This window comes from Coleofasciculus sp. FACHB-542, assembly GCF_014695825.1.
In the GTDB taxonomy this organism is placed as follows: domain Bacteria; phylum Cyanobacteriota; class Cyanobacteriia; order Cyanobacteriales; family FACHB-T130; genus FACHB-T130.
Genome location: NZ_JACJPB010000024.1, coordinates 1 through 57,671 on the forward strand (window position 1 = coordinate 1; position 57,671 = coordinate 57,671).

Consider the following 57,671-nt stretch of genomic DNA (forward strand, 5'->3'; position numbering starts at 1 on the left):
CGGACAGCGATGTCTTTCCGTTTTATGGAGTGGGTGAACGCTAATCGAGATGTATTCTCAGCCTATAAAGCTGCTTTGGGTTTTATTTGGGCTTGAAATCTGTTTAAGTCCCGTTAGCTAAACAGTTAATGGCTCATGGTTGTTGAACACACCATGAGCCATTAACGATTAGCTATTCATCGAATTCAGGATCGACAGAAGGATCTGCTTCTATATCCTCATTGCTGGCTTCGCTACCGCCGCCGACAATGACCAAGTCAATTTGCTGACGATAGTAATCAACGCTCTTAACTTGGACTTCCACGCGATCGCCTAGACGATAAGAAACGCGGCTTTTCCGTCCAACCAGGCAAGCATGACGCGAGCGAAACTCGTACCAGTCATCTTTAAGAGAGCTGACGTGTACCAGTCCTTCCACTAGCAAGTCTTCAATTTCCACAAAGAACCCGTAAGACTGGACGCCGGTAATTAAGCCCTGGAAGACCTCTCCCGTGCGCTCCTTCATTAGCTCGGCTTTTTTGAGTCCTTCCAGATCCGCTTGTGCATCTGAAGTCAGCTTTTCACGCTCGTTGAGATGCACAACGATACCCTGTAGCTGGCTTTCTAAATCTTCTTGCACGTCTGGTGGCAAGACATTCCAGTTGATATTGCCCTGGGCGGAACTATGACGCAGATTCACGCTTTCTTTGGCGCGAGTGGTTCGGCGATCGCGCCCTTTCTCGAATACAGCAAGCAATACCCGCGACATCAGTAAATCTGCGTAGCGTCGCAGCGGTGAGAGACAGTGGGTGTAGGGGCTTTCGTCCTCGCCTATTCCCAAAGCCAAACCAAAGTGAGAGCCTGGAGCTGTACTGTAACCACAGGGTCTCAGGGTGGACTGCAACAGATACATCAAGACTCGCTCTGACTGGGATTGAGCGAACATTTGAGTAAAACGTTGATAATCCCGTGATGTCACGGCTTCTTCCTGCTCTAAGCGCAGTTCCATGCCTAGATTACTCGCCAACTTCATCAATTCCTGCACATCCTCCGGGTCTGGAGAAGGCTGAATGCGATACGTTGCAGGCAGAAAGAGTGCTTGCAAATGGGTAGCGATCGCTTGATTTGCCAGGAGCATCAACTCTACAACTAGAGAACGCACTCCTCCCGAAAATACAATCGCTCCTAGGATGCCTTCATCGTTGTAGGGCAATTGAGTACCGGGCAGATTCAGTTCAAATCCTCCCCTCCCTAGGCGCTGTGCTTTCACCGCCGGACTCAGCTCGTAAAACAACTGACTGAGCATTTCAAACACTGGCGCTTCGGCATCTTGATGACGCTCTAAAATTGCTGTCGCTTCGTCGTAACTGAGTTGGCGATCTACTTGAATCACCGTGGGTTGAATCTCATACTCCACCATTTGTCCGGTGGCGGAATCGAGAGTTAACAGTACCGAGATCGCTAAGCGAGCTTCGCCGGGTACCAAGGAGCAGCGACTGGCAACAGCATCCGGTAGCATTGGCAGCACCATGTCTCCCAGATAGACGGTGTTTCCTCGCTTGCGAGCTTCCCGATCCAGCGCTTCTTGTGGCTCAATGTAGTGAGCCACATCCGTGATGTGGACGCCCAACTGCCACGCTCCAGCCTCTGTTTTGTTAAGAGTCAGAGCGTTTTCTGTGACGTGCTGAGCGGTTTCGTTCTCACTTCCCGCTCCTGAAGGCTCAGGAATAAAGGCAAGAGTTAACAAATTCCGCAAATCCAGCCGGTGCTTGAAATCTTTTTGACTCGGCTGTTTGGGCAATTCCTCTGCGGCTCTAAGCACCTCAGATGGAAAGTTGCGAGGTAAGTCGTGCTTGCAACAGACAATATCGGTGTCTGCGGCGGCTTCTGCATTGCTGCCGAGAATGCGAGCGACTTTGCCAATCGGCGGCTGCGATGCCAGGGGATAGCGTAAAACTTCGACGTGAACCAGGTAATCGACGGCTTCCGCCAAGTTTTGACCGTTCGGATGCAGATTCAGTTCAAATAGCAGCCGATCGTCTAGAGGGACGGCTCTAAAGCCGGTTTCGACTTGCTTGACTCGTGCCAAGACCGAGGGATTGGCCCGTTCTAGAATCAGCCGTACTTCTCCTTCTGGAGAGCGTTTGCGGTTTCCTTCTTTGGTGACTTTGACGAGAACGCGATCGCCATTCCAAGCAGTACTCAGATGGCTCTCTCGGACGTAAATATCCTCCGCTCCTTCTACCTCCTGAATGGCAAAGCAGAACCCTTTACTCGAACAGCGCAGTTTGGCTTCGACGACATCTTCTTCTTGGACGCGCCGATACTTACCGCGATCTTTGACCAAAATGCCAATTTTTTCCAAGGCATCCAAGGCAATTTGTAGTTTAGTTAAGCTCTCTTCATCCTGGCAACGCAGTTTTTTTTCCAGAACCTTAGGAGCAACTAATTTGTCATCTGTGAAATTAGAAAGTAGTGTAGCGATTGAAAATTCCATGCAGCTATGAGTTTGCCTCCACCATAAAAACAATTCTGTTTGTCTAAATTTGTCAGCTGATAGAGATGAGCTAACCTTGTCTCTACAACAGTTGCTTCTTTCTTCTTACCGACTACTGACTGTTGACCGCTGACGATTGAAAGCGATTTTTCTCCTTGTTATCCTGACGCCATGCTTAGAAAGCATGGGTATTTTTACCCTGATGTGGCAGCGCCAAATTCGCCGCGTTTTTAACAGATGTCTCGCTACTACCTGGGTGGCGCGTTTCTCACCCTACAGTATGCGAAACCTTGTCATCGTCATCGAACGCGATGCTCTAGCCTTCTTAGCGCTACACGAGGAGATGCATATCGCGATATACGCTATGCGAGGAGTCGCAGTTAATCGCGGCATACACTACGCGAGCGGAAGATTTTGGACTATCGATTTTAGACTTTGTAAACAAACAAAATTTTGTCTTTTTACAGATTTTGGACAACAGACGGCTGCGTTTGGTAGTCTCTAGTCCACGGTTGGTCGTCTTTAATCTACAGTCCACAGTTGAGCGTCAAGGGAACATCGTCAGGCAACCATCCCTCCTTCAGCCCGCCTTTGCGAATATCAAGCAGATGTCCCGAACAAGAACTCTGGATGCAACCAGCGACTGGCAGCAACCAGTGCTTTCTCTGTTCAGGTGCTTGACGACAAAAGCGACGACAAGCACTTTGTCTGACTGCCTTTTCTCAAGCCAACCACTGTGAAACGGACTCGGTCACTTGCGAGCGTAGCGGGCAGTAGCGAATGGTTTTATACCATACCGATGAACAGTCTCTAATTATTTTAGTTTCTTGCGGTACCTTCTCTAAAATCGTTTTTCAGGGGGCGTACTATACTTAACGTTGATGGGAGCCAAAAAACCCGACTAGGTTTGGGTGGCGTGGAGTATTATGTTTTCTCAATTCCGAGTTCGTTATCCCTTAGGCAGCCTGACCACTGAGTTACTGACCATTCATGAAGGAAAGTACGTGGTCAAAGCCGCTGTTCAAGTCGAAGGTGTCATCCTAGCGACAGGTTTGGCAGCAGCCGGTGAGATTGAGCTGGCAGAAGACAAGGCAACAGCCAGAGCGTTGAACTGTTTGGGAATTCCTGCTGGAAGTTCTAGCCACAACACTCCAGTTACGCAGTCTGATGCTCAGATTACGCAAACTGTGGCGGTTGAGGTGCCAGTGGGGGCGATCGCAAACCCCAGACGCGAAACGGTCATTCCGTCAGAAAGCCCCTCGCAGCCAAGCCCAAATCGGCTGTATTCCGATCCAGTCAGCTTCAATGATATGGCTGGAATGTCCTTCTCAGATCGGGGACAAAAAGAAGCTGCTTCACCACCTCCCGTCGTGCTATCGAATCAGGATGTCCCGTTTGCAGAAGAGTATTCCCCTGCCCATACTGAGCTTTATGGGGATGATGCTGCGATCGAGACACCCGAAGAAATGTCGGGAGGCTTGTTTAGCAGCCAGCATAATCAGCCAATGACCTCATCGCCTGGTTATCACGCTAGCGAAGAGGTTATTCAGCCAAGTCCGATGGATATGACCATCGGTAGCACAAGTTCTGCTGCTGAGGAGATGGACTTATCCGAAGCGATGGCTAGAACGACGGTAGAAATTAAGCGTTTGCGCTGGACTGCTGAGCAAGGAAAAGATTATCTGAAGCGAACCTACGGTAAGCGAGGTCGTTCGGAGCTGAATCAGGAACAATTGCTGGATTTCCTGCGCTATCTTGAATCTCTCCCAACACCGGAAAAGTAACTGAGCAACATTGTCAATAAAAAATGGGGGAAGCTCCATTTTTTATTGACGGGATGTGTAATTTTCTGTATTTCTCCCTCAATCAATCGGGAGCGAATGCTCGTGGATTGATTAACCTCCTAATTTTTGCGTAGTAGGGACATGGCATTGCCATGTCCCTACAGAACGTGAACGAGCGTAAGTTATTTAATCTATGTTCCTGAGGGGATCTCACAACATTTGCTTGACTCGATCCTCCCAAGCCCCGCTCGATGGAGGGGCTAACCAGAAATTGCACGTCCGTTAACTTTTAGTTCTCTATACCGCTGCAACGGCTGTGCGGGTAGCAGAGGGACTGCGTTTAATCACCTGATCGATCAAACCGTAGTCCTTGGCTTCCTCTGCCGACATAAAGAAATCGCGTTCGGTATCTTCCTCAATCCGCTCGATGGGCTGACCTGTGTGTTTAGCCAGATATTCGTTCAGCTGTCTTTTGTGGTACAGGATTTCCTTGGCTTGAATCTCAATATCGGTGGCTTGACCTTGAGCGCCGCCGAGAGGCTGGTGGATCATGATCCGGGAATGGGGCAGACTCATCCGCTTGCCTTTAGCACCCGCGCTGAGGAGGAAAGCGCCCATACTAGCGGCTAATCCGAGGCAGATGGTGCAAACATCCGGGCGGATTTGATTCATCGTGTCAAAAATGCCCATACCTGCGGTGACGGAACCACCGGGAGAATTGATATACAGGTAAACGTCTTTCTCTGGATCTTCAGCGTCTAGAAACAGCAGCTGAGCCACGATTAAGTTGGCAAGGTCGGAATCAACCTGTTGTCCCAGGAAGATGATGCGTTCCCGGAGGAGCCGGGAGTAGATATCAAAGGCACGTTCGCCACGACCTGATTGTTCGATAACGGTAGGAATCATGGAGTCTGCTTTTTCGGGTGATTTTTCTTAATTTTAGCGATTGTAGGAGAAAGTACCGGGTGCTGGAAATACTACCGATACAACCCTAGCGAGAAGGTGCGCTTGCAGCAGGTGGATTGGGCTTGTCGGCTGGAATGTAGAACATCAGGGAAAACCCGTCGGTAGCACTGAAAGGGTAGGGGTGTTTTGTCGTTGTGTCCTCTGGGGTTCGGTTTTTCAACAGCGATCGCATCTTGCTGGTTGTCTGCGTCAGGAAACAATCGCCCAACCGGGTGAATCAATGGGACGAAGTGCGATCGCTATAGCAAATCGTACTGTTAGAACTATTCGGGGATGGAGGGAACCGAGTCATGCCTAAAAGACTTCTGCAAGCCGCCACGATCACCTTGTTGCTCAATGTAATCGCAGCATTAAGCGTCCCAACAACAATTCAGACACCGCGATCGCTCTCAACTGCTCAACCCAACGCTAATGGGGAGTTGACTGGATCGACTTCTGTACAGATGCGTCCTTATTAACAAAGGAGTTGCTCGATATGACCGTGCAATTTAAAGATTTAGAAGCGATCGCTCAACAGAAGATTGACTTAACGCCAACAGCAGCACTGGCTGCACAGACACGGCAATATCAGGATGTACCTTTAGAAGAAATCTACGATTTACTCGAAAGTGTCACAGAACCTTTTACCGTGTTAGCGGATTCTCTTCCTACACCACTCCAACAAAGTGCCCGACAAGAAATTGAGTTTTTTGTCTGTTTGTACCAACAGCGCCTCGATCGCCCCCTCCATCAATCAAGCCAGAGATAGGAAGTTTTAATTGATGGAAGTTCTTGGTAGGCGAGGTAGCGAAGTGGTGTTGCTCTTAGCAAATCGCTCCTAGCACTCTGTCCTAGCACCCCAGTTGCTCGGTTGGACAGGGACGGCGTCTATAATCTACACAAGCTAGAGCAGTTGGGGCTCTTTTCTTTCTCTCCTCCCTCTGCTTCCCGCGAACCAGGCAATGTTATTCAACGCCAAAAACATAAAGAATACTAAGAAAGAAAAAAACCTGATTTTGCTATAAACAAGGATAAAATCTCTATATATCAATATCAAATTTTCTTACGAAAATAAGTTGAGTTAAATATGAAAAAAAGCATTTTTCTATTTTTGTTATTAGCCTTGGGTTCTTTTTCAGGAGTTTATTATTACTGGAAACAGGCGACCCAACTTCCTGATTGGTATGTTACCAAAGAAAAAATTGCAAATCCTCAAGTTAGGCAAATTGACTTTCGCAATGAAGCTGAAGTCCAAACAGTGAAAGCCAGATTGCAAAGAAATGTTGATGCTAAAATAGAAAATAGCATTGGAGCTAGCCAAGGATTGCAAACAGAACTAAGCAGACGGGATGGAAGTGATAAAAAACCTGCTATTGATAAAAATACCCAAAATACTCAGGCGGAATTAGATAGTCAAGATATAGAAATTGACTTAAGTGAAAATGAAGTGAATGATTTGGTAATTTCAACAATTGCTAAAGATAAAAACACCAGTAAGTTACTGGCATCTACCAAGGGTCTCAATACAACCATCAAGAATGGTCAGGTAGAAAGCGGGGTTGTATTCAATGTCTCAGAAGTTCCCAAAGAAGAACTGAATCAACAAGAGAAAGAATTGTTGGAAAAAGTTATAAGAACATTCCCTTTTTTAGAAGAGAAAGAAGTTTATATTGGTGTGGAAGGTAAGCCAAGGGTAGAAAATGGGCAATTAAAACTTGAAGAACAAACAAAAATAAAAGTGGGGAATTTGAGTTTTACGACAGCAGAACTTTCCCAGCGGCTGGGAATTCCTCAAGAGAAAATTGAACAAAGATTGAAACTGGAACTGGAATTGGGACGTTTAAAAATAAACGATATCGAAATTAAAGAAAATAACGCTTCGCTCAAAGGTTCGGTTAACTAATGTACTCACCCAGCCACGATTGACCAGAATCTAGCGTGGGATGGAGCGATCGCTCCATTCATCACGCTAAACTGCTAGGGGTGAAAACGTACTCATATCGAGTTCTGCTATTAGCCCCATGACCAATCGCCTCAATCAAGCTGAAAGCCTGTACCTCCGCAAACACGCTGAAAATCCCATCGACTGGTGGCCTTGGAGTGAAGAAGCCCTAGAAGCTGCCAAGCGGGACAATAAGCCAATTTTCCTATCGATTGGCTACTCCAGCTGCCACTGGTGTACGGTGATGGAAGGAGAAGCGTTTTCCGACCAGGCGATCGCAGACTATATGAATGCCAACTTTATCCCGATCAAGGTAGACCGGGAAGAACGACCTGACATTGATAGTATTTATATGCAGGCGTTACAGATGATGGTAGGTCAAGGCGGTTGGCCCTTGAATGTCTTTCTCTCTCCTGAGGATCGGGTGCCGTTTTATGGCGGTACATATTTTCCGGTAGAACCGCGCTACGGGCGTCCCGGATTTTTACAAGTGCTACAAGCGATTCGTGGTTACTACGATACAGACAAAGCGAAGTTGCACGCGGTAAAAGAAGAACTTCTGGGTCATCTCCAGCAAGCAGCCATTCTGCGACCAAGTATGGGGACGGGTTTAAAACCTGCCTTGACCAACAAAGATTTGCTACAGCAGGGGTTAGAAACGAATACCGGGATAGTGGCTTCTAGCGAACATGGCGCTAGTTTCCCAATGATGCCCTATGCCGAGTTGGCGCTGCGAGCAATTCGATTTAATTTTGAATCCAAATACGACGCCAAGCAGGCGTGTACCCAGCGCGGTTTAGATTTAGCACTGGGCGGGATTTACGACCATGTAGGCGGCGGTTTTCACCGCTACACGGTCGATCCGACTTGGACGGTACCGCATTTTGAAAAAATGCTCTATGACAATGGTCAGATCGTGGAGTATCTGGCTGATTTGTGGAGTGCTGGGATACAAGAACCGGCATTTGAAAGAGCGATCGCAGGTACATTTCAATGGCTAAAGCGAGAAATGACGGCACCGCAGGGTTATTTCTATGCTGCCCAAGACGCGGATAATTTTACCCATGCAGAGGAAGCAGAACCAGAGGAAGGGGCATTTTATGTCTGGACGTACCCTGAAGTAGTCGAATTGCTGACTCCAGACGAGTTAGACGAAATTCAACTGCAATTTACCGTGACGCCGGGGGGCAACTTTGAAGGTCTCAACGTCTTACAGCGCCGCCATCCGGATATTTTGAGCGAAACAGTAGAAAAGGCACTCGGAAAGCTATTTGAAGCGCGTTACGGTACGTCTCCCGCCGCCATAGAAACCTTTCCTCCTGCCCGCAATAACCACGAGGCAAAAACTGGCAACTGGTCGGGTCGAATTCCGCCAGTGACGGATACTAAAATGATTGTGGCTTGGAATAGCCTAATGATTTCAGGTTTAGCCAGAGCTTACGGGGTATTTGGGAAGGAAGAATATCTGTCCTTAGCTGGAAAAGCGGCTAATTTCATTTTGGATTGTCAGTGGGTAGAGGGGCGTTTCCATCGTCTCAACTACGACGGAAAACCTTCGATACTAGCGCAGTCGGAAGATTACGCTTTGTTTATTAAAGCGCTGCTTGATTTGCACCAAGTGACTCACGCTAGTTTCTGGATGGAGAAAGCGATCGCCCTTCAAGAAGAATTTGACGAATTCCTCTGGAGTGTGGAACTGGGTGGATACTATAACACTGCCAGCGATGCCAGTAGCGATCTGTTAGTGCGGGAACGTAGCTATGTGGATAATGCCACACCATCCGCGAATGGAATTGCGATCGCTAACTTAGTGCGTCTGGCTTTACTCACTGAAAATCTTACCTATCTCGACCGCAGCGAACAAGCTTTGCAAGCCTTCAGCAGTGTGATGCATCAGTCACCTCAAGCTTGTCCGAGTTTGTTTACCGCCCTGGATTGGTATCATCACTGTACACTGGTTCGCACTACTATCGACCACCTAACTCCTTTAGTTGCTCAATATCTGCCTACAACAGTATCGACGGCGGAGTCGAATCTGCCATCAGGTGCGGTCGGGTTAGTTTGCCAAGGACTAACTTGTCTGGAACCGTCCCAAAGTCGCGACCAAATGTGGGAACAAGTGCAGCGAAGTCAAATTCGCAATTAAAAGTACCAAGTTAGAAATTAAAGAGGTAAGATTTAATTCTTCTTTTTTAATTTCACCTTCGGAATTGGCTTTAGCGATTAGCCGCAATTTATTTTAGGATGGTGCTTCACAAATCATTTAGGGCTGCGATAGCAATCCTATTTTAATTGTGAGATGCTAGATTTCCGAATCCCCGACTTCTCTCAGCCGTCGGGGATCTTGCCTTTACATACAATTATTGAGGGCTACGATATAGACTTTTTATTTTATTTTTGTTAAAATAAAATCGATAAGGAAGAACTAGCTTTTAATATTTAAATCAGACATATTTCTATTATTTAAGGATACCTTGGGCAGCCTAATTAAGAAAGTCATATTAAATAAAAATTTTGCGCGATCGCCTGCAAGCCGTTATCCCCACTCGTAATTAAAAATGTAAGGGTCAGCAGATTTGCACAACTAATCTAACGGTTGGTTGCGATTAGTTATTAGCTCTGAATTATCACCAATAACTAATGACAGCTTCAACATAGGTTTCTTTACGCTCTCCTACTTAATTTTTAATTTCAGAAGGCGGAATTTTCTCAAGGCTAATTAAGGCTTCCATCACTGATTTCACTACAGGTGCGGCTACGGTGGAACCATAGACCTTGCCCTTCGGTTCATCGACAACAGCTAGAACCACATAGCGGGGAGCATCAACCGGAAAAATGCCCACAAAGCTAGTGATTCTGGCAGAGCTAGAATATCCCCCAGTAGCGCTGGCTTTCTGGGAAGTGCCCGTTTTCCCTCCTATTCGATAGCCTGGGATTTGCGCCGCTTTCCCGGTTCCCTTCGTGACGACCGCTTCCATCATTTCTAACACCGTCTGAGTCGTCGATGGGGAAAAGACGGGGCGCGGCGTGGGTAGCGTTGGCTGCCAGTACATCTGCCCTTGGGAGTCGATGAGTCCCCGGACGAGATGAGGAGTTACCAGTTTGCCGCCATTGGCGAGAGCAGCGTGCAACTGAGCCAGATGGATGGGGGTGAGAGAAAAGCCCTGACCAAAGGAGGTGGTAGCGGGTTCAATTCGAGATGACGTAAACTGCTCTTGGCTTTTCATTTGTCCGGGTGATTCAAAGGGCAGGTCGATACCAACCGCTTGCCCCAGCCCCAGCCGTTCCAGCCAACCGTAGTAGATACTCGGCTTGAGTTGTTGGATAACTTGCACCATGCCGACGTTGCTTGACTGTTGCAGAATCTGAGAAATCGACAGGGCACCGTGACTGCCCTCTTCAGCATTTTTGATCTGCCAGCCAGCTACCTGAATCTGACCTCGATCGTAGAATACAGTGTCGGGTTTGATGGCTCCCGCTTCTAGCGCGATCGCTATATTGAGCGGCTTAAACGTCGAACCCGGTTCGTAAAGGTCTGCCAGCGCCCAGTTCTTAAACAAACCTACATCCGATGTAGAGTACTCATTCGGGTTGTACGTCGGCTCTGCAACCAGGGACAGCACCGCACCATCCCGCGCATCCATCACGATGATAGTGCCCCGTTTGGCACTAAACAACTCCATTTGTTGCTTGAGGGCAGAACGAGCAGCACGTTGCAGGCGATTATCAATTGTCAGCTGGAGTTGCAGTTCATCAAAATGCAGCAATCCTTCGGGCACGTGATCTGGCATCAACGTTCCGTTACCAGCGCGGCTCAGTCGAACGGTGCGAACAGCCCGGGTGAGTAAATTTTCCTGGCTATACTCCACACCCGCCTGACCTCGATGATCCACATCCACATAGCCCACGACGTCTGCGGCTAGATCCTGCTGGGGATAGAGGCGGGCGTAATGTTGAATCAGCTCTAAGCCATCGGTTCGCAATTGGGAAATACCGTCAGCTTCTTCTTCTGTCAGGGCGTAGGCAACCCGAATTCCACTTTCCTGCTTGTTGAACTGCTTAAGCAAATTGTCAGCAGAAACTCCCAAAATCACCGCCAATTTCGTCGCAATTGCCTGTTTGGATTGTTTAAACAGCTTTGGATGGGCGTACAGCGTATAGGCGGGACGGTCAGTTGCCAAAACGTTACCACTGCGATCCACAATCGAGCGTCGGGGAACAAAGGGGCGCAGATAGACCATCTGCTGCTGTCGCGCTTTTTGCAGCAGGCTCGGTGCCTGCACCACTTGTAGGCGATACAAATTGATCGCAAGCCCTAGCCCGCTCAGAGACATGATTAGCCAAACAAGCAGCAACCGTAAGGATGAAGTACCCAGCAACAAGGACGGAGAACGCAATAGGCTCCAATCAAAAGACTTCTGAGGTAAAGACTGCTGTGGTGATATCTTCTCCTGTTGCCGATTTTCGCCGCCTTGCTTTGGTTCTGATGACTGACGACTTTTTCCGTTTTGAGTGGGTTTTCGAGGCAGTTTTTTCACTGACTCTGGCATTCCACTTCCATTCTGGTTCAACTCGCTCGTCCCTTTAGCAGTTCCAGAAACCTTTTGCGTAGGCAGCGACCTACGATTGCTGACTCCTGACTTTTCCATACCTCGTTAATAGCCTAGTGGCGTAGTTGGGGATGTTTCTGAGTTAGGAGCTGCCACTGGCTTGGGCCGTGACTGGCGCTGGGGTGCTGGCGGCAGAAAGATGGTGTTAGCTGGATTGGGAGCAACCAAACCCGTACCCGGACGCTCAGCTTCTTGAGCCAACTGATTTTTTAGGGCTTCATTTGCCGCTGTCATTTGCCGCTCGTTGCGTTGCAGATTTTCCAACTTGCGGTACTCCTGGCTCCACATCTGCTGAGTATAGACCGTCCAGGCATAAACTCCCAGGGTGCTAGCAATCAAGAAGAAACATACCAGGTTGGAGGTGCGCTGCAATGTCACCAGCGATCGCAGCCATGCGGGTGTCTGTGCCTGAAAGTCCCGCTGTTGGGAGCTTCTGCTACGGGTTCTAGACGATGAACCGCTTTCGGAACGCAGGGGTATTGCCTTTCCTCTAGGTTGCCGCGAGGAAACAGTGCTTCTTCTATCCGGACGGTGACGATCTGGAGTCAGGGAGTGAGGGGCAGCAGCCATAAGTAGTTCTTTTTATTAGTATCAGTTGTCAGAAATGAGTTTTTTTCTCTTCTCAAGGTCAGTTTGCTTTGCCACTGACTGTTGACCACTGACAAAGGACAATAAACCAATCAATTTAAACTCTAGACACAAGAGCTGTCTATAGTCCATATTTTCTCGCATCGAATCCAACATTCTTGTCGAGATGGCTAATCGATAGCGAACGTGTACCTAGTCGCTACCTTCGACGCAACCACAGCTTAACACTCTCTAATTGCTTCTTTTGGCAAGGTCGTCGCGATTGCTTTGAGATGAACAGGAGAAGGTTCGCCAGGATGAAGAATGTAAGATTTTGGGATGCTGAGGGAAGCTGCTGGAGAGCTGCTCTCGTTATCCACCCGATAGGATGAGGAATAAATTTCTGCTTCCGAGTTTCTGACTGCTGACTCCGGAATGCTAGCGTCCTTCTCCTCACCCCGCGCTAACAACGGTTGGGGGGGCATTAAGGGAATTTCAACAATAAACTCTGCACCTTGACCGACTTGGGAGTGGCATTGTAGCTTGCCTTTGTGTTGGGTAACGATGATTTGATAACTTACTGCTAAGCCCAATCCGCTGCCCTGACCAACGTCTTTCGTAGTAAAGAAGGGGTCAAAGATTTTCGACTGAATTTCTGGGGGAATTCCTGGCCCATTGTCAGCGATCGCAATCCGCACACTAGCGACCCCTGGAGAGCAGTCCGGCACCAATTCGGTACGCAAGGCGATTTTTTTGTCCTCGGAAGACCACCGATTGAGCGCTTCTATCGCATTCATCAGAATACTCAAGAAAACTTGATTGAGTTGCTTCGGGTAACACTCCACTAAAGGCAAGTCGCTATAGTTTCTCTCTATTTGGATCTCATTGCCCAGCTGACTGTGCAGCAAGAACAGCGTATTTTCCAGCCCGATGTGAATATCTACTGGTTTCAGGGACGCTTGATTATGGCGCGAGAAGTTCTGCAATGATTTAACAATTTCGTGAATTCGCTGGGCACCTGCCTGCATCGAATTCAAAATGCGCGGTAAATCTCTCAGGAGGAAATCTAGCTCTAGTTCCTCAGTGAGCTTTTGTAATTCAGCATCTGGATTGACATAGAAAGTTTGATAGCTCCGCACTAATCGAATCAGGTCATCTACATACTTTTCCACATAAGGAATATTGCCGTAGATAAAGTTCACTGGATTATTAATTTCGTGGGCAACGCCAGCTACCATCCGACCCAGACTTGACATTTTTTCACTTTGAATCAACTGGGATTGCGTTAGCCGCAGTTCAATCAGCGTTTGGGCCAGTTGCTTAGCTTGAGTGGCGCTTTCTACTGCCTGCTGCTGAGTTTGGGCGTATAAGTTGGCTTGTCGAATGGAAATCGCCAGCTGATCGGCAACCGCTTGGGCAAGTGTCCGGTCATTTTTCGACCAATACCGGATATGCGAACACTGATTGAGATAAAGAATTGCGTTGAGTGTTCCGTTTGCCTGTACTGGCACGACCAGGGAAGATTTTATCTGGGCTTTTTGATACTCTTCGTTTGCTTCCCCAATTCGGGGGTCTTGCTTGATGTCAGGAATACTCACTTGTTGACGATGCTGGATCGCCCATTGGGTCAGTGGCCCGTGGGTATCAAAGTCATCAATGGTAGAAGGAAAAGGCTCCCGACACACCTCAAAAAGGTATTTCCGCCGAAAAGCGGCACCGTCCGCGGGCAAGGGTTGCAATAAGAAAGTTTTATCTGTTTGCTTCTCTGCTTCTTGCTCCCCGGCTTCAGACGCGATCGGCTTTGTCTCTACAAGCTGCTTCCCGACTCCCCGGTTTCGCTCCTCTTCCAAAGTGTCGCTATGTTCCACCAGATGAACTAGACACCGATCTGCTGATAGCGCCTGCATCAGATGAGCGATTGCTTCAGTCAGAATCGTCTCCAAGTTAAAACTCTGCCGGGTTTGACTGGTAATTTGATTCACCAGTTGCTCTCTTTGAGCTTGTTTCTGGGTTTGCTCGTAAAGCTGAGCTTGACAAATCGCAATTTCTAGCTGCTGGGCGATCGCTTGCAGAAATTCAATTTCGGAGTTTGACCAGGTGCGGGGTTGCTCTGAAATACAGACAATAAAGCCAACCCATCCTTCTTTTCGCTTAACCGGAACGAACAAGTTAGCCCTGTCCCAGGGAGAAGACCCTTGGGAGCGTCCACTGGTGTCGATTTGCTGGTTATCTCGCTTTAGCCAGGAAAGCCATCGATTCATCATCCCCCCTGTCGTCGGGTGAGAACCTGCTGTTTGGCTGTTGATAATTAATTTCCCAGAAGCGATCGCACTCTCCACTGCGCCAAAAGTTTCTAAGGGATGGTACCCCAGTTGAGAATTCTTTTGCTCTCCATTTATCCGCTCGCAGACAACTTGTACCCGCTTGGTATCCTCGAAATACCACAAAAAACAACACCTATCTAGGTGTAGCAACGTGGCAATTTCGTCCACTGCCGTTTGCAACACCACTTGCAACTCCAACGAGTTGCGGATGCGATCCACAATTTTCTGTAGCAGTGCCCAATGCTTTCGCGGGTACTGAATCCAGGTTGGAAATAATTTGCTGGTATAAGCCACAAGCGGAAACACGCCGCCTCCCTTGAACTCTTCTTGCGCGTCTAGTTTGGTAAAAATTTTAGGCAGCGGTCAATCGTCCTGTTGTCAAATCACTAGCAATTGGTAAGCCATGTTAGTTTATCAGTCACTTTGGTCGTAAATTGTATTCAGAATAACTGATACTGAGTCTCCACATCTCCATAAAGGTTGATTTCTTAGCTTCATTCCGTTGCTTTGCTGAGAAAACTAAATTCGCTCCCGATGTGGAAATCCTCGAAAATTCGCGGATAGACAAAATTACCACTTGCTGGTAAATTCTGCTCTGTTTTTCCGAGGCTTCTACTAAAAAAGAAATTGAAAAAAACCCAAAGCAATATCACTCTCAGGAGTGAGTGTGAATCCAGCAGTGCGAGAGTATTCTTTCCTAAGTACGAAATCCGAAGAATACGGTGGGGCGCACCGGAATTCAAGCTTGGGAGCAAGGAACCTCACTCTTTTGGAATACCCAAAACTGGCTAAGAGGACTGGTGAAACCAAGAATTCCAGATTTCACCTGCGGGAGCGTCTAAGCAAAAACCGCAATATTGTGATTAAATAGCAAACGATTCCTTTGGTTGCAATCTCTTAAAGAGGAGTGTATGAACAAAAAAATAGTGAGTCTGCTTTTAGTTCTCGGCTTGGCTACCACCTTGGGAGCTTGTCAGGAAGGACCGAGTGATAGTACTACTAGCCCTTCTCCTACCACATCTCCAACGACTGGTGGAACGACTACTAGCCCAGCGCCCACAAAGTCTCCTTAAGGAGCTGGTTTTCGCTCCTTACTTCTCCTGAAAGGGATTCATACCGAATCGACGGGTATGAAAGTTAGTAGTGAGTTCTGAAACATCTGAACCCCGATCTGGTAATTGCTCCTCACACATTCACTGGGTATCTACTACTATCTGAGTCAATATTGACACCCAGGACAACTGTTATGTTGGCAACAACTGACTGACGAAAACAACTGGGGTCACAAGCATTAGTTGGCTCACCTAGAGTCGGAGTAAGGTCTGACTATGTTTATCTGTTGTTGCGGTAGGCGGCTTTGGCATTAAATGCGACTACTGCAATTTAGTACTTCTCACTATTGTCGGAAAGCAAGACTGGGGCTAGGTTATAAGCAAATTGCTTATCAGGTTGAAAATTTAACCCCAGGGCTACATATCCTCAAACTCAAGCCAATCACCGGACTCACGACAGTGCCGGTGCTTTTGTTAGAGGCAGAAGATATGCAGGGAGTCAGCGAAGCCATCCCGTCAGGGACGCGGCAGGAAGTGCAAGCGATCGCTGACTCGACGCAGATTTTACAATTTCTAGATCGCTATCGCCCAGAACCAGCGCTATCGTTACCGGATCGCCAACTACAGACAGAAGCCTTGATGCTGGAAGATTGGCTGGATGAAAGTATCGGCACGGCGACTCGCTTTGTTTACTATGATTTTCGTGCCGGTGCTGGTAAGCAAATCGACCCTTCGCCGTCTAGTCAGCTGGTGATTCAGGTGGTGCGGCGGCAATATGGAATTAATCAGGCGGCGGTGGAACTGGCAGCAAATCGGCTGAAGGTAGCAATGGAAGTCTTGTCCAGTCGCTGGCAGAATAGCCTCTACCTGGTGGGCGATCGCTTAAGTGTTGCAGACATCGCCGCAGCCGCTTTACTGAGTCCTCTGGCGCTGATTCCTCAATACCGAGAAGATTATCCTTGGTTGTTTGAGCGCATTGAGCGGATTCACCTTCTTTGTCGGGAACCACTACCCCCCGGATTGGGAAATTAAAAATTAAAAATTAAAAATACACTGAATATTAAAAATAGAAATGAAAAAGCCCATTTTTTCACTATGGATTTTGCAATTTTCATTTCAACTGCTGGGGGTGATGCCTGCTAGGGGACTGCCACCACCGGAGGATACTCCTGAGGAAGTATTGCGGACGGAGATTATTACGGAAGCGCGATCGCCTATCGACGGCAAGCAACTCACGGCTGCTGAGTATGCCCAATTGCAGAACGCTCTGCAAACCCGTCCTGCTGCAACATCCCAGGTAAATCCCAAACTCCGAGAATTAGTTTTTCTGCTCCGCGTGCGGCGGCTTCTGCGTACCTTCGGTATCCCTACTCCCAAATAAATCCTGCATTTTAGCAATTAATTTATCTGCTTTGTGTGGGGTCAGTGTTATAAAGGTTCGCGTTCCTTGGAAAGTGATGGCAACGAGAAAAGCGTTTGCCTAAGTAAGTCGCTATCATAAACTGCGTACACCCCACTTGAAAATCTGCCTTTGTTTGCTATACCTACTTGCTTGCTCCGGCTCTTAACTCAATACTCAGATGAAGACGTAAATTTCAATAACTCTAAAAACAGCCAGTTTCACGCTAGATGACGATGCACTTTTATTGACATTGTCCTACGTAGAAGAAACAACTGTGTCCTGCTACCGATGACAAAATATACAAAAAACAAAAAATGTATATAAATATTAAAGTGCTGTTAACCAGAGGGAGATGCTCGTTCTTCAACCGCTAGCTGCTATAGCCCTACCTGACGGGAAGACTTTCAGGCTTAGGGCAGACGCTACGCGATCGCCTTAAGCCAACGATACGGGCGATCGCAACACACGTGCGCGTCCAAAAAGCCTTATCGAGAAACCATTCATTCAAGACCTTTAGGATAAGTAGGTTTATGTCCATGACCATCGCCCCCGAACAGATTGAGCGGATTGTTTGGAATCAACATCAAGACCCATTTGAAATCCTGGGTGCCCATCCCATTGAGCAAAATGGCAAAACCGTCTGGGCAGTGCGAGCCTACCTACCCAATGCCAACGCCGCGTGGGTAGTTTGCCCCCAAGACCGGACAGAATACGCCATGCAAACAGTGCATCACCCTCATTTTTTTGAATGCACCATTGAAACGCCAGAACTAGCAAACTATCAGCTGCGGATTCAAGAAGGGGAACACGAGCGTGTTATCTACGACCCCTACGCCTTCCGTTCTGTCCACTTGACAGACTTTGACTTGCACCTGTTTGCCGAAGGGAATCATCATCGCATCTATGAGAAACTAGGTGCCCATACGACGGAAATTGATGGGGTGACAGGAGTTTATTTTGCCGTTTGGGCACCCAATGCCCGCAACGCCTCTGTCTTGGGGGATTTTAACAAGTGGGATGGTCGCGAACATCAAATGCGTAAAGGTTCCACCGGCATCTGGGAACTGTTCATCCCCGGTTTGGGCTTTGGGGAACACTATAAATATGAAATCAAAAACGCCGACGGTCACATCTACGAAAAATCCGATCCCTACGGCTTTCAACATGAAGTGCGTCCTAAAACAGCATCGATTGTCACTGACTTAGATTCCTACCAATGGAATGACCAAGATTGGATGGAAAAGCGCCGCCACACCGACCCGCTTACCCATCCTATCTCTGTCTATGAAGTACATCTAGGGTCTTGGCTGCACGCTTCCTCCGCTGAACCGCCACGGTTGGCAAATGGAGAGACAGAGCCAGTGGTAGTCGTCTCTGACTATAAACCAGGAGCGCGTTTTCTTACCTACCGGGAACTGGCAGAACGGCTAATTCCTTACGTTAAAGAGCTGGGATTTACTCATATTGAATTATTGCCAGTCGCTGAGCATCCTTATGATGGCTCTTGGGGGTATCAGGTAACAGGGTACTATGCCTGCACTTCCCGTTTTGGGACACCTGAGGACTTCATGTATTTTATTGACCAGTGCCACCAGAACGAGATTGGGGTGCTAGTGGACTGGGTTCCGGGTCACTTCCCCAAAGATGGTCACGGTCTCGCCTTCTTCGATGGCACCCACCTTTACGAACACGCCGACCCCCGCAAAGGCGAACACAAAGAGTGGGGCACTCTAGTATTTAACTACAACCGCAATGAAGTGCGGAACTTCCTGGTTGCCAACGCCCTGTTCTGGTTTGACAAATACCACATTGATGGAATTCGTGTGGATGCTGTGGCGTCGATGCTTTACTTAGATTATTGCCGCGAGCCTGGGGAATGGTTGCCGAACCAGTACGGTGGCAGAGAAAACATTGAGGCGGCTGATTTTCTACGTCAGGCAAATCATACGATTTTCAGCTATTACCCAGGCACCCTGTCAATTGCGGAGGAGTCAACTTCCTGGCCTATGGTGTCTTGGCCTACTTACGTAGGAGGACTGGGCTTTAATTTGAAGTGGAACATGGGCTGGATGCACGACATGCTGGACTATTTCCACATGGACCCTTGGTTCCGCCAGTTTCACCAGAACAATATTACTTTCAGTATGTGGTACAACCACAGTGAGAACTTCATGCTGGCGCTATCTCACGATGAGATAGTCCACGGCAAGAGTAATATCATTGGCAAGATGCCGGGGGATGAGTGGCAGAAGTTCGCGAATGCTCGCTGCTTATTCGCCTTTATGTTTACTCACCCTGGCAAGAAGACTCTGTTTATGAGCATGGAGTTTGGGCAGTGGAGTGAGTGGAATGTCTGGGGTGACTTAGAGTGGCATTTGTTGCAGCATGAGTCACATCAAAAACTGAAGCGGTTTATGAGTGAACTCAACCATGTCTACCGCAGCGAATCGGCTCTTTTTACTCAGGATTTTGCTCAAGAAGGCTTTGAGTGGATTGATTGCAGCGACAACCGTCATAGCGTGGTCGCGTTTATCCGCAGGGCGAAAGATTCGGAGGAGTTTATTATCACAGTGTGCAATTTTACTCCTCAGCCGCATAGTCACTACCGTGTAGGTGTCCCCGAACCCGGATTCTATACCGAACTGTTTAACAGCGATGCCCGTGAGTACGGCGGAAGTAACATGGGCAATTTAGGCGGTAAGTGGACAGATGAGTGGTCGTTCCACACTCGTCCTTATTCGCTAGACTTGTGTTTGCCGCCACTAGGAGTGCTGGTTTTGAAGCTTGACCGGCAGAAGACAGCAGCCGCGATGCAGTCTTGGTTGTCTCAGGGATAGTCGGGTTTCTTGTTCCCAGACAACCGTTCTGGGAACAAGAATCTCGATGCGATCGCATTCCCTACTACCGAGCGATAATTGCGATCGCATAGATTACACTTTGCAACTTTTATCTTGCGCTGTTCGCATCGCTCCCAGAAGAGTGGAAACAAATACACACCGTTTGACTTCCCCACCATTCTTAATGTTCAGCGTTACCCTTGCCAGATATAAGTTCTCTTGCGGATTCATGATTACGCAACCTCTATAGTCAAACCGGACTCGGCGCGGACTACCTAATGACTGTGAAGCTAAGGTGGTATTAGGAGCGTCTATTTGAATATTTTGCTCAAAATTCTGCCATTGTCCGGGGCTGGGGTTAATACCGGCACGATTAACTGCCCACTGAACGACCCCATTTTGTTCTTGAAAGCTGGCTTCCCAAGCAACTTTGTCACGCTTAGCATTGCTTTGGGCTTCTCTCATCGCGCGGTAAACTTGGTCTTGTGCTGTTCTGAGATGTTGGGCATTGAGAAATCCTAACCAACTAGGGGCAGCGATCGCGCTCAAGATCCCAATTATTAAAATTACGACTAAACTCTCTATCAGCGTGAACCCACCGCTGGAGCAATTAGATAACTTTTTACGCATTAGCTAGATACTAAAAAGACACACCCAATTTCTCAAGTTTCCTTGTTTGATGTGTCTTTTGAGTTCCGTATCTTCGCTGATTTTTGCAATTGACTATTGGTTTTAGCCAGTATTTTTTCCAATAGCGATCGCGCTCAAAATTCTAATTATTAAATTTATGACTCAACTTCTATCCAAATCAGCCCAGCGCTGGAGTAATTTAACAGCTTCTTAGGCATGAGCTATAGCTAGATACAGAAAAGATGCATGTAATCTCTCAAGGTTCATCTTTGGATACGTCTTTTGCAATCCTAATATTCACCAATTTTTAAGAGCCAGTTAATCTGTTAACTAATTACATTCAGCAGCATCTTTTCCAGTTTGAATTGAACCTAAAAGAGTTGTCACTTTGATGCAGCGCTTGACAGTCGTGTTCGGTAGAGATGTTGTGACTTTATACGGAAGAGTTTGGCTAGGGTTTTGGTTGACGATGCCTTGGTAATCAAACGTGAATGTGTTTGCACTAGGAGTAACTTCAACTTGACCGGGCTTGATGTCTTGATTCTCTGCTAAAGTCCTCCATTGAGGGTCAGTAGAAGCAGGAGCAGTAGTACCAGGATAAACAACAACTTTTGGTCGTTGACCAGCGGGAGTTTGAAAGCTCACACTGTAGCTAAGTTTTGTCCTTTTAGCTTCTCGTTGGGCTTCTCGGAGGGCATTTAAGGCTGCATCATTAACGGCATTGACTCGTTGCCGATTGGTAAAAGCAAGCCAACCAGGAGCGGCGATCGCGCTTAATACTCCGATGATTATAATTACTACCAGCAACTCGATCATGGTGAATCCAGCAGCAGATTGATAGCGCGATCGCTTCCATATCTGTAATTTTTTTAACACATCTAAATTTCCCATATTTTTTTACCCTATTTAATGGCTTTTTACTTGTTGGGGTTATTTACTATATAGAAAACCACGCCCCTTCACTTGGATGCTTGCGCTTGGATAATAAATTGACCTGTTAGAAGAGTAAGGAAGAGGCTCATCAGAAGGATTAATCGTTCGCGCCAAAGCATTCCCTCTGATAAACACTTGGGTTGAAAGCTGGCTTGGATCAGAGTTTATGCAAGCATAGAAGGCACCCGTTAAAGTAGTCGGAACCTGTTGTGGATTCGGGGTTGCTCCTGATGGATTCGGACAACTAGGTGTTAGACCAACTGTACTTTTATCAATATAATCGACCAATACTTGAATTTTAGGGCTGTTTGCAGTGTAAGCGCCTGAGTTCGTCCACGAGTTCATTGCCAAGTTAAGACTACTTGCTGCTTTTAGGTCAAACATCTTAAAACCCGGCTTTGGCTGTGTAATGTAAACAGCTGGATTATTAGGATTCCTGACTTCATCGCTAATTTCAAATCTACCAATTCGAGCAGCTTTAGACCAAGTATTGCTAGGGGTAATGTCTTTGATTAGGTAATAGGCAACAAGTGAATAAACACTGCCATCGTTACAGTTATCAACTGCAGGGGGTGGGGGTGGTGGGCAGGTAGCTCCAGTAATAGTTGGTATGGCTTTTGGTTTTGCCGACCGCTTCCATAAGACAAGAATCGGTACGCACTCAGTCGTTGCCGGATTGCAACCCACTTCTGTAGAACCTGTAGCAAAAGGTGGAATTTGATTTTTAATGCCAGAAGTAGCTGGGTTGGTCGTTGAATTATTTTTCAAGCCATCGTTATCGTAAACATAGACTGCTTGTGCTAAATCTTGTGAAATGTAATCAAGGGCGTCTTTAATCTCTTGCTCTGAAGCAGACTTTGCTTGTTCTTTGCGATCGTTATCTAGAATGTTAACCATAAACCCTAACAAAGGCGCAATGACCAAGGCAGCCAGGATTATAGCTACTAGAAGTTCGATGAGGGTAAAGCCGCTATTCTTCTGAGCCAGAGGGGAACGTTTGAGCTGACTGGTTAACAGAAATTTCAGTTGATTCATGATGCTAGAGTTTTCCCTTTATTCACAAGTATTTAGCAACCTAAGCTAACAGTGCTAGGAGCAACTAGAACTAGGATTACTAGGGTTGTTAACTTTAATGCGATCGCACAAAGTTTTCAGTGAGGTGTCACTGCCAGCAATCTCTGTAGTCGTTTCAAACTGGGGAGCTTTGCGATCGCCTAGCCCCCCAGTAAAAGTTTGAGCTTTACCCTGAGTTGCCGGATCTGACGATCCCATTGTCTTGAGTGTGCCTGCCTCGGAAAAGGCGTCTGCTCTGTAAACTCGAATCCCTAACCTGTAACCATTCTCAGGCTTAGCTGCCACTCCATCTCGGAAAGCTTGAATCAATAGGTCTTGGTTGCTACTACAGCCACCCCCATCGAGATCGACGCAATACAAACCAGTCGGACTCGTGGGAGGAGCAAACTGACCAAAAGCGCTAGATGTGTGAACGGGGAAACCTGTAGTGGTGCTGTTGATCGCCCCAGACCGGATACCATCAATGTAGGCCCGTGCCGCCTCCGTTCCCCGTTCTACCCGCTTTGCTTGCACCCGCGTTGCTACTGAGAGAACAATAACGGGTGCTAACCCCACCATTAAAATAGTCACCACGATAATTGCCAGCAAGGACTCAATGATTGTGAAACCGCCCTGACTAGACTGGGATATCGGTTGCTGTTGTTTGGGTTTTATCATGGCTGGATCTGACCTGAACTATTTGGGTTTTGCTGGATTCGGTAGAATGTCTTGCTTACGGCTTGCCGAAATCAACCGCCTGTCTTGGTTGTGCAGAAATTACCGGGCGGGCGTTGGTCAATGTCGATAGCGAAGTTATTAGGATTTACCAATTCTTTAGCACACAGTAACGTTTTCATCCACTCGTCATCCCTGCCCACTTCCCGATAGAATTCGTTTGGCGATCCAGGCGACTCTCTGGTGAACTGCTGGGAGAACCTGTCTGGCAACTGAGATAGCAACGCTACATCAAAACCCCAGTACCGGAAAGGTTCTACATAGAAGGCTGTGCCACCTCCACTGCTACCAATGGTATTGATTTCACTGCTGTACAACTTTGTGTAGCCAAAAGGACTAGAAGGCAGCGTTGAACTTTGAACACCTTGGAACGGGGCTGTTGCCTGGGCACTGTGCTTAAACTGGATGAATGAACCGCTGATTCGCGCAGGAACCTGATACCAGTTCTCCATGAATCGCACAAAGTTTTGCAAACCTCCATTGGATTCACTCTTTAAACCGTTGATTGGGCTATCTCCTCCCGCAACCACCAGATTGAAAGTCGTATCGGTACTAGGTCTGTGCAGCCAGAGCGTATTATTTTTAATGTATGCAGGACTAGCAGTATCAGGATTTGCACCCGCTGTTTGATTCGGGAGATGAAATTGCAACACAGGCACTAAGAGGGGATGTTCCAGAGGGGACGTTCCAACTAACACCGGATCGTTGGCAGCGAATGGTACAGTGTTTTGGGTTCTGTAAAACAGCGGCTTAGTGTCACTGTAACTCCAATCACCAGGGGTCGCGCTACTGGGAGCTGTAGCGTTAGAGGTTGTTCGAAACAACAGAGCATTGGGTTGCGTCCGAGGACGGGTGCTGCTGAAAGTACTGTACGGATAAGCTTTAACTTTTCCAGTGGCACCATCGATTCCTAAGGGCACTGGTTGACCAGCATTTAGTACCAGAAAATTGCTAGGATTCCGTTGGAAAGCGACCCGGCGGGGATAGCGTCGCTCCGCTGTCTTTTCTTCTGGCGATATCGTACCATCGCTGTTAGCATCGTAACCTGGAGCAGGTATAGCGGTAGTGCCCGACAAAAGTTGGCCCGCATCCTTACCGATCAAGCCTGCGTCTTTGGCACTCAAGTTAGGATTTCCTGGTATACCTATCACCCAGTCCGCTGGTCCACATTCGGAAACAGGCAGTTTCCGGCAGATTTCCATAACATACTCTGAGAACTGCCCTCGCCGTTGAATGGGCGTGACGAAGTTGTTGAAGTAAGAACTGGGGACATAATTAGTGGAAGGAGTGTTGCTGATGTAGTCAGCATCTGTAGGCGTTTTGATATCGACACTGATGCCACTGCTGAGACCGTTAGTGACAAAGTTGTTGTTCCAGAAGCCCTGCTCTTTCCGCTTAGTTATCGAAGCTAGGTCTCCTTGGTTGTTTCTCAGGTCATAGTCTCCCTCATTACGGAAACCAAATCTGAAACTGTCAGAAAGGAGAGTGACGGAATCTGCAAGCACTGTTGCAGGTCGCCAGAAGTCACCACCTGTGCAGCTAAGCCCTGGCTGTCCATTGCGGCAGGCAAAGTTGTATTCAGGAGTTGCACGATTATAGAAAACGTCCTTGATATAGGTAGGATTCGTTGCCAGTTGTTCCTGAAACTCTTCCAGACGTGTTCCCCCGGATGTTTGGTGCAGGTTAAAGCCTTTAACATCAGCTTTGACATAAGCTGGCAAGTTAGTGGCTAAAATCAGACCCTTTTCTGCCCCTGCAGGCGTGACCAAAGTGTAGGCATTAGTGGGAGTCGCGGCTCCACGAGCTAGGATGCTGCCGTTGACTAACATAATCCCGCTAGGTCGTCGGGTAGGGTCAAGCTTAAAGTCAACCGGGCTTTTGCTCTTCCGCGCTGACATTTTTTGGGCTTCGGTACCCGTTGTAGGTAGAGGTTCGCTCATATCTAGCAGAGCGTCTTCACGAGTGGCATAGATAATGCCGCTGTCTGGCAGTAGATACTCCGTCGAGGGAGTATTTGTTGCCGCGGTACCGATTGTAGTTTGTCGCAGCTTATTTAAATCCAATGCCGTGACGCGAATCTCTAGGGGCTGACGCTCTTCAATGCCGAGGTCATAATTCCCGGTCAGCGTAGATACATTGGTGGGATTGATGGCTCTAAAGGTTGCTAAACCGCCAGCAGCATCGTCAGCCGGATTATTATCTCGATCAATTGCTTTAATCTCTCTGGCGTCCAAAAAAGTTGTTTCGTAGATGCTGCCATCGGGGATGACGGTGGCATTACGAGTCAGAGTTCCGTCAGCAATTTTTAAAGCACAAATGGTGGAATCAATAGTAGATTGCTGTGCGAGGGTGAGAGCTGCTGCACCATTAGCAGCTAGGCTTGTCAGCGCATTGCGGAGTGGCTCATTCACAAACCGCCCGTTGGGGAAGATCAGGTTGGCTTGATAGTAGAGCCGATCCAAGATAGAAACGCCAATATTTGCTGGATTCTCAGCTCCCGCTCCTTGCAATGCTGGTGCTGTATAGGGAAATAAACCAGTAGTACCGTTTGGCGGTGCTGAAGTAGTAGGCAATGCAGCTGCGACTGGTGCTGCATCGTAGCTGATGCCGTTGTTAGATCTGCCTCTGATAGTGCCAGTAACGCCTGGTGGTCCAGCAAAAGGTGTTGCCAAAGTAGATTGGTTCCTAGCTGTTACGCTAGTGCTGGGGTCGTAGTAGCTGCTGACACAGGCAATTGGCGTTTGACGCTGTGTAAGGGTGTTAGCAGAGCTGCCTTTATAGTGATAAACTGCCGTAGCCCGCATCACTAAATCCCCTCTTCTATCACCGCTAGGGATAGGAAGGGCAGGAATACCCTCTCGTTGTGTGTCTTCCCACATTGGCATGGAGTCTGGCCAGACAGGTGTAAACAGTGACTCGTTTACAGTAGCCGTTGAGGGTACATCGGGAACAGTTGGTGGCGTTGGTAGGAAGGACGCGCTAGCATTGGCAGGTATTATTCCGATATTTGGGCCGACGTGATAACCTGTGTAAACTCCAGCACCCGTGACGACTCGGAGACCCCCTACTGCCTCAAGTGGTTGGTTAGGGGCTAGAGCAGCTTGTTGTTCCCAGAAGCCATCCCGATCTGTATTCCCTAAATCTGATAAAGGAAATACTTGGGTGGTGCGGTAGCGTGCTTTCTTACTGGGGTCAGGGGAATAATTCCAGTCTGCATTAGGTTTAACTGGTTGCTGTCCTTTCTCCCCCTGAAACTTGTTTGTTGTGCTGTCCCACCACTTAGCAGGTAGACCATTACCAACGAGGATGCGATCTCCTAAATATTTTTCCCCAACTTTACCTTTTGCCTGTTCTGTCGGTTCTGTTGCCGGTGGCTGATTTGTCACCAGTGTCAGACTGTTATTACTCGCTCCACTTGTTGGATTGGCTGGATGTACCCATTCATCTGGTGGTCGCAGCGTGTCCCCTGTTCCAAGATAACTTTTAGCGGCATCACCCGTAGTATCTTCTGCATAAGGAACGCGACGCATACGCTCTGTGAAGTAATTCTCTAGAGCACTTATGCGAACCTCTTGTTGTTTTTCTGCCGAGGCACCCGTTGGAATTTGCTTTTTAACATCACCTGGATCGCTGCTCGTTGCTGGATCGTAATTCGGATTTGCAGATGTCCATTTTTGAACCAAAACATTTATTCGATTAGCATACGCTTGGCTGTTATAAGCTGCTTGATTGGGCGTGTTACTGACCGTATTAGTCGTCGTTGTTAAGTCTTGACGATCGGCACTGTTTTTCTGGTACCGATCCACCTTTACTGCGCTAACACTAGCGCCATTTGTACTCCCAACCAGCAAATTACCGCCAACGGTTATTTTGCCGTTTTCTTCTTGGTAGAAACAAGATTTGAGGCTACTGACCTGGTAGTACTCAACATCTCCACTACCCGCTTTGCCAGTTATCAAGTTGCTGTTGGTCTGGATGCGCCCATTTATTTTAAGCCCAGAACCTGGAGTAATCTCTAAGTCATCTTCATACACAACAGCATTGTTATTCAGGGGAATCTGCGCCCGGTCTTGCTGGTACTCTATAGCAGAAAATCCTTTGTTGCTACCTGGCGGAAAAATCTGAGGGTTAGTCGGCTTATTAGTGTTAGTGGTAAATGGAACAGTTGCCGCAAAGACATAGAAGCTTTTCTTCAAAAGAGACCCAGTTTTATACCAACCCGTGCCTCCCACCAAACCAGCGAAGCTACCTTGTGCTGCTGCACAAGCCGGATTGGCGGCACTGTCATCCATCGGCGCAGTTCGCGCCTCGATAGGAGTTCTTTTGGGTCTTACACTCGGATTGGGAGTCCTGAAGTAAATGCCGTAGAGGGTATAGCTATCAAATCGCCCATCGTTATCGGTATCAACCGGAAATCTCCAAGCATTGGTTGTACTTTCGTTACTATCTAATGGGAGGTTGATTGCCTTTTCAATAGTGTTGTTGCCATTAATGTCATATTGAACAAGCAGCTGCGTCTCATCGCCCAAAGTATACTTATTAAGGTTCCCAAAAATTACCTGATTTAAGGCAAAATCTGTTGGCGTTGACCGTGGCAGTGTCGGATCTTCAAGTAAAGCCGCTATCTTTGCCTTGGCTCGATCAAGCGCTGGGGTAGCCGCTGCCAGCACTGCCTGATTCACCCTCACGTTACTGGCATTTTTGGAACGATCGAACGACCGGAACACCATCGCTGTCGTCAGCAAGATGACAACTAGGATTACCATTGTCACCGTTGGCAAGATAAATCCAGACTTGGCAGGCTTTGAGCCTCGACCGATAACCATTAAGCTCCGCAAAAGCCAGTTCATGAGCGTTTTGGTAATAGCTCTTCCTAGCTGCATCATTTGCCGGAAAAGATTCTGGATAGCTTTAACTAACTTGTTGCGGGATGACATGGCTGCTTTCCTGTCAAAGGTGAGAGATGGGTGGAATGAAGAGTTTAAAACTTAAAAAATTAAGAACTGGCGTCGAAAGGGATCACAAAAGGCTAATCGCCTAAAATTTCGCTTTTTATGAGGTGAGGGGAAGCTTCATCAAAAATTTATAGTTCGACATTTCTCCTCTGTCTTAACAACCCAATTTCTGGCGGGCAACCGGGAAACTACGCACTCAGATGTTTAACGGCTGTTTAATGGCTTGTTAAATTTTTCAGTACCTTTCCGGAGTAGAAATGTCGGTTCAGTATTCTGGCATAAAGGCTAGATGTGCGCTTCCCCCAAGGGATAGATTTAAGAGTCTCTATAAACCATCTTTGCAAACATAGCGTTTAGCTTCAACACAACTTAACAAAAAATCGGGGTAGATTTACTGTAGTTAAGATACCCAGATGTTGTGCAAAACCTATCACCTCTAGTAAAAAAATAAAGAAACTGCCCAACACGCACCATGAAGTGGGGTATCAGGCAGCACATAAATAACAAAGTGTAGAGACATCGCAGGCAACGTGCTCTACTAGAAGCCATAAGCACTCAGGGATTCTCTAGAGGCTGTACTAATAGTGTGTACTAATAGTGATTCAGGTTAATTCCCGCTTCTTTAGCCATCGTTTGCAGACCCTTTAGCTCTAGAGTCTTGATTGCCTTCGTAGAAAGCCTTAGCTTCACCCAGCGATTCCCTTGAGGCCACCAAACTCGCTTCCATTGCAGATTTGCTTCCTGTAGCTTTTTGGTACGCCGGTGAGAGTGAGAAACTGCATAGGCATTATTCGCCTTTTTGCCGGTCAGCTGACATTTGCGCGACATAGTCTAGTCTCCAGATTTTCGGTCGTTATTTAGATATAGCTTTTAGATTGTACCCAAGCTATTGCTTAGGTGGGCAGTGCCCACCCATACTCGCCTAGCGTGCTGTCAGACGAGTTAGCACTTGATTCGAGCGTTCCACAAAGGATTTCATCCCTTCAGCGTCAAATCCTTTCTGAGCCATTAATGCCAAATCATAGATATGCTGGCACATCAGATTAGCTAAATCGCCGGTGGGTGATTGACCCTCACCTTGGATAATACTGCCTTGGCTTAACTGAACTAGATTTTGAATCAGCGGGTGCGCGGTATTTACCACTAAGGTGTGTTCTTCAGGAAATTCAACGTTTTGCTGCTGCATCAATGCGTTCATCTCCCGCAGACGCCGCAGAACTTCTGGCAAGAGTACCATTGCTGGTGGGGTTCCCTGAGGATCATCTGACTTGAGCGCCTCGGTGCGGATGTTCAGTTTGGGCTTGTTGAGGGCTTTCTGAAATAACTCTTTGATCTGTTCTGAGCGAGTTTTGTTAGTTTTGGGGTCAACAATTTCTCCTGCTTTATCCTGGTCAAGCAGGGTTTGGTCGAGGTCAGAGTCTACGCGGGAGAACTTAACATTCGGATGTTCATGCTCTAGGAAGCTGATGAAGTGAGAGTCTATGAAGGAGTCCATAAACAGGACTTCTAGACCTTGGTTTTTGTGTAGTCCTACGTAGGTCGCCTGGGAGACTTCATCGGTGCAGTAAAAAACTCGATTTTCGTGGCGGTCTTTATTCCGTTCCAGGTACTCTTTAAGGGTGGTGTAGTTAGTGGTGAGGGCTTCGGACTGAGGGCTGAGAGGTGAAGAAGCCGAGGTTTGACTTGGGGTCACTTCTTGCCAGACATCGCCCTCTTGAGATTGCACTTCAACAGATGGGATATCGGGTTGGGGAGTTTCTGGAGTTGCTGGTGTAAGGTTGGCAGTGGTGCGATAAATCAGGATGTCTTCAACTTGTTTTTTGAATTTGTCGTCGTTGAGGGAGCCGAATTTGACGAAAGTGCCTACGTCTTGCCAGCAGCGGATATATTCGCCGCGATTTTCGCGGTAAAGTTCTTTCAAGCGATCGCCTACTTTCTTAGCAATGTAATCGGCAATTCTCCGCACTGTCCGGTCGTTGGTCAAGGAACTGCGCGAGACATTCAGGGGGATGTCAGTGCTATCAATGACGCCTCGCAGCGGCAGCAGGAACTTGGGGATGACTTCTTCGCAGTGGTCGCTGACAAATACTTGATTACAGAACAGCTTAATTTGCCCTTTGGTGGTGTCCACATCCGGCTTGAGCTTCGGGAAGTAAAGAATCCCATTCAGGATGAAGGGATAGTCAGTGTTAAGATGCACCCACAGCAGCGGCTCTTCTTGGAAAGGGTAGAGGTAGCGGTAGAATTCTAGATAATCTTCTTTGGTCAGGTTTTGGGGCGATTCCTTCCAAGGTGCCTTTTGCCGGTTAATTGTCTCCCCGTCCAGTTGGATAGCTACTGGCATGAAGTCGCAGTAAGTTTTTACCAACTGCCGAATCCGCATTGCTTCCAGGTATTCCACTTCCTCATCCTGAAGCGTGAGGGTGATGGTGGTGCCGCGTTCAGTTTTTGGTGAGTCTTCTAACTGAAAGACGGGTGAACCATCGCAAGACCAATGAACTGCTTGCGCTCCTTGCTGGTAAGAGAGGGTATCAATCTCGACTTTTTGGGCCACCATGAAGGAGGAGTAGAAGCCAAGACCGAAGTGACCAATAATCTGTTGATCTGCGTTGGCTTTGTACTTTTGGATAAATTCTTCGGCGCTAGAGAAGGCAACTTGGTTGATGTATTTCTTGACCTCCTCTGCCGTCATGCCGATACCGTTATCCGAGATGGAGAGGGTTTTTTTGTCTTTGTCAATTGCGATTTTGATTTCTGGTGCGCCCAGTTCGCCGGTGAATTCGCCTGCGAAGGAAACCATCTTGAGTTTCTGGATGGCATCCACAGCGTTTGAAACTAGTTCCCGCAAGAATATCTCGTGGTCTGTGTAGAGAGATTTCTTGATAATCGGGAAAATATTCTCGGTATGAATCGTGATTGTGCCTTGTTCCAGCATAGTTAGGGATCTCTAATTCGCTTGCTTCGAGTATCTTAAGTATTGATTGTGAGCGATCGCTGTTCGTTCTGAGTAGAGGGCAGACTACTTAAACCTATGGAATTCCCACCCATCGAGATGCGGATTTCCCTACTTTCCAGTTTATTAAGGGAAATTGGGCGTTGCATAATGGAGGGATGAATTAGGGTGGGTTTTGATGCAATGCCCAGACTGTCAATCTACTCACATCCGTAAGAACGGCAAGAGAAGGGGTAAGCTTTCATTACATCTGTGCCAGTTGTCGCCGTCAGTTCGTTGATAGCTACACCGTGGCTCAAGGATACAGTGACGACATCAAGCAGCAATGCTTACGGATGTATGTCAATGGTATGGGCTTTCGAGCTATTGAACGAGTGACAGGCGTTCACCATACAACTGTAATTCACTGGGTCAAACAGGTTGGAGAACACCTGCCTGATGCCTATGAGCCAGAAGTGGTTCCACAAGTCGGTGAACTCGATGAACTCGAAACATTTGTTGGGGCAAAAAAAACAAAATTTGGCTGTGGACAGCAGTAGACCACTTTAGAGCAGGCATTTTAGGTTGGGTATTAGGCGATGTAGTGCAAAGACGTTTGAACCTTTGTGGGCAATCGTTGGAGCATGGCAATGTTATTTCTATGTCACTGATGGTTGGAGTGTTTATCCGGGATTTATTCCATCGGGAGATCAGATTGTGAGCAAAACCTACATGACACGAGTCGAAGGTGAGAATACACGTTTGAGGCACTATCTAGCACGATTACATCGCAAAACATTGTGCTATTGGGGCTTAGACATTTTCTGGCTCCTGAAGGGGCTGAAAAGCTTTCAGGACAAGGGAAAGAGGTCAACAACATAAAAACGCCTGAAACCCTAGTGAATACTAGATTTATGCCCATTTGAGCTGAAAGCATTTCTCTATCTCGATTTGAAGCCATTTTTGCCTCAGTTTTTGTCTAAGTCCCGAACTTAATTAATAGTTTTTTTACGGCTTGAGCAGAAATATTCCAATTAAGTCTATCTTGATACTCGTTGAATGATGAGACAGCTAAGCGTTCATAGTCAATATAATTTTCTAGTTTGGATACAATATAGTTACAATAATCAGCAATATTAGCATCTACTTCAAAACTTTTCCCGTTGAAATCATTTTTAATGATAGTTGGTATACCACCAGTATTTGTGGTTAAACAAGGTACCCCAAACGAATTTGCTTCAATTAAAACGTGGGGAGAGCAGTCTGCTAAAGTAGGCAAAATTAGAAAGTGGGATTCAGCCATTAGTCTATTGAATTCATTTAAACCCTCACTCGTTGATTTATCAATAAATCCTTTAATGCTAACAAAACTGAGTTCAGACTCATTAATCTTCGGCTGGCATCCAACTACTTGAAGTTGAGTTTTTAGACCCATTCGATTTAGTTCTTTAGCAACTTCTAAAGCAACATTTCCTCCTTTTCTAAGCCACTCCACACCAATAAATAATAATTTGCAACGAGTTGTACTTCTTGCTTTTATAGCATTGTCGATATCATCAATTGTTCTATTACATGTTACATTAGCTCCCCAAGGAACTACTTTTACTTTAGAAGGATTTATTCCATAGATATCAATGGCTGTTTGAGCAGCCCATTCTGACGCGAGAATTACTAACTCGCATTTATTCAATGCAGATTGTTCCATTAAATATATATTTTCTTTGGTTTCCTTACACAAGTTGCTCAAATAAGGATAAAAATTAATCAAACCTGCCAGTGTTGAATCTGTCCACAGAACGACTGGTTGCTTACATTCCAGATAAGCAATCGGCACTGCATTTTCCGGACAAAGCACTATGTCTGAGTTAAATTTAGATAGTTTTTCAGATATCTGATATGCATAATCCTTAAGCACTAATGGCTCTGCCCAGCGGTAGTAATCTTTTTTAAAAAAGTTTCGATATAAGCTCCACTTAGCTTTAGTAATTATCGATTTTTTCTTATTTAAAGGTCCAAAGTATTCCAGGTCAATAGATTGATTTTTTAAAGCTTTTGCTATGCTGGCTCCAGCACCACACAGTCCTAATTGAGACTTAGTCCAGGTCAAGCTATTAAAGACATCATAAGTTGTAGCATAAGCGAGCTTCATAATGAGTAATTATACTTAATTAACTAAGTCCATAAACAGCTTTTGTGCTGACTGGGCGGTTGCTGACCAATTTAAACGAGTTTGATACTCATCAAATGAAGATAAAGCTAACTTTTTATAAGCTCCATAATTTCTAAACAAAGTATAAATATAGGTGCAATATTCTTGAATATTGCCGGTTATTGAAAAAAGTTTTCCATTTACATCATCTTTGATTACTGTTGGTATGCCGCCTACATTGGTAGATATACAAGGCACTCCATAGGAGTTTGCCTCGCAGAAGACGTTACCATAAGCTTCTGCTTGTGAAGGCACAATTAATAGATGAGATTCAGCTATCAACTTACTAATTTTATTTAATCCCGCCGCTGTTGATTTACTAATAAAGCCAAGATTAACAACAAAATCAGGAGGAGAACTATCTTTAAAAGGCTGGCATCCAACTATTGTTAATTCAACATTCAACCCGCTTTTATTCAATTTGCTAGCTACTTCTAAAGCTATGTTCCCACCTTTTCTAAACCAATCCACGCCTAAAAACAGGAGCTTGCATTTATCCAAGGGTCGAGATTCAATAATCTCCTTGATATCGTCTAAGGTTCTATCACACTCAACATTTGCTCCTGACGGAATCACTTTGACTTTAGAAGAGTCAACTTGATAAGTATTAATTACAGTCTGAGCAGCCCAGTCGGAGGAGAATATAGCTAAACTGCATTTATCTAAAGTAAGTTTATCCATAGTAGTTAATTGCTGGGTGGTTTCGCTACACAGGTTACTAAACTCACTATAAAAGTTCATCAATCCAGCGTAAGAAGCATCTGTCCAAACTACAGTGGGTTGCTTACAGTCAAGATAAGAAATTAAATTGATGTCTGGACATAAAACGATTTCGGGATTAGCTCGGAGAATTTTTTGGGCAATTTGGCATGCATAGCCTTGATTAACAACGGGTTCTGCCCAAGGAAAATATATTTGTTTAGATATATGCTTATGCCAGCGATTCTTTGCCTTAGATAATAATTTTAAAGAGGGGGAGTACATCTCCTCAAGAGGACCAATATACTCTATCGGTCCCAATTGTCTTTCCAGAGCTTTCGCTTTGTAGTAATTAGTGCCACAGTGCCCAATTAAGTTGCGAGGCCAAGTACGGTTATTAAAAATATCATAGTGAGTAGCGTATGCTATCTTCATTGACTTTGTTCAAAATTTACCTTTACGTTAATAAAACCTTTGACTGGCAATTTTTTATATATTACTAAAAAAGGGCTATAAAGTTGCCCTAATTGGGACTGAAATTCACAAGCTTGCACAATATTATTGGGTAGAGAATTTTTATTTTTTAGGTAGTAAATTAATACCTTTAAGCTATTGCGTAATGTAAAAAATGGTATCAAAAAAGGTAGGAAGGGACGCTGCCATCGATAAAACCGAGTGACTCGCGTGAGATGATTGGAAAGGCCATATCCATGAGCCAGTCTGAGTAGATAGGCTTGTTCTAATCGATATGGGGGAATATGATGCCAAATCTCCATTTTGGGATTGTGCCAAACTTCCCACTTACTATTTTGAATATAGAACATTATTTCGGCATCTTCTCCGGCAGCCATTGTTTTCTCGTCTCTGCCAGGTATTAGGAGTTTTTCTGGAGGAGGAACGGCGTCTTGCCATGCCTGCTTCCGGATGACTGAACCGGGTGCAGCAGGAATTCGGCGTGGTTTATCCGAACGCTTGTATTGAAAAGGCGTTGCACCTCGGTTATAGATAGTAAGATACCCTTTTATTTGTTCAAAGTAGGGCGGTGGTGGTTCATCGAGTTTGGCATGAATAATGCCACCATAGGCTCCTACTTGAGGGCGATCGCAACCAAAGCGATAAGCTTCGGCTATCCAGTTGTCTGCTGGTAGATTATCGTCATCCAAAAATCCAATCAAGTCGCTGCTTCTAGCTTCCTGCACGGCTCGATATCGAGCATAGGTAGCGCCTTGTTTGGCTTCAAAAACATATCTTAACTGGCTATCTTGACGCCAATTGGTTGCATAGCGAGCAACGACAGCAGCAGTATCGTCATTGCTGTTGTTGTCAACAACTAGCACTTCCCATTCAATATCCTCTGTACCAACTTGATGAAGCAGTTGATCTAGAACTTCGGGCAGACGTTCTGCACCGTTATATGTGCAAATGGCTACAGTAAAGTCCACGGATATGTTCTTGGCGTTGTCGCATCAATTTTGGATGTTGTATTGCTTTCAGACTAACAGTAGAGACGTTTAGAGGCAACGTCTCTACTGATGATTGTTAAATGATTTGAGCTTCAAGGAGGCTGAGGGACTGTTTTTTGCTGAAAGTCAGCGTATTGTCCACACAATCAACCAAGATGGTGTCGCCACTCACGAAGGTATTTTCTAGCAGCGCTGTGGCAAGGGTATTTTGCAATTCACGCTGAATGGCGCGTTTGAGAGGACGGGCACCATAGATCGGATCGTAGCCAACTTCCGCCAAGTGGTCTTGGGCAGATGCCGAGAGTTCGATGGTGATTTTTTGATCGGCAAGCAGCTTCTCAATCTGTTTGATTTGAATACTAACAATCTGGCGCAGTTCCGAGCGTTCCAGCCGGTGGAAGAGAATAATGTCGTCCACGCGGTTGAGAAATTCGGGGCGGAAATGCGATCGCAAAGCATCCGTTACTTTCTTCTGCATCAATTCGTACTGGTCCTCGTTCCCCCCCAGATCGAGAATATGCTCGCTGCCGATGTTGCTTGTCATCACAATCACCGTATTCCGGAAATCTACCGTCCTGCCTTGGGAATCGGTAATTCTTCCATCATCCAGCACTTGCAGCAAGATGTTGAACACATCGCGGTGGGCTTTTTCCACTTCATCTAGCAGCACGACCGAGTAGGGGCGACGGCGAATTGCCTCAGACAGTTGACCGCCTTCCTCGTAACCGACGTACCCTGGAGGGGCACCTACGAGGCGCGAGACGGCGTGTTTTTCCATGTACTCGGACATATCAATCCGTACCAGGGCGTCCTCGCTGTCAAACAGGAACTGAGCTAAGGCACGGGCTAGCTCGGTTTTGCCCACCCCTGTTGGCCCCATGAACAGGAAAGAACCGATCGGACGACTGGGATCTTTCATCCCCGCACGGGTGCGACGGATGGCAGCAGAAACGGCGGCAACGGCTTCTTGCTGACCGATCACCCGTTCGTGGAGATGAGATTCAAGCTGGAGTAGCTTTTGCCGTTCCGACTCTAGCAGGCGGTTGACCGGGATACCCGTCCATTTAGCGACAATTTCGGCGATATCGTCTTCGCGTACCTCTTCTCGCAGCAAAGCAGCACCACGAGATTGCAGTTCCAACAGTTGGGCTTCTTTGGCTTCCCGGTCGCGTCCTAAAACCTCCAACCGTCCATACTTCAGCTGAGCAGCTTTGTTAAGGTCGTAGGCGCGTTCTGCCTGTTCTATTTGCACCCGGAGTTTATCTTCTTCCTCCTTCACTGCGTTAATGTCTTCTAAGAGCTGTTTTTCTGATTGCCACTGGGAACTGAGTTGAACTTGTTTTTCGCTCAGGGAGGCAATCTCTTGTTCAATACGCTCTAAACGCTCTTGAGAAGAACGGAAGGCACCCACAACGGTTGTTAAACCCGTCCGTTGACCTTCTCCTTGCAGGGAGAGCTTTTCCATCTCTAGCTGCATCACCCGTCGGTCAATTGCCTCTAGTTCTACCGGCTTGGACGTAATCTCCATTTTCAGCTTGGCAGCAGCTTCATCGACCAAGTCAATTGCTTTATCTGGCAAAAACCGCTCGGTGATGTAGCGATCGCTCAAGCTGGCGGCGGCAACTAAGGCAGAATCGGTAATCTTCACGCCGTGGTGGACTTCGTAACGTTCTTTCAGCCCCCGCAGAATCGAAACCGTGTCTTCTACGCTGGGCTGATTAACATAGACTTGTTGAAACCGGCGTTCGAGTGCCGCATCTTTTTCAATGTGCTTGCGGTACTCGTCTAGGGTCGTCGCCCCAATGCAACGCAGTTCTCCCCGCGCCAGCATCGGTTTGAGCAAGTTACTCGCATCCATTGCCCCTTGAGTGGCACCCGCACCAACCACCGTGTGCATCTCATCAATAAAGAGGACAATCTGACCGACTGAATCGATGACTTCTTTTAGCACCGATCTGAGGCGGTCTTCAAATTCTCCCCGATATTTGGCTCCCGCAATCAGACTCCCCATATCCAGGGCAATTAGGCGGCGGTTCTTCAAAGATTCAGGTACATCGCCGTTGATGATGCGCTGGGCTAACCCTTCTGCGATCGCTGTCTTACCTACTCCTGGTTCCCCAATCAAAACGGGGTTGTTCTTACTCCGGCGAGATAGCACCTGCACCACGCGGCGAATTTCCTCATCTCGCCCAATTACGGGGTCTAACTTACCGGATTTGGCTGTTTCTGTCAGGTCGCGCCCGTACTTTTCCAAGGCTTCATAGCGAGCCTCTGGATTTTGATCTTTTACTTTCTGCGTACCCCGAACCTCTTTGATCGTTGCTTCTAGCTTTTGCCGATCGAAGTTGAAGCTTTTGAGCAACCGGCGTCCGATGCGGTCATCTTCGACGAAGCCGACTAATAGATGTTCTACCGAGATGAATTCGTCCTGCAAGGTAGTTCGTGAGGCTTCAGCTCGGTCTAACATGACATCTAAGCCCCTCCCCAGGTACAACTGGTCAACGACAGCGACTTTGGGCTGGCGTTGGGTGAAGGCTTCGAGTTGCGACTTTAACGCCTGGATGTCCACATTGACTCGACTCAAAATCCGATTTGTCAGCCCTTCTTCTTCTTCCAGAAGCGCGATCGTTAAATGCTCTACCTCTAGCTGCTGATTTTTGAATCGACGCGCCACATCTTGAGATTTGATGATGGCTTCCCAGGCTTTCTCAGTAAACTTGGCAGGGTCAGTAGGCTGCATTTTATAAAACGAATCTCAGTCGAATACCGTGTCTCACACGTCAGTATAACAATCTGGAGTCAATGGCTCATTGCTAGATTGCGAATAAAAAAAAATTCCCTCCCTGGTGTGAGGGAAGGAATGGAGGGTGGGACGAAAGTCCACCTTTCGACTCAACAAGGGCGGAGAGACTCCACCCCAATCGCACTTAACTGACTGCTTCTGCCTCAACAGGCTCTGGCTTCGGTTCGCGCACTTCCTGCTTGATGGTGAGGTAGCGGATGACTTCTTCCGACAGACGCATTGCCCGTTCCATCGGCGCTATCTGGCTGCCATTGCATTGGTAATTCATCTGGACATAAATGCCTTCCCGATGCTTGCCGATATCTTGAGCTAGACGCCGCCGACCCCGATGCTGGATTTCGATGTCGTGTGCCCCATTGTCGCTCAAGATACCCTGATACTTGGCGATCGCCAAGTTGACCTGTTCCTCGGTCAAATCGGGACGGAGGATGTACATAGTTTCGTAAACGATCTGCATTGCTGTTAATCTCCTTATGGACAAGACGGCTTCTTCTAGCACTGGGACTAGGAAGTTTGGGATTGGGAATGGAAGTCGCACCTTGAAAATCTCAACTCGCTAGCCTATAGCGTCTAAAGATGAAGAAGCAAGGAATTAAAATCTTACTACCAGTCCATCAATTGTACAAAGTTACCAGGGTAAATTCACCTCAACGTCCAGACCACACATCAGCATAATCAAATAGCAGTCAACATTATGGCGCAGCGCTACGTCCGAGTCCGAACCGCAAAAGGACAGACTTACTACGGTTTATTGCAACTAAGCCGAGGCGTTCAGGTGCTTGATGCGCCTCCCTGGTTACACGGGCAACCTACGGATTTGCAGTTAGAACCCGATACTTATCAAATTCTGGCTCCTTGTGCCCCGTCTAAAATTATCGCGGTGGGCAAAAATTATGCCAGCCACGCCGCTGAAATGGGGACGGATGTGCCAAAAGAACCGTTACTATTTCTCAAGCCGCCAACGTCTGTAACCGCAGCGGGGACAGAAATTCACTACCCCCCGCAGTCACAGCGAGTGGACTACGAGGGCGAATTAGCTTTAATCATTGGCGATCGCGTTTATTGCTGTACGCCAGAAGAGGCACAAACTAAAATTTGGGGTTACACCATTGCCAATGATGTTACCGCCCGCGATTTGCAAAAGCAGGATCTTCAATGGACGCGGGCAAAAGGATTTGATACTTTTTGTCCTTTGGGACCGTGGATCGTCCGTGAGTTGAGTCCGGCTGCCCGCTTGCAAACTTTTCTCAATGACGACCCCCAGCCGGTGCAGTCAGCACTCATTAATCAGATGGTGTTTGCACCCGATTTTCTAGTGTCTTACATCTCTCAGGTGATGACACTGTTGCCGGGAGACGTGGTGCTGACTGGAACGCCCCAAGGGATTGGCCCTATGCAAGTGGGCGATCGCGTTCGCATCGAAATTGAAGGCATCGGTCACATGGAAAACACGATTGTGTCACGTCCCACACCAGCCGCGCCCTAACGAAGATTCTGCCTGCGGCAAGAAACTAGGGAACTTGGCTGTAAACTGCCTCTGAAATCCCAGGAATTTCTGCGTAACGTCCTATCACAGACTGAACAACTGAATAGGCGCAGGCAGCAAGCGTTCCTAGAAAAACAACATTAAACAGCGTTTGTCCTACCAGGCCAGTTCCTAGCGCTGGAGTCAAAATCTGCAATGCCATAGTACACAAAAATAGAGCAATGTCTATTAGGAGTGCCTGCATGGTGTTGAAACGAATGAAATGGCTAATCTTTTCGTTTCTAACTACGCCTAAGAACAAGACAAAGAAAATGATTAAACTGGCAAACGGTATACTGTAAATTGCTAGCAACGGTTGTAGCGGCAATAAAATCAGTGCTAAGACAGGAAACTGTCTAAACAGGTACGCCCCAAAAGGAAGCACAGAAAGCAAAGGGAGTAAATAAGGAAGGCAAGCGAAAACCCTGTCTTTCGCTGTTGCTGAACCACGCCAAGTCATCGTGCGTTCTCCTGAAATAATATATTTATCGCCAGTTATTACTAAGTTCAGGATAACGCAGATGCGATGTCAACCAGGACACCCCTAGGTCAGACGTGCCTCATCAAAGACAAGGAGCCTATAGCGTAGGCGCACTCTTGTTTGTCAGAGAAAGTAGCGATCGCCATTAAACCCCAAATCGCAAATAGCACCTCAGCAGGCTTTAAACTTCAGCAAATAAACTTGAGCAAAACGAGATTACTCAATATTGGCAATCCGGAAGCCCATAAGACACTCGTATTGATCGGGTTGATTTTCGGTAAGCTTGTGAATCGCTTGAGCGCAGCGGAGCTGCCCCTGACGCCAGCGGGGTTGACCACTTTGATCGGCAAGTAAACAGGTCTGACAAACTTGTTTGGGGGAGAGTATCTGCTCATCCGTAAGAATGACTAACATTTAATACCTCCACGAGAGCTTTAATTCGCCCGCATCCATTCTAGGTCAGGTTTTCGGCGAAATATGGTAAATTAACATACAGCTTAATGTCCTCTCCTAAAAGTAGGAGTGAGGATGGTTACTAAAGCGACGCTTTGTGCGTGTGGGAAGAGAGGAGGGCAGAAAATAAATTTGGCACCTAACTTTGGGAGCTGAACAGTATGGGCGTCTAATCCCTCTAAAGTCTTGCAGTTTGCGATCGCATCGGTTGCCAAGTGGGTAAGGTTAACATCATGGGCAACTTTTTCTAAACCCCAATTTATCCGGGGTTGGCGATCAAATGTCAAGCAAATTTTTCCAGATCCTCTAGCCCCTTATGAATGGGCGAGAGAAATACAGCAAAATTGCATACTGCGCCAGGTTAGCTAGTTTGGATGAAAGGTTGCCAAAAATTGTTCGCTTCAAGTGTTAACAGAAAAGTTGGGTAGAGACACGACTCCAACAGCGTTAAGATTGAAGACTCCCGAAAATACTGACCTGGGCTAGTAGCGCGGACATGGCGTTGACCGAAAGCGCACCCGAATCAAAGTTTGAAAGGAAGACTGACACTATTTCTAGGGGTTCACTTTGTGAGTAAAACAAACTTAGACTTTCTAGCCGAAACCGATCCTACCGTTGCCAGCTTTGTCCACGAAGAACTCCAGCGCCAACGCGCCCACTTGGAGCTAATTGCCAGTGAAAACTTTACCTCCGCAGCAGTGCTGGCAGCACAAGGCTCGGTATTAACAAATAAGTATGCCGAAGGTTTGCCGGGGAAACGCTATTACGGCGGCTGTGACTTTATCGACAAAATTGAGCAATTGGCGATTGACCGCGCCAAACAGCTATTTGGAGCAGCCCACGCGAACGTGCAACCGCATTCGGGGGCGCAGGCGAATTTTGCTGTTTTCCTGACCCTGTTGCAGCCAGGAGACACGATTATGGGGATGGATTTGTCCCACGGGGGGCATTTAACCCACGGTTCGCCAGTAAATGTGTCGGGGAAGTGGTTTAAGGTTTGCCACTATGGAGTCAGTCAGGAAACCGAGCAGCTAGACTACGAGCAAATCCGGGATTTGGCGCTACAACACCGTCCTAAGTTAATCATTTGCGGCTATTCAGCTTATCCACGCATCATTGACTTTGAGAAATTCCGCGCGATCGCTGATGAAGTCGGAGCTTATCTATTAGCGGATATCGCCCATATTGCGGGTTTAGTTGCCACAGGTCATCACCCCAATCCTCTACCCCACTGCCACGTCGTCACCACCACCACCCACAAGACCCTGCGCGGTCCTAGAGGTGGCTTAATTATGACCAGCGACCCAGAACTCGGCAAGCAACTAGATAAAGCCGTGTTCCCCGGTACTCAAGGGGGTCCCTTAGAACACGTCATTGCCGCTAAGGCGGTGGCATTTGGGGAAGCATTGCAACCCGCGTTTAAAACTTATTCGGCGCAAGTAATTGAAAATGCTCGTGCTTTGGCAACTCAGTTGCAAAAACGCGGCTTCAAGATTGTTTCTAACGGGACTGACAATCACTTGATGCTTGTAGACTTGCGCTCTATCAGCATGACTGGCAAGCGAGCAGATCAGCTAGTGAGCGGAGTGAACATTACCGCGAATAAAAATACCGTACCCTTCGATCCAGAGTCGCCGTTTGTAACCAGCGGCTTGCGGCTGGGTTCGCCAGCAATGACGACGCGCGGGATGTCTACTGGTGAATTTACAGAAATCGGGGATATTATTGCCGAACGGCTCCTGAATCCAGAAGAGGAAGCAGTGGCGGCGGAATGTCGGCGGCGAGTGGCAGCATTATGCGATCGCTTCCCCCTGTACCCCCACCTGACAATTCCCGTACCAGCCTTGGCATAAAAATCGTAGGGGCGGCTATGCCCCTACTCCCCATTCCCCCGCTTAATTCCCCATCCCCCTCTGCCTCTTCCCGTCTGAAATGTAGTAGACTCTGCCTGACGATTGTTTTGAAGGATGAAAGATCAATAGCGATTAGCAATCAGCTAACAGCTTTTTTAATTTCTCCCTTCTGATGTCTAGTACCCTACTTAATTTCAGATGCCCCCCCAGCTGTATCACCTGGTTGCCTTTCTCGTATCTGCCTGTGTTGTCCTCTGGGCAACACCCGTTGTGAACAAAATTGGCCTCCAAAAGGGACTGGTTGATTTACCCAGTGAGCGCAAAGTCCATAAGCATCCTATCGTGCGGGTGGGAGGTGTCTCTATCTTTGCAGGCACCATTATTGCCCTACTGATTGTTTGGGGAACCGGGGGATTTGGCGCTTTGAGCGCAGAGAAATCCCTAGAAGTTTGGGGCGTTATCTTGGGTGGTCTTGGTTTTTTCCTGGTTGGCTTAGCCGATGATTTGTTTAGTTTGTCGCCTTTCTTGCGGCTGTTTCTGCAAATTATCATTGCCAGCTGGGCTTGGCACCTCGGCGTCCAAATTGACTTCCTCACCGTTCCCTTCGCTGGACTGGTCACATTGCCAGACACAATTAGCTGGCCGATTACCGTCATTTGGCTGGTCGGTCTGACTAATGCCATCAATTGGATTGATGGTCTAGACGGTCTAGCTGCTGGTGTTTCTGGCATCGCTGCCGTGGTAATGCTGATTGTGAGTTTGTTTATGAACCAACCGGCGGCAGCACTGATTGCCGCAGCGCTTGCCGGTGGCTCATTGGGATTTCTTCGATATAATTTCAACCCCGCTCAGATTTTTATGGGGGATGGGGGAGCCTATTTTATGGGCTTTACCCTTGCTGGTGTCGGCGTAATTGGCTTAGTAAAAAGCACTGCTGTCACTGCGGTATTACTGCCTTACCTGATTCTGGCTGTGCCAATTGTGGATATGTCAGCGGTGATTGTGCAACGGCTGTTGCGAGGCAATTCGCCTTTTATTGGCGATAAATTCCATCTGCATCATCGGCTGCTGCAAGCGGGTCTGCCACAACGTTTGATAGTTTTGTTTATCTACGCTTTGACGCTCTGGGTGGGAAGTTTAGCCCTGGCTCTGGCTAAAATACCAAGCGGACTTGCTTATGCGATGGGTGCAACGTTGTTGTTGGGGTATACCAGCTGGCAAGTTTGGCGAAATTCGCGTATGAGGAGTGAGGAATGAGGAAAAATACAAAATTAAAAAATAAAAAACTTTTGCATGAGTGCTGAAATTATTTGTGTTGGTACAGAACTGCTACTCGGCGATATTCTCAATAGCAACGCCCAATTTTTGGCGCAGCAACTAGCCTCTCTGGGAATCCCCCACTACTATCAAACGGTGGTGGGAGATAATCCTGGACGTCTCAAGCAGGTGTTGGAGATTGCTGCTGGGAGATCCCATCTGCTGATCTTTACTGGCGGTCTAGGTCCCACTCCCGACGACTTGACCGTGGAAGCGATCGCTGATTTTTTTGGCGTTCCCTTGGTAGAACAACCGGAAATCGTCGAAGACATTACTCGCAAATACGCTATGCGGGGGCGTCAGATGACCCCCAGCAATCGGAAACAAGCGCTCATTCCCCAGGACGCCTCAATTTTACCCAATTCAGGCGGTACAGCCCCCGGCATTATCTGGCAACCCCGCACGGGTCTGACGATTTTGACTTTCCCCGGCGTCCCTTCAGAAATGAAGCGGATGTGGCAGGAAACCGCCGTCCCCTTTCTCAAGAATCAAGGCTGGGGCAAAGAAATCATCTACAGCCGGATGTTAAAGTTCTGGGGAATTTCGGAATCGGCTCTAGCTGAAAAAGTCGCGCCGTTCCTCGACCTCCCTAACCCCACCGTTGCTCCTTACGCCCTTCACGGAGAGGTGCGGCTGCGAGTCTCGGCAAGAGCGGCGTCAGAACCGGAAGCGCTAGGACTGATTGAGCCAGTGGCGCAACAACTGCGGCAGATAGGAGGGCTGGATTATTACGGCACTGACACTGACACCCTTGCTTCTGTCGTCGGCTTTTTGTTGCAAGAAGCTGGGGAAACGCTTTCGGTGGCAGAATCCTGTACGGGTGGAGGATTGGGGCAGATGCTAACCAGTGTCGCCGGGAGTTCCAATTATTTTTTGGGCGGCGTCATTTCTTATGACAACTCGGTGAAAATTTCCCTTTTGGGCGTCAATCCAGAAGACTTAGCCCAAGTCGGTGCGGTGAGCGACGCGGTCGCCAAGCAAATGGCAGTAGGTGTAAAAACACGTCTCTCAACCACTTGGGGACTCAGTATCACAGGGATTGCTGGGCCAGGAGGTGGTACGGAAACCAAGCCGGTGGGATTAGTCTATATTGGTCTAGCGGGGCCGGATGACACGGTAGAAAGTTTTAAGCACCAGCTGGGTCAAAATCGAGAGCGAGACTCGATTCGGTACGCCAGCGCTTCAATTGCCCTTGACCAACTGCGGCGAACAATGTTGAAGAAAAAATTAACGGCGGATGTGTCTTAAGACGGATAGACGCCGCCCGGTCACACACATCCATAGTGAGATTACTCACCTGTTTCTCCATGTGCTAGGGTTAGAATAAATCTTAACCACAATAGGATTCATAAACTCTCACGTTTGCCCTGTTGTTAAGTACTCATCCTGGTTGTATTGCAGGAGTTTTCAATTCAATGGACTATATAGAAAATGTGTTGGAAAAGCTCAAAGAATGGGCACGTAAGCTCATCGAAACGCTCCTGGGACCGGAAGCTGAGCCGGAACCAGAACTGATTCCAATTCCAGTGAATGAGAGAGCGTCGCGCCGTCGTAGTTAGTCTATTGAGTTGCTGCTGAAACCTTGGGCATAGTTACTGTTCTGGTGCTGCACGGACCAAACTTAAACCTATTGGGACTCCGAGAACCAGGGATTTATGGCTCTGTGACGTTGGATGAGATTAATCGCCTGTTAGAACAAGAAGGGCAAACGCTCGACTGTAAGGTCTTTACTTTACAGTCAAATCATGAAGGCGTCTTAGTGGATGCAATTCAGAATGCCGTTGGGCAGCACCAAGGAATTTTAATTAACGCTGGGGCATATACTCATACCAGCGTAGCGATACGGGATGCGATCGCGGCTGTTAACCTTCCGACTGTAGAAGTGCATCTGAGTAATATTTACCGACGCGAAGCTTTCCGACATCATTCTTATATCGCACCCATTGCAATTGGACAAATCAGCGGCTTTGGTGCAGAGAGTTACCGCCTGGGGTTAAATGCTCTCGTTCACCATTTGAGACAAAAAAGTGGCGGTGAATAAACTTCGTGGCGAATGATTGTCTTTGTTTGAGGAACAGATGACCGATCCGATTCGGCGTTGCTTCCTGGCATAACAAGCGATCGCCTGAAAACGAGCTTCATTAAACGCATAGCATCTTGACTCGGTCATCTCAGCAGCGACCGGGTTTTTTTTAGAGTTTATTCCCTCCCCGTCAGGGAGACATTTACTACCAAACTTCTTATGTATGGGTGTTTTGAGTAACAAGTGCTGTTGCTTGTAGCTGAATAGTTCTTAGCTTAAATTCTTAGCTCAGCTGTGCGGTACATTCAAGAATCAATCTTTGATTTTCTAAGGCGTAAGGCTGAATTTCCAACGCTTGTCGAAAAGCTTGAATAGCAGCACTGTAGTCTTCGAGTGCGATATGGCACAACCCCATCCCATGCAGCGCCCCAAAATGGAACGGGATGAGCTTAACCACCATCTGGCAGTCTTGGAGCGCCTTTTTGTACTCCCTGAGAATATAGTAAAGAACGGCTCGTCTATTCCAGGCTTCCGCGAAATTTGGTTGAGTCTCAATCAGGTCGGTGAGTAACGCCTCTGCTTTGGCAAGCTCTCCTGCCTCCAGCATTGCCTGCGATCGCCCAAGTAGTTCAAACCCTACCGCTCCCTTTTGATGAAACCAGACGCGCCACAGCTCTGCTGTAGCCTCATAGCGGACGGTTTCATCAGGATTTTTTAGGTCTTCTAGTAACGAATTGATAGAAAATTCATTCATGAATATCACTTCCAATCGGTCGCGTTGGCTTCTAATCTCTCTATCCTTATGTTTAGCAGCTATCTGTTGGATAGGGGCAACTACCGCTTTGTCAGGAGGAACGATCGTGTTTGCCGGAAAACCACCCACTAATCTCGGTGTCCAGTCAGGCCAACTAGCGCCTTGCCCTAGTACGCCCAACTGTGTCAGCAGTCAAAGCCAAAATGCCCAGAATAAAATTGAGCCTTTGACCTACAACTCTTCCCCAACGGAGGCGATCGCTAATCTCAAAACAGTTATCAACTCCCTCCCGAAAACCAAAATTATCACTGAAACGGAGAATTACCTCTACGCGGAATTCACCAGTGCGCTGATGGGGTTTGTCGATGACGTGGAATTTTATCTCGATGAAAGCGCAAAAACGATCCACGTTCGTTCAGCCTCCCGCCTAGGACAGTCGGATTTGGGGGTGAACCGTAAAAGAATAGAGACAATCAGAGCCAAACTCAACGAACTGAGAAGCTAGGTGTAAGTAATAAAACCCCTTCAATCGGTTCGCCCCCACACAAAAGCTCCTCTTCGCCTCCTCCTTGCTTGCGGGGAGGGTTGCGGGTGGGGTTCTTGTCATCCTGAAAACAGAATGGAGATGTGCGCGATGCCAACAGAAACACAAACCCCAAAAATAGTCGTCGTTGGTGCTGGTTGGGCAGGGTTGGGGGCTACCTACCACCTAGCGCGTCAAGGCTATGACGTAACCCTTCTAGAAGCTGGCCCCTATCCGGGTGGCTTGGTGGCGGGCTGGAAGACCGCAGGGGGGCGCTCTGTAGAAGCGGGGATTCATGGTTTCTGGTATCCTTACCGAAATATCTTTTCTTTGGTAAAGGAATTAGGGCTGAGTCCGTTTACGCCTTGGACTCGTTCCTCCCAGTATTCTCCAGCCGGTTTAGAAGTCGAATCTCCCATTTTCCAAGACTTACCGCGACTTCCCACTCCACTTGGAACTTTTCTCTACACGCGATTTAAACGGTTGCCATTAAGCGATCGCCTATCAGCTTTACCGCTACTCTACGCAGTTATTGATTTTGACAATAGCGACGAAGCTTGGCGACGCTATGACTCTGTAACGGCGCGAGAACTCTTCAAAGATTTTGGGGTTTCGGCGCGGCTTTACCGCGATTCCTTTGAGCCGATGCTGCTGGTTGGTTTATTTGCCCCTGGAGAGCAATGTTCCGCCGCTGCCGCGCTGGGTATGCTTTATTACTTCATTTTGGTTCACCAACCCGATTTTGATGTCGTTTGGTGTCGCGGAACAGTTGGTGAGATGATATTTCGCCCTTGGGTGGAACGCATCGAACAAGCAGGGGGAAAATTACTCGCTAACCGACGAGTCAGTGACGTAATTGTTGATAGCAATAATCAAGCGACAGCGGTTGTTTGTGGGGATGAAGTTTTTGAGGCAGATGCGATTATATTTGCCGTTGGTATCAGCGGTATGAAGAAGATTGTGTCTGGTAGCCCCAGCTTACAAAACCGTAAAGAATTTCGGGATATTCATAACTTGGGTGCGGTTGATGTGTTGGCAACCCGTCTCTGGTTTGACCGCAAAATTAATATTCCTCGTCCTTCCAATGCCTGTTTTGGTTTTAATGCAACAACTGGATGGACGTTTTTTGATTTAAATGCCATACATGATGAGTATCGCGATGAGCCAGGGACAGTTATTGAAGCAGATTTTTATCACGCCAATCAGTTTCTTCCCTTAGGCGATGAGGAAATTGTGCCCCTTGTTCAGCAAGATTTAGCCACTTGTATCCCGGCTTTTCGAGACGCGAAAGTAATCGATAGCAGTGCAATCCGCCTGCCGCGTGCGGTGACTCACTTTTTCCCTGGTAGCTATCAGTATATGTTACCAGGAGAGACAAGTATCAAGAATGTCTTTATGAGCGGCGATTGGATTGTGACTCGTCACGGTTCTTGGTCACAAGAAAAGGCTTATGTAACTGGTTTGGAAGCGGCAAATTTGGTGATTTCGCGCTTTAGGAATGGAAGTAAGGCGGCAATTTTACCAGTAGAAGCGGATGAACCGCATATTCAAATGGGTCGATCGCTTAACCAAAGTATACGTAATTTCAGTAAAACATTCTTACCTAATTTTTGGCTACCCTAAGTACGATCGCTCTCGTCAGAGTTTACAAACCAAATATGTCTCTTTTTAGCTCTGCATAAACGTTAGTTCCAGGAGCCACTAGCGGTGCCAGTGTATCCCTGCAAAAGGCATCTACTGTATTACCAGCACCTTTTAGATTGAGTAACTTTTTAGCTGCAATGTAAATATCGCCTCCCGCAGATTTTATATCATCTTGTGCATTACCACGATTGATACTCTTACTAATAGCTGTTTGTTTCGTTGTCAGCAATTCATTAATCAGATCCGGTTTTTCAGATGTAACACATAGCAGATTAAGTATCTCGTCGTTAAATAAATATGATTCTATATGCCGAAGGGAGAGAACTTTAACATCTTTGGTAACTAGCTCTTCAATCTCCTTTGCGCTTTTATCGTCTTTATCAACAACACGAATAATGTCCACACCTTTAGCTAAAGCTTTAATCGTTGCAATTAGGGCAAATCTATCTTCCTCAACCTCATTGCAACTACCAGCTGAAAGAAATTGGGTGTCTGGAAATTCTGTGGCAAAAATAGTGCGGTAGCATTGTGCATCGAATTCAGCTTTTTTAGGGTTGCCTGTCCCCATAATATTGCCTTCACAAATGACTACCCTTCGAGGAGCTACCAAATCAGATAAATCATCCAATGCTACTCTAAGTGTCCGCTCCCAGAACGCACGGTTGACAGGGTGAGGTTCCAAAGTCTGTGGTTGGTCAAAGTCTTTCTCGTCAAAATCGAGAAATACCACTTCACCCGGATTAGCCTCTTGTAAATCTCTAGCACGGCGCATCATGCCGATGGAATGCGTCGCTATCCAAAGTTGGCAATTTTCTGGAAGAAGTTTAAAAAATTCGTCCAGCAATTTGCTTTGTAGGCGAGTGTTCATGTGGGTTTCTGGCTCATCAATACAGAAAACCGTGTTGCTAAAAGACACTCTTTTTACAACAAAATCAAGCAGCAAATCAAAGGCGGCTTTTTCCCCCCCAGACAAATTTTTATACCGGAAATTTTGACTTAGACCCTTTGTGAAGAAAAATGTTCCATCTTCAAGTGGATTACCTGGACCCTTAAGCACTAAATCGCCAAAAACCCGAAGCATCGACTCTCTTATCTGACCAATTAATTCTTCACGTAGATTTCCTACCGTTATTCCATCACGTGTTCCTCCATATACAAATGCAACAGTTTCTGCAACTAAACGTTGATAATTTAAAGAAACATTGACATCATTATCAATTAATCTTTGAATGCGGGTTATATCGGCATTAACATCAATTTTTTGAACATTGGTAACTGTAAAATCAGCCTCGTTTCGATATGCAGAGCGAAAATAAAAAAGCTTTCTTTGTTGAGTTTCTTCCTGTGGTAGCTGTTCGTAGAAAGATACATCAACCAATCCATCCCATACCAGTTCAGGCAGTCCTACTTTATTGAGGTAATCTTTGTCAATATTAAATCCTACAAATCGAGCTGTAATTTTTCTGTAATACAATAGGAAGGCATCAAATAATGATGATTTACCACATCCATTTGGACCAGTCATTACAACTAGACGAGCAGTTTCGGGGATGCCCTGGATAGTGAGATCGTGGAATCGCTTAAAGGACTTAATAGTAACTTTATTTATCCGCATTTGAGTGTGTTAGTACATATTAGACTAATGCTAGAGCGCTAATAGACAGTATCCAGGAGTTGGCTTGGCACTATCTATTGATCGTTTATAGTACAATTATACTACACCTAAATGGGCAGAGTGGGAATTTCCACTACACGAGCAAAGATTTTCTCTGCCTCATTCTCTCAGCAATTTCAGGAACATCCGGTATTTGTCATTTGACTATAACTTCGTGGAAGCCCTCTTTCCTCCTCATTGGAGAGCGATCGCATCCTCATTACTCACTCAACTTGATATCTTGGTAGAAAACACGGGGTTAAGTCCTATGGTGACGACAGCGAAAACCACTCAAGGGAGAGTTGTACTGAAAAACATCAGTTGGCAAACGTTTGAAACAATACTTGCAGAGATGGGGGAAGATCGTAACACTCGGCTGGCTTACGATCGCGGAACGCTGGAAATTATGACTCCTCTGATGCCTCATGAGCATAACAATAGACTGCTGGAACACTTGGTTCTCGCTTTAGCTGAGGAACTGAACCTCAACCTCAGAAGTGCTGGATCTCTCACTTGTAAGCGTCCAGACTTACAGCGGGGTGTTGAACCGGATTCTTGCTTTTATATTCAAAATGAACCGCTAATCAGACAGAAAAGGGATATTGACTTAACGATTGACCCACCTCCTGACTTAGCAGTGGAGGTGGACTATACCAGCGCTTCGGTTGACAGACTTTCAATTTATCTGGCTTTAGGTGTTCCGGAAGTTTGGCGTTATGACGAACCAGTGATGCAAATTTATAAATTGCGAGATGGAGTGTATGTTCCTGGCGCAGGTTCTCCTACTTTTGCAAATTTACCCTTAACAACAGAAATTCCAGGGTTTTTGGAAGAAAGCCTAAGAATTGGGGAAATCCCCATGATTCGGTCTTTTCGCGCTTGGGTAAGACAGCAAATAGAGCATCGTGACGACAATTGTTGAGAAGAATTGAGAACGCGATCGCTCGAAAGATTTATTATATTCAAAGTTTAATTATCCGGAGCTAATGTCTTATGCCTAACGTTGAGGAAGACGAAATCCGAGAGAATCGCATTGCAATGGAGATAATCGTCGATGCCTATGACGAAGAAGAACAGGCGATGGGATGGTACTACTACCTTAACGATAATCTCAACTTCCCCTTTAAAGCTAAGTGGGTGAGAAAGGGAGGCAAATCATCCTCACCTGAAGGCAAAGAAGTTGAGGTAGTGGAAATGTCATCAGAAGATGAATGCTTGCACGATATGTTTGTGGAAGTGCTTTACAAAGATGCTACAGGTGAAGATACGTTCTCGGCTCGTTTATCAGAAATAGAACCGATTGATGCTGATAGCGAAACCTTGGAAGCAATCGCAGACTGGCACTATTGGCTTGACAGAGGATACGAGTTTTAAAGGAGTCGTTTTAATGGCAGTTTATCAAGTCCGGCTGGTAAATCCAGCGATCTCGCTTGACCGTACCATCTCCGTGCCAGACGATCAGTATATTCTAGATATGGCTGAAGATGCGGGCATTCGATTACCTTCTGGGTGTAAGCAAGGGGAATGTTCGGCTTGTATCGCCAAGTTGGTGAGTGGTGAAGTAGACCAAAGCGAACAAAAGTTTCTACGTCCAAAAGAACTAGAGGCTGGGTACACTGTTACCTGTGTGGCTTATCCGCTGTCGGATTGCACTTTAGAAACCCACCAAGAACAAGTGTTATATAAATCAGCTCTTTACTTTCAGCCAGATACTGCTAAATCTGAATAATTTTTGTGCGAATGCTTGCAATATTTCGGAACTAGCAATCAGTCAGTTTTAACTAAAGATACAGATGGTTTTGTTGCCATGTTTTTAGGTGGCAATTTGGTTAAACTTGCCGCTACAAAAGTATTTACAGGGAAGATTATTGAGTGCGATCGCGCTGACGTATATGAAAAAGCCGAAAAATAAAATTTAAAAAAAAAGAATACATCGTTTTAAAGAAAGGAAGAGTGAAATAGCCAGTACGGAGGATAAAAATGAGCCGGTTACTCTACGAAAATTCAGTCTCTTATAAAGGATATCTGATCATCCCATTTGTTTTTGGGATAGCGGATGGTCAAAATATTTACTCTTATAGTTTACTTTCTGAATTAGGGCATAAAGGTAAATTTCATAAATTGGAAAATCCGGCTGGTATTTATTCAAGTTGCATTGATACAATTATTGAGGCAGCCAAAGAACATCTAGATGAGAATTCAGATGTTGTTAGCCAAAACGATTATTTTAAAAATAGATACATTTATCAAGATAATTTGATTATTGTTTATCAATTAGGAAGTAAATATTTTTACGATCATTATAAATCTGATAACTTAAATAATGTTGCCGCGCCAAAAATATTTGGAACTGAACAAGAGTGCATTACCTGGATAAAAGAGGGACTAGATAAGTCACAGATTAATCAACAAGTTTAAATTTTACGAGCATAGAAGTAAGGTGGACAATGCCCACCCTACTCAACGTTCTTTTTGGTACTATTTTGAATGAGAACGCGCTTGTTTCACCATTGCAATGAGCGTATGGTGAGCATCTTCGGCATCTTTGAGAATATGATCGAAGTGAATGCGTATCGGCACATCCGAACCTTTGACTTGTGCCATGAGATTCATACCTTCTGGATCTACTGAAACCATTTCTGCCTTTGCAGCATCGGGAGAATTACCATAAGTTTGGGCGTAAAGAACGACAGCATCAGCATGATCGTCGTTCATGTGAGCGCAAATGCGATCGCTTATTTCAGACGTTATTGCATCGGACATTAGATAGCATCCTCTGATGTAATTAATTAAGAATGTTTAGCGACAAAATTGGTAACTACATTGACGAATTCAACTGTTGACTCATAGGGTAGAACATTACGACCTAACATTTTGATACCCTCAGCGTTGGGTAAAGACTTCTGATAGTCAGCCAAGCGTTCATCGGAAGTTTCACCTTTGCCAGCTTGACTAATGCTGGATGCCGTGTCGCCGACGACTACTAGAGTAGGTTGAGAGATAGATGCGATCGCGTCTTGATAATCTTGCCGCCAAAACCCTGCTAGGAAGGAAAAAACAGCATGGCGAGTCTCTGGTTCTGTCGCACCTTTCTCCAAAGTTTGCAGCCACTCCCGATCGACTGAATCAGCCTTTTCAAAGAGTTGTTTAGTTGAGAAAGAACGTAGGAACTGTTCGCGCCGCGCATAGCGATAAAAGGCACTCCCAAAAGGAGAGTCTAACAGATTCCAGGTAAGTTTTTGCCGCCAATTTTCTCTAGGTTTAGCAAGCAATGTCAAAGCGGGAGGGCCAGCCAGCACCAAGCCTCGAATAAAATTAGAATTCGTTTCTAGACGAACTAACTCAATTGCTACCGGCAGCAAAGCCCCTTGAACCACTACAATCACAGGTTTTTTTACTACAGTCTGCAAAAAATGTTGCAATTGCTGTGCCCAATCAAGAGGACTATAAGCCACATGAGGCATATCGCTCTCACCACATCCCAGTAAGTCTGGATTATAAATTGGATTCCGGCGACCCGCTTCATACCATTCTCGACAGAATCGCTGCCAAAATTTTCGGGATAATCCTACCCCAATGGGATGAATCAATAGTAGGGGAGTCCCGTCATTTGTATTCGGATTAATTGCAGTATGAAACTCGTAGGCGCAGCGATAGTTTTTCCAAGTGTAAAACTGCGTAGGAGTTACGGTTTCAGTTTCAGTTGGTGAATTTTGAGTTGAAGATAAGGGTTGCATAGTTATCCAGAAAGCAATTAAGGTTAGGAGCATCCCAATTAGAGTAAAAACGCCTGATAGCTAAAATCGCAGCTATACAATGAAGCCTGACAAGAGCAGGTTTCAGCCTGTAAGCTTATTTTTAGAAAAATGGGATGCACTCTGCTCATTTTTCGGTTTGACGAGCTAAATTTCGAGTTAACTTAACAGTGCCTCCTAGCAAAGCTCAGCTCATCTATCGCTCGTAAGAATAAATATCTCCCGGCTGCTTGAATAGGGTAGATGAACGCTCTGAAAGCAATTGCAGATCGTCCTTGTCCAATTGGAAACTCAAAGCTTCTACATTCTTGTGAATCTGCTGACGATCTTGAGTAAAGCCTGAGATGACAGCAGCTACACTAGGCTGTTGTTTAACCCAGTTTAAAGCTACCTGAGAAATTGTTTTCTCATATTTTTTTGCCACCTGTGCCAACGTGTCTAGCATCTCTAGGACAAGTTGCCAGCCGCCGTGAGCGCGGATCATACTGTTGTAGTAGAAGCCACGAGCGTGAGAGCCTTCGCTTGGGGGTGATGCAACACCCCGGAACTTATCTGACAAGAAGCCGCCTGCTAGAGGACCGTAGGGCAACAAAGCAATATTATGCTGGAGACATAGACTTTGCATTGAGTTTTCTACTCGTCGGTCAATTAAGCTGTATTGAACTTGATGAGTGCTGATTGTGGCGTATTGCAAAGCTTTTCCCAGCATCGGCGTGTTGAAATTAGTAACGCCAAGTTTGCGAATCTTACCTTGTTCTAAAAGTTCTGCGAACGTAGTAAAAGTAGAGGCAAAATCTAATCCTGGATTGTGCCAGTGGATTTGTACGCAATCGAGAGTATCGCGCTGCAAATTGCGGAGAGAATTCTCAATTTTGCTGCGAATTTGTGTTGGATTCGGAATATTGTCGAAAAAGACGGCTTTGGTCAAAATGGTGCAGTCGCTTCCTTTGAGCAAGCGACCGAGAACACTTTCGCTGCGTCCGTAGATGTCTGCGGTATCAAAATGAGTAGTACCCAGCGCTAAGTAAATATCCAAAGCACGGGCAATATCGGTTTCTGGAATTCGTTTCCAACTGCGATCGTCGAGTTGCCAGCAGCCGATAATTAAAGAGGATTTTTCTTGGCTATTCATGCTTTCCGTCAATATTCCTTGCAATTCATGGCAAAAAGGTGTAATTCTTCGCTAAATGCCCCCTTGACGATTATGCGCTTAAAATCGCTGACAAACCCCTCACGAATCGCCCAATCCCCTCGGCTGCGGTTTCTTTTTGCAGGGCACCATAGGCAACGCGCAGATAACACCCGTCTTCCATGCCAAAGGTTGTACCTGGAATAACCGCGACACCATGTTCGCGGATCAGTCTTTCTACCAAGTCCATTGCAGGTAATTTTGTATGGACTCTCAGCAGAAAATAAAAAGCTCCATCTGCTGGGGGAATGGTGCATAAATGTTGGATGCGATCGCATTCGTTGAGGACAATTTCTCGCACAGAGGCGATCGCTTCTAGCTTTTCCTTGCAGTAGCCTACTCCCGCTTGTAATGCCCCGAATGCGGCATACTGGGAAATCACCGGGGGACAAATCAAAATCGTATCCTGAATCTTCTTGACGGCGATGAGGAGGTGTTTCGGCATCACCATATACCCGATGCGCCAGGATGCGAAACCGTAAGCTTTAGACAGCGAGAAGAGGGAAATTGTATGGGGGTGGCTGTTTGGAATCGCTGCTGGGGAAAAATGCTGCACGCCGTTGTAAGTAAAATATTCATAGGCTTCATCGCTGATGTGATAGATGCCGCGATCGCGACAAATTTGATTCACTTCGCGTAATGCTGCTTCCGAATACACGGCTCCCGTGGGATTATTAGGTGAAATTGTGACAACTGCCCGCGTTTTTTCGGTAATTGCTTGCCGAATCGCCTCCGGACGGAGTTGATAATTCTCATCCGTCGCGACCAGAACCGGACGACAACCCACCATCGTAATTGCCATCTCTTGGTTGAAGTAATAAGGCGTTTGAAGAATAATCTCGTCGCCGGGATTTGCGATCGCTAACACCACATTCACGAACGCCATGTTACTGCCAGCCGTGACTACAATGCAGTTCTCAGCATTCATGTCAATCGCGTTCTCAAATTTTAATTTTTGAGCGATCGCCTCCAGCAACGGCGAGATACCTTGTACGGGTTTGTACTTGTGATTCTCTGGATCTGCCAGGAAATGGGACAGTTGCGCGATCGCTTCTGGCGGCGGACTATAATAAGCAACGCCTTGTCCCAAGGAAATCGTTCCCGGACAGCTACGAATCAATTCCCCAACAACGGGAATAATTGGCGACTGCACCGCCTGCATTCGAGAAGATTCGGTAAGCATACAAAACTCATCGTTCAGGGTTTATTGTGCGTATTTCATATTATTTAAAATTTAACAATTACCTTTTTCTTGTTCTCCTTTTCAAAGGAGTTTAGGAATCAAAGGGTGAATTGTACAAGCTTAAATCCCCTAGCCCACTTCAAACGGGAAAGCTGGAATTTTTTTGCATACAGCGAAACCGAGATTCCCGACTTCTTAGAGAAGTCGGGAATCTAAATCGATGGCATCTCATAACTCCAATAAGATTGCTATATTGTTTCTGGATGGCTTAATTGAAACCCAGCGGCTTTTAGCTTCTGAGTTGACACTCGCGCATTGTAAGGTCGAACACTTTTCTGGGATTCATCCCAAGAAACTTTGGGTAGATTATGTTGGTTGCACACGCGGTCAAGAAGTTCTCGATAAGTCAAATGTGCATCATCTACTAAATTATAAATTCCTTGGAATTTGTGCTTGCGGGCAAACTCGATAGCAGCAACAATGTCATTTTGGTGAATCCAATTTGTTGTGTCTTCGCCATTTCCTGGGCGAGTTGTACCAACAACTCGACTGAATATTTTGGATAATTCACGACCTGGCCCATGAATCCCGCCTAACCGGAGGATGCAAACGCCTAGATTTTCAGTGGATGCTGATAGCAATACTTGCTCGGTATCGCAGAGAATTTGACCATTCTTATTAGCCGGTGCAACGGGTGATTCTTCATCCACCCATTCCCCATTTTTATCCCCGTAGACCGCATAACTTCCGGTGTAAATTAGCTGTCGCACCGAAGGAGTTTGTTTCAAGGCTGAGACTAAGCTATGGGCAGTTTTTAAATAAGTTTCTTCGTAAACATCGGCATTTTTTGCTCCAATACTCAGCAGTACAGTATCCTGATTTTCCAGCACCGATTGTAGACCTGCCAAATCATCACCTTTTGTAAGGACGACTCGTTGGCCAACTGCTTCTAATTCTGAAATTCGT

At 46.7% G+C, this 57,671-nt stretch carries 49 protein-coding genes and 2 pseudogenes (1 of these 51 running past the window's edge); 23 read left to right on the forward strand and 28 right to left on the reverse strand.

The window, feature by feature from the left end; translation table 11 throughout:
- Positions 1-172 precede the first annotated feature (172 nt).
- A complete protein-coding gene (locus tag H6F52_RS07795; protein WP_190533433.1) occupies positions 173-2,476 on the reverse strand; it encodes a ribonuclease R family protein in 2,304 nt (767 codons plus the stop codon).
- Between the two features lie 926 nt (positions 2,477-3,402).
- Here H6F52_RS07795 and H6F52_RS07800 point away from each other — a divergent pair.
- The gene (locus H6F52_RS07800; RefSeq protein ID WP_190533437.1) at positions 3,403-4,260 is read left to right on the forward strand and encodes a hypothetical protein; all 858 of its coding nucleotides are present in this window, start codon (positions 3,403-3,405) and stop codon (positions 4,258-4,260) included.
- A 297-nt stretch (positions 4,261-4,557) separates the two neighbouring features.
- Here H6F52_RS07800 and clpP read toward each other — a convergent pair.
- Both clpP and H6F52_RS07810 read right to left on the reverse strand, forming a co-directional pair.
- Positions 4,558-5,169: pseudogene (gene clpP, locus H6F52_RS07805) on the reverse strand (ATP-dependent Clp endopeptidase proteolytic subunit ClpP); the annotation flags it as partial.
- Between the two features lie 68 nt (positions 5,170-5,237).
- Complete coding sequence (locus H6F52_RS07810) at positions 5,238-5,447, reverse strand: hypothetical protein (RefSeq protein WP_190533440.1); 210 nt, start codon at positions 5,445-5,447, stop codon at positions 5,238-5,240.
- A gap of 69 nt (positions 5,448-5,516) precedes the next feature.
- Here H6F52_RS07810 and H6F52_RS07815 point away from each other — a divergent pair, with 69 nt between their 5' ends.
- From H6F52_RS07815 to H6F52_RS07830, 4 genes are all read left to right on the forward strand, one after another.
- Positions 5,517-5,684 (forward strand): hypothetical protein, encoded by a 168-nt coding sequence (locus H6F52_RS07815; RefSeq protein WP_190410657.1) that lies wholly within the window; start codon positions 5,517-5,519, stop codon positions 5,682-5,684.
- A 17-nt stretch (positions 5,685-5,701) separates the two neighbouring features.
- Positions 5,702-5,974 (forward strand): hypothetical protein, encoded by a 273-nt coding sequence (locus H6F52_RS07820; protein WP_190410656.1) that lies wholly within the window; start codon positions 5,702-5,704, stop codon positions 5,972-5,974.
- A gap of 318 nt (positions 5,975-6,292) precedes the next feature.
- Complete coding sequence (locus tag H6F52_RS07825) at positions 6,293-7,108, forward strand: hypothetical protein (RefSeq protein ID WP_190533443.1); 816 nt, start codon at positions 6,293-6,295, stop codon at positions 7,106-7,108.
- Positions 7,109-7,226: 118 nt separating this feature from the next.
- A complete protein-coding gene (locus tag H6F52_RS07830; protein ID WP_190533446.1) occupies positions 7,227-9,293 on the forward strand; it encodes a thioredoxin domain-containing protein in 2,067 nt (688 codons plus the stop codon).
- 532 nt (positions 9,294-9,825) lie between these two features.
- On the opposite strand, the gene H6F52_RS07835 is transcribed toward H6F52_RS07830, so the two are convergent.
- The 3 genes from H6F52_RS07835 to H6F52_RS07845 form a co-directional block, all read right to left on the reverse strand.
- Complete coding sequence (locus tag H6F52_RS07835; RefSeq protein WP_242028987.1) at positions 9,826-11,481, reverse strand: penicillin-binding protein 2; 1,656 nt, start codon at positions 11,479-11,481, stop codon at positions 9,826-9,828.
- Positions 11,482-11,802: 321 nt separating this feature from the next.
- Positions 11,803-12,327, reverse strand: coding sequence for a hypothetical protein (locus H6F52_RS07840; RefSeq protein WP_242031517.1), 525 nt, complete (start codon positions 12,325-12,327; stop codon positions 11,803-11,805).
- Positions 12,328-12,566: 239 nt separating this feature from the next.
- Positions 12,567-14,954, reverse strand: a complete 2,388-nt coding sequence (locus H6F52_RS07845; RefSeq protein WP_190533449.1) for a GAF domain-containing protein — start codon at positions 14,952-14,954, stop codon at positions 12,567-12,569.
- A gap of 605 nt (positions 14,955-15,559) precedes the next feature.
- On the opposite strand from H6F52_RS07845, the gene H6F52_RS07850 reads away from it, so the two are divergent.
- From H6F52_RS07850 to glgB, 4 genes are all read left to right on the forward strand, one after another.
- Positions 15,560-15,721, forward strand: coding sequence for a hypothetical protein (locus tag H6F52_RS07850; protein ID WP_190533454.1), 162 nt, complete (start codon positions 15,560-15,562; stop codon positions 15,719-15,721).
- 294 nt (positions 15,722-16,015) lie between these two features.
- On the forward strand, positions 16,016-16,732 hold the full coding sequence (locus tag H6F52_RS07855) for a glutathione S-transferase family protein (protein ID WP_190410651.1): 717 nt from the start codon (positions 16,016-16,018) through the stop codon (positions 16,730-16,732).
- Between the two features lie 40 nt (positions 16,733-16,772).
- Positions 16,773-17,081 (forward strand): hypothetical protein, encoded by a 309-nt coding sequence (locus tag H6F52_RS07860; protein WP_190533457.1) that lies wholly within the window; start codon positions 16,773-16,775, stop codon positions 17,079-17,081.
- Positions 17,082-17,632: 551 nt separating this feature from the next.
- Positions 17,633-19,939, forward strand: a complete 2,307-nt coding sequence (gene glgB / locus H6F52_RS07865; RefSeq protein ID WP_190533460.1) for a 1,4-alpha-glucan branching enzyme — start codon at positions 17,633-17,635, stop codon at positions 19,937-19,939.
- 93 nt (positions 19,940-20,032) lie between these two features.
- Here glgB and H6F52_RS07870 read toward each other — a convergent pair whose 3' ends face one another.
- From H6F52_RS07870 to htpG, 7 genes are all read right to left on the reverse strand, one after another.
- A complete protein-coding gene (locus H6F52_RS07870; RefSeq protein ID WP_190410648.1) occupies positions 20,033-20,569 on the reverse strand; it encodes a type II secretion system protein in 537 nt (178 codons plus the stop codon).
- A gap of 330 nt (positions 20,570-20,899) precedes the next feature.
- Entirely contained in the window at positions 20,900-21,445 is a 546-nt protein-coding gene (locus H6F52_RS07875; RefSeq protein WP_206754028.1) for a prepilin-type N-terminal cleavage/methylation domain-containing protein, read from the reverse strand.
- A gap of 54 nt (positions 21,446-21,499) precedes the next feature.
- On the reverse strand, positions 21,500-22,537 hold the full coding sequence (gene hpsC / locus H6F52_RS07880; protein WP_190530321.1) for a hormogonium polysaccharide secretion pseudopilin HpsC: 1,038 nt from the start codon (positions 22,535-22,537) through the stop codon (positions 21,500-21,502).
- A 54-nt stretch (positions 22,538-22,591) separates the two neighbouring features.
- A complete protein-coding gene (locus tag H6F52_RS07885) occupies positions 22,592-23,233 on the reverse strand; it encodes a type II secretion system GspH family protein (RefSeq protein ID WP_190530319.1) in 642 nt (213 codons plus the stop codon).
- A 71-nt stretch (positions 23,234-23,304) separates the two neighbouring features.
- A complete protein-coding gene (gene hpsA, locus H6F52_RS07890) occupies positions 23,305-28,227 on the reverse strand; it encodes a hormogonium polysaccharide biosynthesis protein HpsA (protein ID WP_190533466.1) in 4,923 nt (1,640 codons plus the stop codon).
- Positions 28,228-28,836: 609 nt separating this feature from the next.
- Positions 28,837-29,073 carry a 50S ribosomal protein L28 gene (rpmB, locus tag H6F52_RS07895; RefSeq protein ID WP_190410643.1) on the reverse strand — a complete coding sequence of 79 codons (237 nt, stop codon included), beginning with the start codon at positions 29,071-29,073 and terminating at the stop codon, positions 28,837-28,839.
- A gap of 94 nt (positions 29,074-29,167) precedes the next feature.
- Positions 29,168-31,180, reverse strand: a complete 2,013-nt coding sequence (htpG, locus tag H6F52_RS07900; protein ID WP_190533469.1) for a molecular chaperone HtpG — start codon at positions 31,178-31,180, stop codon at positions 29,168-29,170.
- 196 nt (positions 31,181-31,376) lie between these two features.
- Between htpG and H6F52_RS07905 the strand changes: the two are divergent.
- A pseudogene (locus H6F52_RS07905) lies at positions 31,377-31,984 on the forward strand (IS1 family transposase); the annotation flags it as partial.
- A gap of 172 nt (positions 31,985-32,156) precedes the next feature.
- Here H6F52_RS07905 and H6F52_RS07910 read toward each other — a convergent pair.
- The 5 genes from H6F52_RS07910 to rpsF form a co-directional block, all read right to left on the reverse strand.
- The gene (locus H6F52_RS07910; RefSeq protein ID WP_190533472.1) at positions 32,157-33,326 is read right to left on the reverse strand and encodes a glycosyltransferase family 4 protein; all 1,170 of its coding nucleotides are present in this window, start codon (positions 33,324-33,326) and stop codon (positions 32,157-32,159) included.
- Positions 33,327-33,341: 15 nt separating this feature from the next.
- Positions 33,342-34,520 (reverse strand): glycosyltransferase family 4 protein, encoded by a 1,179-nt coding sequence (locus tag H6F52_RS07915; RefSeq protein WP_190533475.1) that lies wholly within the window; start codon positions 34,518-34,520, stop codon positions 33,342-33,344.
- A complete protein-coding gene (hpsE, locus tag H6F52_RS07920) occupies positions 34,517-35,527 on the reverse strand; it encodes a hormogonium polysaccharide biosynthesis glycosyltransferase HpsE (protein WP_190533478.1) in 1,011 nt (336 codons plus the stop codon). The genes H6F52_RS07915 and hpsE overlap by 4 nt, the downstream gene beginning before the upstream one ends.
- Positions 35,528-35,624: 97 nt before the next feature.
- The gene (gene clpB / locus H6F52_RS07925; RefSeq protein WP_190530305.1) at positions 35,625-38,288 is read right to left on the reverse strand and encodes an ATP-dependent chaperone ClpB; all 2,664 of its coding nucleotides are present in this window, start codon (positions 38,286-38,288) and stop codon (positions 35,625-35,627) included.
- A 187-nt stretch (positions 38,289-38,475) separates the two neighbouring features.
- Positions 38,476-38,808 (reverse strand): 30S ribosomal protein S6, encoded by a 333-nt coding sequence (gene rpsF, locus H6F52_RS07930; protein WP_190410636.1) that lies wholly within the window; start codon positions 38,806-38,808, stop codon positions 38,476-38,478.
- 237 nt (positions 38,809-39,045) lie between these two features.
- On the opposite strand from rpsF, the gene H6F52_RS07935 reads away from it, so the two are divergent.
- Entirely contained in the window at positions 39,046-39,837 is a 792-nt protein-coding gene (locus H6F52_RS07935) for a fumarylacetoacetate hydrolase family protein (protein WP_190533481.1), read from the forward strand.
- Between the two features lie 25 nt (positions 39,838-39,862).
- Here the strand turns inward: H6F52_RS07935 and H6F52_RS07940 are convergent, their stop codons facing one another.
- The 3 genes from H6F52_RS07940 to H6F52_RS07950 form a co-directional block, all read right to left on the reverse strand.
- Positions 39,863-40,336, reverse strand: a complete 474-nt coding sequence (locus tag H6F52_RS07940) for a Tic20 family protein (RefSeq protein WP_190410634.1) — start codon at positions 40,334-40,336, stop codon at positions 39,863-39,865.
- A gap of 237 nt (positions 40,337-40,573) precedes the next feature.
- The gene (locus tag H6F52_RS07945) at positions 40,574-40,771 is read right to left on the reverse strand and encodes a hypothetical protein (protein ID WP_190410633.1); all 198 of its coding nucleotides are present in this window, start codon (positions 40,769-40,771) and stop codon (positions 40,574-40,576) included.
- 83 nt (positions 40,772-40,854) lie between these two features.
- Complete coding sequence (locus H6F52_RS07950; RefSeq protein WP_190410632.1) at positions 40,855-41,097, reverse strand: hypothetical protein; 243 nt, start codon at positions 41,095-41,097, stop codon at positions 40,855-40,857.
- Positions 41,098-41,379: 282 nt separating this feature from the next.
- Between H6F52_RS07950 and glyA the strand changes: the two genes are divergently transcribed.
- From glyA to aroQ, 5 genes are all read left to right on the forward strand, one after another.
- Positions 41,380-42,663, forward strand: a complete 1,284-nt coding sequence (gene glyA, locus H6F52_RS07955) for a serine hydroxymethyltransferase (RefSeq protein ID WP_190533484.1) — start codon at positions 41,380-41,382, stop codon at positions 42,661-42,663.
- Positions 42,664-42,861: 198 nt separating this feature from the next.
- Positions 42,862-43,920 (forward strand): MraY family glycosyltransferase, encoded by a 1,059-nt coding sequence (locus H6F52_RS07960; RefSeq protein WP_190410630.1) that lies wholly within the window; start codon positions 42,862-42,864, stop codon positions 43,918-43,920.
- Between the two features lie 36 nt (positions 43,921-43,956).
- Positions 43,957-45,228 (forward strand): competence/damage-inducible protein A, encoded by a 1,272-nt coding sequence (locus H6F52_RS07965; protein ID WP_190533487.1) that lies wholly within the window; start codon positions 43,957-43,959, stop codon positions 45,226-45,228.
- A gap of 167 nt (positions 45,229-45,395) precedes the next feature.
- Positions 45,396-45,539, forward strand: a complete 144-nt coding sequence (locus H6F52_RS07970; RefSeq protein WP_190530292.1) for a hypothetical protein — start codon at positions 45,396-45,398, stop codon at positions 45,537-45,539.
- A gap of 23 nt (positions 45,540-45,562) precedes the next feature.
- Positions 45,563-46,021 carry a type II 3-dehydroquinate dehydratase gene (gene aroQ, locus H6F52_RS07975; protein ID WP_190410627.1) on the forward strand — a complete coding sequence of 153 codons (459 nt, stop codon included), beginning with the start codon at positions 45,563-45,565 and terminating at the stop codon, positions 46,019-46,021.
- A 265-nt stretch (positions 46,022-46,286) separates the two neighbouring features.
- Here the strand turns inward: aroQ and H6F52_RS07980 are convergent, their stop codons facing one another.
- A complete protein-coding gene (locus H6F52_RS07980; protein ID WP_190533490.1) occupies positions 46,287-46,757 on the reverse strand; it encodes a tetratricopeptide repeat protein in 471 nt (156 codons plus the stop codon).
- On the opposite strand from H6F52_RS07980, the gene H6F52_RS07985 reads away from it, so the two are divergent.
- Together H6F52_RS07985 and H6F52_RS07990 are read left to right on the forward strand one after the other, a co-directional pair.
- Positions 46,756-47,262, forward strand: a complete 507-nt coding sequence (locus H6F52_RS07985; RefSeq protein ID WP_190533493.1) for a DUF1499 domain-containing protein — start codon at positions 46,756-46,758, stop codon at positions 47,260-47,262. The genes H6F52_RS07980 and H6F52_RS07985 overlap by 2 nt on opposite strands.
- Before the next feature lie 129 nt (positions 47,263-47,391).
- Positions 47,392-48,903, forward strand: a complete 1,512-nt coding sequence (locus H6F52_RS07990) for an FAD-dependent oxidoreductase (RefSeq protein WP_190533497.1) — start codon at positions 47,392-47,394, stop codon at positions 48,901-48,903.
- 22 nt (positions 48,904-48,925) lie between these two features.
- On the opposite strand, the gene H6F52_RS07995 is transcribed toward H6F52_RS07990, so the two are convergent.
- A complete protein-coding gene (locus H6F52_RS07995; protein WP_190533500.1) occupies positions 48,926-50,539 on the reverse strand; it encodes an ATP-binding protein in 1,614 nt (537 codons plus the stop codon).
- A gap of 307 nt (positions 50,540-50,846) precedes the next feature.
- Here H6F52_RS07995 and H6F52_RS08000 point away from each other — a divergent pair, with 307 nt between their 5' ends.
- The 5 genes from H6F52_RS08000 to H6F52_RS08020 all read left to right on the forward strand — a co-directional run bounded on the left by H6F52_RS08000 (position 50,847) and on the right by H6F52_RS08020 (position 52,996).
- Positions 50,847-51,500: a Uma2 family endonuclease gene (locus H6F52_RS08000; protein ID WP_190533537.1), complete on the forward strand. Its 654-nt coding sequence runs from the start codon at positions 50,847-50,849 to the stop codon at positions 51,498-51,500.
- Between the two features lie 71 nt (positions 51,501-51,571).
- Entirely contained in the window at positions 51,572-51,952 is a 381-nt protein-coding gene (locus H6F52_RS08005) for a calcium-binding protein (RefSeq protein WP_190439246.1), read from the forward strand.
- 13 nt (positions 51,953-51,965) lie between these two features.
- On the forward strand, positions 51,966-52,307 hold the full coding sequence (locus tag H6F52_RS08010; protein WP_190533503.1) for a 2Fe-2S iron-sulfur cluster-binding protein: 342 nt from the start codon (positions 51,966-51,968) through the stop codon (positions 52,305-52,307).
- Between the two features lie 15 nt (positions 52,308-52,322).
- Complete coding sequence (locus H6F52_RS08015) at positions 52,323-52,490, forward strand: hypothetical protein (RefSeq protein ID WP_190533506.1); 168 nt, start codon at positions 52,323-52,325, stop codon at positions 52,488-52,490.
- Between the two features lie 68 nt (positions 52,491-52,558).
- Complete coding sequence (locus H6F52_RS08020; RefSeq protein WP_190533509.1) at positions 52,559-52,996, forward strand: hypothetical protein; 438 nt, start codon at positions 52,559-52,561, stop codon at positions 52,994-52,996.
- 60 nt (positions 52,997-53,056) lie between these two features.
- Here H6F52_RS08020 and H6F52_RS08025 read toward each other — a convergent pair whose 3' ends face one another.
- The 5 genes from H6F52_RS08025 to H6F52_RS08045 form a co-directional block, all read right to left on the reverse strand.
- Positions 53,057-53,341, reverse strand: coding sequence for a DUF2470 domain-containing protein (locus H6F52_RS08025; protein WP_190410617.1), 285 nt, complete (start codon positions 53,339-53,341; stop codon positions 53,057-53,059).
- Positions 53,342-53,367: 26 nt separating this feature from the next.
- Entirely contained in the window at positions 53,368-54,315 is a 948-nt protein-coding gene (locus tag H6F52_RS08030; RefSeq protein WP_190533512.1) for an alpha/beta hydrolase, read from the reverse strand.
- Positions 54,316-54,529: 214 nt separating this feature from the next.
- Positions 54,530-55,465: an aldo/keto reductase gene (locus tag H6F52_RS08035; RefSeq protein WP_190533515.1), complete on the reverse strand. Its 936-nt coding sequence runs from the start codon at positions 55,463-55,465 to the stop codon at positions 54,530-54,532.
- Positions 55,466-55,535: 70 nt separating this feature from the next.
- Positions 55,536-56,705, reverse strand: a complete 1,170-nt coding sequence (locus tag H6F52_RS08040) for a pyridoxal phosphate-dependent aminotransferase (RefSeq protein WP_190533518.1) — start codon at positions 56,703-56,705, stop codon at positions 55,536-55,538.
- A 248-nt stretch (positions 56,706-56,953) separates the two neighbouring features.
- Positions 56,954-57,671, reverse strand: the 3' portion of a protein-coding gene (locus H6F52_RS08045; RefSeq protein WP_190533521.1) for an SDR family oxidoreductase. The gene runs 104 nt beyond the window's last position; the window shows 718 of its 822 coding nt (coding positions 105-822); the start codon falls outside the window, past its right edge; its stop codon occupies positions 56,954-56,956.

Coding starts and splice junctions, on each gene's coding strand:
- H6F52_RS07795 (WP_190533433.1), bottom strand. CDS start 2,476: ATGGAATTTTCAATCGCTACACTACTTTCTAATTTCACAGATGACAAA.
- H6F52_RS07800 (WP_190533437.1), top strand. CDS start 3,403: ATGTTTTCTCAATTCCGAGTTCGTTATCCCTTAGGCAGCCTGACCACT.
- H6F52_RS07815 (WP_190410657.1), top strand. CDS start 5,517: ATGCCTAAAAGACTTCTGCAAGCCGCCACGATCACCTTGTTGCTCAAT.
- H6F52_RS07820 (WP_190410656.1), top strand. CDS start 5,702: ATGACCGTGCAATTTAAAGATTTAGAAGCGATCGCTCAACAGAAGATT.
- H6F52_RS07825 (WP_190533443.1), top strand. CDS start 6,293: ATGAAAAAAAGCATTTTTCTATTTTTGTTATTAGCCTTGGGTTCTTTT.
- H6F52_RS07830 (WP_190533446.1), top strand. CDS start 7,227: ATGACCAATCGCCTCAATCAAGCTGAAAGCCTGTACCTCCGCAAACAC.
- H6F52_RS07835 (WP_242028987.1), bottom strand. CDS start 11,481: ATGTCTCTGAGCGGGCTAGGGCTTGCGATCAATTTGTATCGCCTACAA.
- H6F52_RS07840 (WP_242031517.1), bottom strand. CDS start 12,327: ATGGCTGCTGCCCCTCACTCCCTGACTCCAGATCGTCACCGTCCGGAT.
- H6F52_RS07850 (WP_190533454.1), top strand. CDS start 15,560: ATGAACAAAAAAATAGTGAGTCTGCTTTTAGTTCTCGGCTTGGCTACC.
- H6F52_RS07855 (WP_190410651.1), top strand. CDS start 16,016: ATGCGACTACTGCAATTTAGTACTTCTCACTATTGTCGGAAAGCAAGA.
- H6F52_RS07860 (WP_190533457.1), top strand. CDS start 16,773: ATGAAAAAGCCCATTTTTTCACTATGGATTTTGCAATTTTCATTTCAA.
- glgB (WP_190533460.1), top strand. CDS start 17,633: ATGTCCATGACCATCGCCCCCGAACAGATTGAGCGGATTGTTTGGAAT.
- H6F52_RS07870 (WP_190410648.1), bottom strand. CDS start 20,569: ATGCGTAAAAAGTTATCTAATTGCTCCAGCGGTGGGTTCACGCTGATA.
- hpsC (WP_190530321.1), bottom strand. CDS start 22,537: ATGAATCAACTGAAATTTCTGTTAACCAGTCAGCTCAAACGTTCCCCT.
- H6F52_RS07885 (WP_190530319.1), bottom strand. CDS start 23,233: ATGATAAAACCCAAACAACAGCAACCGATATCCCAGTCTAGTCAGGGC.
- hpsA (WP_190533466.1), bottom strand. CDS start 28,227: ATGTCATCCCGCAACAAGTTAGTTAAAGCTATCCAGAATCTTTTCCGG.
- rpmB (WP_190410643.1), bottom strand. CDS start 29,073: ATGTCGCGCAAATGTCAGCTGACCGGCAAAAAGGCGAATAATGCCTAT.
- htpG (WP_190533469.1), bottom strand. CDS start 31,180: ATGCTGGAACAAGGCACAATCACGATTCATACCGAGAATATTTTCCCG.
- H6F52_RS07910 (WP_190533472.1), bottom strand. CDS start 33,326: ATGAAGCTCGCTTATGCTACAACTTATGATGTCTTTAATAGCTTGACC.
- H6F52_RS07915 (WP_190533475.1), bottom strand. CDS start 34,520: ATGAAGATAGCATACGCTACTCACTATGATATTTTTAATAACCGTACT.
- clpB (WP_190530305.1), bottom strand. CDS start 38,288: ATGCAGCCTACTGACCCTGCCAAGTTTACTGAGAAAGCCTGGGAAGCC.
- rpsF (WP_190410636.1), bottom strand. CDS start 38,808: ATGCAGATCGTTTACGAAACTATGTACATCCTCCGTCCCGATTTGACC.
- H6F52_RS07935 (WP_190533481.1), top strand. CDS start 39,046: ATGGCGCAGCGCTACGTCCGAGTCCGAACCGCAAAAGGACAGACTTAC.
- H6F52_RS07940 (WP_190410634.1), bottom strand. CDS start 40,336: ATGACTTGGCGTGGTTCAGCAACAGCGAAAGACAGGGTTTTCGCTTGC.
- H6F52_RS07945 (WP_190410633.1), bottom strand. CDS start 40,771: ATGTTAGTCATTCTTACGGATGAGCAGATACTCTCCCCCAAACAAGTT.
- H6F52_RS07960 (WP_190410630.1), top strand. CDS start 42,862: ATGCCCCCCCAGCTGTATCACCTGGTTGCCTTTCTCGTATCTGCCTGT.
- H6F52_RS07965 (WP_190533487.1), top strand. CDS start 43,957: ATGAGTGCTGAAATTATTTGTGTTGGTACAGAACTGCTACTCGGCGAT.
- H6F52_RS07970 (WP_190530292.1), top strand. CDS start 45,396: ATGGACTATATAGAAAATGTGTTGGAAAAGCTCAAAGAATGGGCACGT.
- H6F52_RS07985 (WP_190533493.1), top strand. CDS start 46,756: ATGAATATCACTTCCAATCGGTCGCGTTGGCTTCTAATCTCTCTATCC.
- H6F52_RS07980 (WP_190533490.1), bottom strand. CDS start 46,757: ATGAATGAATTTTCTATCAATTCGTTACTAGAAGACCTAAAAAATCCT.
- H6F52_RS07990 (WP_190533497.1), top strand. CDS start 47,392: ATGCCAACAGAAACACAAACCCCAAAAATAGTCGTCGTTGGTGCTGGT.
- H6F52_RS07995 (WP_190533500.1), bottom strand. CDS start 50,539: ATGCGGATAAATAAAGTTACTATTAAGTCCTTTAAGCGATTCCACGAT.
- H6F52_RS08000 (WP_190533537.1), top strand. CDS start 50,847: ATGGTGACGACAGCGAAAACCACTCAAGGGAGAGTTGTACTGAAAAAC.
- H6F52_RS08005 (WP_190439246.1), top strand. CDS start 51,572: ATGCCTAACGTTGAGGAAGACGAAATCCGAGAGAATCGCATTGCAATG.
- H6F52_RS08010 (WP_190533503.1), top strand. CDS start 51,966: ATGGCAGTTTATCAAGTCCGGCTGGTAAATCCAGCGATCTCGCTTGAC.
- H6F52_RS08020 (WP_190533509.1), top strand. CDS start 52,559: ATGAGCCGGTTACTCTACGAAAATTCAGTCTCTTATAAAGGATATCTG.
- H6F52_RS08025 (WP_190410617.1), bottom strand. CDS start 53,341: ATGTCCGATGCAATAACGTCTGAAATAAGCGATCGCATTTGCGCTCAC.
- H6F52_RS08030 (WP_190533512.1), bottom strand. CDS start 54,315: ATGCAACCCTTATCTTCAACTCAAAATTCACCAACTGAAACTGAAACC.
- H6F52_RS08035 (WP_190533515.1), bottom strand. CDS start 55,465: ATGAATAGCCAAGAAAAATCCTCTTTAATTATCGGCTGCTGGCAACTC.
- H6F52_RS08040 (WP_190533518.1), bottom strand. CDS start 56,705: ATGCTTACCGAATCTTCTCGAATGCAGGCGGTGCAGTCGCCAATTATT.